The organism is Thermostichus sp. OS-CIW-29, from assembly GCF_054058195.1.
This window is the reverse complement of the sequence record NZ_JBSSAB010000004.1, coordinates 1-55,463: the sequence shown is the minus strand read 5'-3', so window position 1 is coordinate 55,463 and position 55,463 is coordinate 1. Positions and strand designations below refer to the sequence as shown.

The window sequence follows — 55,463 nt, the reverse complement described above, 5'->3', positions numbered from 1 at the left end:
TAAACGCATCCACCTGAAACAACGGGATCCACACCTTCTCAACCAAGCCCAACTCAGGTCATGATCCCACAGCAGACCCCAAAGTAGGGGGATCCGCACCCCGACCGTACCCGCCAAAAGCGGGATCCCACCGACAGAGGCTATTGTCAGGCCAGAAAGTTGGCTGATAAACTAGCACTCGTAAGTCGAGAGTGCTAAGTCGCTTCCCTTCGGGGAAGTGGAACTAATGGAAATGAAAACTTCAGCTTCGTGCTTTAGGATCACGGAGGACATTCGTCATGGCTGCAGTAGCTCTTAACGTCTCTACCCTGAAGCCGCTGGGCGACCGCGTGCTGGTCAAAATCGCTCAGCAGGACGAGAAAACCGCAGGTGGGATCTTCTTGCCGGACACTGCCAAGGAAAAGCCCCAGGTGGGGGAAGTGGTTGCTGTTGGCCCTGGCAAGCGCAACGACGAGGGCAAGCTGATCCCGATGGAACTGAAAGCCGGCGACAAAGTGCTCTACTCCAAGTATGCCGGAACCGAAGTCAAGCTGGGCAGCGATGAATATGTGCTGTTGGCCGAGCGGGACATTCTCGCCATTGTTCAGTAATGGTCAGTGATTCAGCAGCAGTTCAACGAACGATTGAATCCTTGAGACTCTGTTTCACCCTTACCTGCATTTGCATCGGAGAGGTTGACTATGGCCAAATCAATCATCTTCAGTGAAGAAGCCCGCCGCGCTCTAGAGCACGGCATGGATATTTTGGCAGAAGCCGTAGCCGTTACCCTGGGTCCCAAAGGGCGCAACGTCGTGCTGGAGAAGAAGTTTGGCGCCCCCCAAATCATCAACGACGGGGTAACCATTGCCAAAGAAATCGAGCTGGAAGACCACATTGAGAACACAGGCGTTTCCTTGATCCGGCAGGCGGCTTCCAAGACCAATGACACGGCTGGGGATGGGACCACCACGGCCACGGTCTTGGCTCACGCCATGGTGAAAGAAGGTCTGAAAAACGTGGCTGCCGGCGCCAACCCGATTGCCCTAAAGCGGGGGATCGACAAGGCGGTGAAGTTCTTGGTAGACAAGATCGCCGAGCATGCCCGCCCGGTCGAAGATTCCAAAGCCATTGCCCAGGTGGCGGCCATTTCCGCCGGTAACGATGAAGAAGTGGGCCTTATGATTGCCGAGGCCATGGACAAGGTGGGCCGCGAAGGGGTGATCTCCCTGGAAGAAGGCAAGTCCATGACCACCGAGCTGGAAGTGACGGAAGGGATGCGCTTCGACAAGGGCTACATCTCCCCTTACTTCGTCACCGATACCGAGCGGATGGAAGCGGTTCTGGAAAACCCCTACATCCTCATCACCGATAAGAAGATCACCCTGGTGCAAGACCTGGTACCGGTTCTGGAGCAGGTGGCCCGCGCCGGTCGTCCTCTGCTGATCATCGCAGAAGACATTGAGAAAGAAGCGCTGGCTACCCTGGTGGTGAACAAGCTGCGGGGTGTGCTGAGCGTGGTGGCGGTAAAAGCCCCTGGCTTCGGGGATCGCCGCAAGGCTATGTTGGAAGACATTGCCATCCTGACCGGTGGTGAGGTAATCAGCGAAGAGCGCGGCCTGAAGCTGGAGAACGCTCGCCTCGATTCCTTCGGCACTGCCCGTCGCGTCACGGTAACCAAAGACAATACCACCATCGTGGCGGAAGGCAACGAAGCGGCCGTGAAAGCTCGTTGCGAGCAAATTCGCCGTCAAATTGAGGAAACCGACTCCACCTACGACAAAGAAAAACTGCAAGAGCGCCTGGCCAAGCTCTCCGGCGGTGTGGCAGTGATCAAAGTGGGCGCGGCCACTGAAACCGAGATGAAAGACCGCAAGTTGCGCCTGGAAGATGCCATCAACGCCACCAAAGCGGCGGTAGAAGAAGGGATCGTTCCCGGCGGCGGTACCACCTTGGCACACCTGATCCCGGTGGTAACCGAGTGGGCGCAAGCCAACCTGTCCGGCGATGAACTGGTGGGGGCCAACCTGGTCGCCCGCGCTCTGGGCGCTCCGCTGCGCCGCATTGCTGAGAACGCCGGCCAAAACGGCTCCATTGTGCTGGAGCGGGTGAAAGATAAGCCCTTCAACACCGGCTACGATGCTCAGAACGACGCCTTCGTGGATATGTTCGAGGCGGGCATTGTAGACCCGGCCAAGGTTACCCGTTCTGCCCTGCAAAACGCCGCTTCCATTGCGGGGATGGTGCTGACCACTGAAGCGATCGTGGTGGACAAGCCCGAGCCCAAAACCAACACGCCGGCAAGCAGCGGCAGCGGCATGAGTGACTACGACTACTAATCCGTTGACCGCCACAGCGAGGTGGATCCCTGAGGCTCACCGAAGAGCCCATGGGCACTTCGCTTCCTGGCCAGGCATCTTGGATGAATCTTTCGGGATCCCCTGGTGGGATCCCTTTTTTATGGATTTTTATTTTTTATCAAGACAGGCGAGCTGGCGGGATCATTCCCAATACCCATGCAACAGCAGCGCAACTGTCTGTGACGTTGATCCCCCTCTACCTTTGGGAGAGGGGCTGGGGGTGAGGGCGCCGGAGCCATGCAATCGGGAACTGCCTCAAACTGGCTCTTGGAAATGGCTTTGATCTGTCGAACTTGAGGAAAAGGGGAAGGCGGTGTGGCTCAGTTGATTTGCATTGGCCTGGATCTGGCTTGGTCGCCCCGCAACCCTTCCGGTCTGGCCACGCTGCGAGTCCAGCTCGGGGATCCCGGCAGGCAGAACTTGACAGGCTATCTGGTCGATAGCCGCATTCTCCAGACGGATGAGAAGATCCTGGACTACATTCAAGCTCAGGCGGGAGGGGATCCCTGCTTGGTGGCGGTGGATGCGCCCTTGCGGGTTCCCAACCTCACAGGACAACGGCGGGCCGAGGCCGAACTGAACCAGGTGTTTCGCGCCTACGCAGCCGGGGCCCACCCGGCCAACCGCCGGTTACTGGCAAAGGGCGGCCAAGTGAGAGGAGAAGCCCTGGTGCAAGCCCTATCCCGCTATGGCTTTCGGGAGCAGGCCAACATCGAGCGAGGAAAGCTTACCCGCCAAGTGACCGAGGTCTTCCCCCACAGCGCCTTGGTCAGCCTCTTTGGCCTCAGCCGCACTCTAAAATACAAGGCCCGCCCTCGACGCACCTGGCCGGAACGGCAACAAGCTTGGCAACTTTACCAGCATCATCTGCGCTCTCTAGCTGCCGCTGACCCGGCTCTCCAGGGCCACGAGGAGCTGCTTCAAGTGGAGGTGGGATCCCTCAAGAGCCGTCGGCTCAAAAACTACGAAGATCAAGTGGATGCCTTGATGTGTGCTTACATCGCCCTCTACGGGTTCCGCTGGGGATCCGAGCGCTGCCGCAGTTTCGGCACCCTGCAAGAAGGGCACATTTTCACGCCCTTGCCCCCTCGAACCTCTGAGGCTGATTGAGACCCGCTCCGGGATCGCAGCCAAGAGAACAAGACTCTCGCTGGCCTTGGATCCCTCCTTGGCGGCATGATAAGAACAAGGATCCGCAGAACAGGGGAAAAATGGACGTGCAACTGGGCCGCAATCGGCAGGCAAGACGCGCTTACGGGCTGGATGAAATCGCGCTGGCCCCAGGCAGACGAACGCTGGATCCCAGCCTGGTGGATACCCACTTCACCCTGGGAGGGATCCAACGGCAAATCCCCATCATCGCCAGCGCCATGGATGGCGTGGTGGATGTGCGAATGGCCATTTTGCTCTCGGAGCTGGGAGCTTTCGGGGTGTTGAACCTGGATGGCATCCAAACCCGCTACGCCGATCCCGATGAGGTGTTGGATCAGATTGCGTCGGTGGGCAAAGACGAGTTTGTGCCCCTAATGCAGCGCCTCTACAGCGAGCCGGTGAAGCCAGAGCTAATCCAAGAACGCATCCGCCAGATTAAAGCCTCCGGCGCCATTGCCGCCGCTAGCTGCGTGCCCGCCCACGCCGCCCAATACGGCCCCCTGGTGGCTGAAGCCGGGGGGGATCTGTTTTTCGTTCAGGCCACGGTGGTTTCCGTTCACCACAAGGTTCCCGAAGGCATGGAACTGCTGGATCTGGCCCAATTTTGCCGGTCGATGCCCATTCCTGTTGTGGTGGGCAACTGCGTTACCTACGATGTCGCTCTGGAGCTGATGCAGGCCGGAGCTGCCGGTGTCTTGGTGGGGATCGGCCCTGGCGCTGCCTGTACTTCCCGAGGCGTGTTGGGGGTGGGGGTACCACAGGCTACAGCGATTGCCGACTGTGCCGCTGCACGGGAGCAGTTTTTGGCGGAAACCGGCACCTATGTCCCTGTGATTGCCGATGGGGGATTGGTGACCGGTGGCGACATTTGCAAGGCCATCGCTTGTGGAGCGGACGCAGTGATGATCGGATCCCCCCTGGCCCGCGCCTATGAGGCCCCCGGTCGCGGCTTTCATTGGGGCATGGCTACCCCCAGCCCCATCTTGCCCCGCGGCACCCGCATCCGCGTGGGATCCACCGGCACCCTAGAAGAAATCTTGCGCGGCCCCGCCCGCCTGGACGACGGCACCCACAACCTCTGGGGTGCTCTGCGCACCAGCATGGCCACCTTGGGGGCTGCCAATCTCCGAGAAATGCAGCAGGTGGAGATCTGCATTGCCCCTTCCCTGCTCACAGAGGGGAAGGTGTACCAGAAGGCGCAGAGCTTGGGTATGGGGAAATAGTCCTTTGGGAATGCTAGACTCGGTGGGCTGGGATCCTTCAGGGGCGGTTAGCTCAGCGGTAGAGCGCCTGCCTTACAAGCAGGATGTCACTGGTTCGAGTCCGGTACCGCCCATCCCCACCGGAGCTTGCAGCTTGAGAGCTCTGTCTCAGTTTGAGATACACCCGCTAGCCAGAGCCGGATCCCTGAGGTAGAGTAGTGGATATCGAGCCTCGATCATCTACCGCAGTTGGGTCTCGCATTGAGTCTTGCCCAGAAAGTGTGTAAAGTGGTAGACGATGTGGACTTCGGCTGTATCATGTCTTCCCAGAGTCCGCAATTGCCAGGCTCGTTGTTGAGGTAGGCAGTTTGTCGCTTCTATGAGGACATCCCTACAGCCAAAAAGGTGTGAGGAAAAGAACAAGGAGAGAAACATGCCCGCGAAACACGCGAACTACTGGAAAACGCTGCTGGCCGGCACTCTGGGTGCAGCAGCGATCCTGACCCCTGGAGTGGCTTATGCCCAAGCTACCGGGCCGGTCACCTCCATCTCTGAGCTTTCGGATGTGCGGCCCACCGACTGGGCCTTCCAAGCCCTGCAATCCTTGGTGGAGCGCTACGGTTGTATTGCCGGCTACCCTGACCGCACCTTCCGCGGCAACCGGGCTATGACTCGCTTTGAGTTTGCCGCCGGTATGAACGCCTGCTTGGATCGCATCAATGAGTTGATTGCAGCCGGTTTGGCCGACAAAGTCTCCAAGGAAGACTTGGCCACTCTGCAGCGCTTGCAAGAGGAATTTGCTGCTGAGCTGGCAGCCCTGCGCGGGCGGGTGGATGCGGCAGAGGCTGATATTAACGATCTGAAAGGGAAAATCTTTAACCCAGTTACCAAGCTTAACGCTCAGGTCATTACCGCAATTCTCGGCAGCGCTCTTACAGAAGACCGGGTCGTACAAGGAAGAGTGGTAGCCGAGCAAAATCAGGCAAACATGACTCTTCCCTATCGGGTACGCTTGAACTTCGATGCTTCTTTTGTGGGTCGCGATCGCCTGCGCATTCGTCTCCAAGCTCGCGATGCTGTGACTGAGTTCTTTGATGGGGATCCCGGCCTTGGCTTTGGCGGTGGTGGCGGTGGCACTTTCACCCTGGCCCAGCTGGTTTATCAATTCCCTGCTTTCGACCGCGCTGCTACTATCTACACGGGCATTACGGGTACGGGAGTGGGGAGCGTTCTGCAGTACAGCACGCCCTTTGATGCCCTGTCGAAGTTTGCCGATGCTCCCAAATCTACGGCAGATGTGCCCAGCGGAACCCTATTTGGCTTCCGCTATCGCCTGAGTGACCAGTTTCGTTTAGCCTACGCCTACAGCACCAGAAGAGGGCAAGCCTTGGGGAGAGGCTTTGGCGACAGTGGCTTGACAGGTGATGATAGCGCCCACGTCGTTGAGCTGGGCTTCTTGCCGACAAAGGGTCTGGAGTTCTACCTCCAATTTGCTTCCACCTACCTGCAGCAGGCGAACGACGGCCCCACCTTCCTGGCCACGGGTAAAAGTCTCTTCCGTGGACCGGTCCGTGGACCGGTAAGAGGAACTCGGGTAGATGTCTCTGCACGGGTGAATGCTTTTACGTTCGCAGCCAACTGGGAGATCAGCCCTCGCATTACCTTGTCTGGCTGGTTTACGGCTGGCAATGTGGATTACAACCTGCCCAATGTGGTACCGGCTGGTACTGTTGATCCGGGAGAGGAAGACTTTAACGGTCTCCTCCTTGGCTTTGTTTTCCCCGACCTCTTCGTGGAGGGTGCCAAAGGTGGTATTGTGTTTGGCCAGCCAATTGTGACTGCCGACAACGACGGAGTGTGGGATACTCGCCCCTTCGTTGTGGACGTCTACTACAGCTTCCCGGTCAACGAGTACATTACTCTAACGCCTGCTGCCTACTTTGTGAGCAACCCCAATGGCGGCAGACCCGGAGACAACGACCCAACCATTGGCGTGGGGGCTTTGCGAGCTGTGTTTACTTTCTAGTTCCTAGCTCCTCACGCTTACAGCCAAATTGCCAGGCAGGGATCCACTACGGTGGATCTCTTCATTAAATAAGAATAATCAACTCCTCTGTGGGGATAAGGATGCTGGCATTGAAGAGCTTGAGGTTGAGCTTAAGACGAGGCCATGGGCTACAAAAAGCGCACTGCGTGAGATCTGCCCAGGTCTTTGCCACAGGCTCGGTGTAGGTGTGAGAATGGCGGGAACAGATACCCATGTCTTGGCCACAGATGTGGGGACACCGCATTAACTGTAGGGCAGGCCGGACAGCAAGAGGATGTGGACTTCGGCTGTATCATAATCTCCACATCATGTCTTCACCGAAGTCCGCAGTTGCCAGACTTGTTCTTGAGTTAGGCAATTGGTTACCTCTAGAAGACATCCCTACAGCCAAAAAGGTGTGAGGAAAAGAACAAGGAGAGAAACATGCCCGCGAAACACGCGAACTACTGGAAAACGCTGCTGGCCGGCACTCTGGGTGCAGCAGCGATCCTGACTCCTGGAGTGGCTTATGCCCAAGCTACCGGGCCGGTCACCTCCATCTCTGAGCTTTCGGATGTGCAGCCCACCGACTGGGCCTTCCAAGCCCTGCAATCCTTGGTGGAGCGCTACGGTTGTATTGCCGGCTACCCTGACCGCACCTTCCGCGGCAACCGGGCTATGACTCGCTTTGAGTTTGCCGCCGGTATGAACGCCTGCTTGGATCGCATCAATGAGTTGATTGCAGCCGGTTTGGCCGACAAAGTCTCCAAGGAAGACTTGGCCACTCTGCAGCGCTTGCAAGAGGAATTTGCTGCTGAGCTGGCAGCCCTGCGCGGGCGGGTGGATGCCCTGGAAGCCGATGTTACTGATTTGAAAGGGAAGGTCTTCAACCCGGTTACCAAGTTGAATGCCCAAGTCATCGCCGCTGTTGTAGGCAGCGCTCTCACGGAAGACAGAGTTGTTGATGGGAGGGTAGTAGCAGAGCAAAACCAAGCCAACATGACTCTTCCCTATCGGGTACGCTTGAACTTCGATGCTTCTTTTGTGGGTCGCGATCGCCTGCGCATTCGTCTCCAAGCTCGCGATGCTGTGACTGAGTTCTTTGATGGGGATCCCGGCCTTGAGTTTGGCGGCCGTGGCGGCGGCACTTTCACCCTGGCCAAGCTGATCTACCAATTCCCAGCTTTCAACCGAGCAGCTACCATCTACACGGGTATCGTTGGCTCAGGTGTGTTCGATGTATTCAACTACAGCACACCCTTCGAAGCTCTCTCCGACTTTGCTGATGCTCCCAACTCCACGGCGGATGTGCCAGGTGGAGCTCTGTTTGGCTTCCGCTACCGCCTCTCCGATCAACTGCGCTTGGCCTACAGCTACAGCACCAGGAACGCTCAAGCTTTGGGCAAGGGCTTCGGCGACAGCGGTATAACCGGTAGCGATAGCGCCCACGCGGTGGAGCTGGGCTTCCTGCCGAATGAAAATCTAGAGATTTACCTGCAGTTTGCCAGTACCTATCTGCAGACGGCAAACGATGGCCCTGAGTTCTTGGCCAACGGTACAGCTCTTTTCCGTGGCCCTCTGAGAGTAACCAATGTGTCCACCTCTGCACGGGTGAACGCCTTTTCTGTGGCTGCCAACTGGGAGATTACCCCCCGCGTCATCGTATCTGGCTGGTTTACTGCTGGCAATGTGGATTACAACTTGCCCAATGTGGTACCGGCTGGCACCATCGATCCGGGTGATGAAGATTTTAACGGATTCCTGTTTGGCTTCGCCTTCCCAGATCTGTTCATTGAGGGTGCTCAAGGGGGTGTGGTTTTTGGCCAGCCAATTGTGACCACCAAAAACGAAGGAGTTTGGGATACCCGCCCGTTCATTGTGGATGTTTACTACAGCTTCCCGGTGAACGAGTACCTCACCCTTACCCCGGCGGCCTACTTTGTGAGCAACCCCAATGGTGCTCTACCTGGGGACAACGACCCAACCATTGGTGTAGGTGCTCTGCGGGCTGTGTTCAACTTCTGATGAGTTGACCTCTTTTGCAGGTTCATAGCTGGTTAGGGGATCCACTGCAGTGGATCCCTTTTTTGGTTCAAACCTTCCTTTATGGTCATTTCGATTCAGACTAGGACACTGCACCCACGTCTGAAACGTTGAGTGCATACAGCGAAGGGCTTTTTCTCTATAGCCCAGGTGTCTCACCCTAACCTGAAACGACTACAACTCCTCTGCGGGGATGACAATGCCGGCTCTGGAGAGCCTGAGGTCGGGCTCAAGACAAGGCTAGGGATTACAGAAAGCACACTGAGCGGGATCCGCCCAGGGCTCTGCCACAGGCTCGGTGTGGGTGTGGGAACAGCGAGCACAGCCATATACCCAAGCCTTGGCCACGGGGGTGGGGGCGCCACATTGGCCGCAGGGCAGTCCAGAGACCGAGCGGATCCGCCAGTAGCCAGGAGTGCCGCAGGCCGGGCACAGGCTTTGGGCTTTGGCGATTAGGTTTTGGGTGGCGGCTGCGATAACCTGGAGCCGGGTTGGGTTGCACATGGCCCGCATGTCGGTTTCCAGATGCAGGCCACCCTGCCGAGCCAGCATCTCCCCCACCACCTGCTTCAGGGTCTCTTCATCTTGGATTCCTTTGTGGATGACCTGAGGCTTTTCTGGCCGGTCGAGGGCAATCAGGGCATGCTGGGGAAAACCCGCCCTTTGGGCAAAGTCCAGCGCTTCTGCCCAGCTCTGCACCCAGCGATGGCTGAAATTGGTTTGGGTGCTCTCTGCATAGCCGACCAGCTCCAAGGGCTCCGCGCCGGGTTCAAAAACCCTGAGCATGACCCACTCCTGATTCCAAGGGATCCAAGGGATCTGGGGGTGGGGGCCAAAGGATCCCTCGCTGGCCAAGCCCAGAGCTTCAGGATGATCCTGCAAAGCCCTTGCAATCTTCAGGCGCAGAGTGTGGATGGGATCCCCCGGTCGGGGCCGCTCCCGCGAGAAGGTGCCCAGTTGGTCGGTGTCGAAAGCTACTACTTGAACTTGGATCCCCAAATGTTCGGCCAAGAGAGGGCCGATGACCTGCTCTTTGCGATGCATGGTTGCCAAGTAGGCGACCCGACCCTTCCATTGCATAGACTCAGACTTAACCTAGATCTGGCAAACGGATCCCGCAGCTTTGTGGCTCAGGCCAATTGGGGTTACTCAAACCAGGGGACTGGCCTCGAGCGGCAAGCCCAACTGGGCAACAGCCTCGGCCAAAGCCACCTCACGGCTGTCCACAAACCGCTCTGGGGACAGTGGCAGATGCAGGCTTTCTAGGCGCTGCCGGATCCGGCCCTTGGCCCCAACAATCCACACCTGTTTGCCCCGATCCAGGGCCTCGCGGATGGCATTTTCCAAGGATAGCGTCGCCGAAACTCCCAGCATCGGCACATCTGATAGATCCACCACCAGCGCTTGGCAGGAGGCCACCGCCTGATGTTGGCGGGAAATGGCTTGGGAAACCCCGAAGATCATCGGCCCGCTCAGGTAAAACAGCAACACCTGCCCGCATCCCTGGCGCAGCAATTCCCTCTCACGGGGAGTGAGATCCACCGCATCATCGGCATCGGTAATGGCTTTCACCTCTTCGGAGTGGATCTCGCTGAGGCGTTGAATGGTGAGCAAGTTGGCCACAAACACTCCCACTCCCACTGCAGCGATGAGATCCACAAACACCGTCATGAACATCACTCCGTACATGATGGCTGCCCCTTTGAGGGAAAGGCGGTGGGCCCGCTTGAGGAAGCTCCAGTCGAGGATATCCACCCCCACCTTAAAGGCGATCCCTGCCAGCACCGCCATTGGGATCCCTTGCGTGAGGGGAGCGGCAAACAGCACCACCATCAACAGAATGAGGGCGCGGGTGACGCCCGCCAGAGGGGTACGTCCCCCCGACTGGATGTTCACCACTGTGCCCATGGTGGCGCCGGCTCCCGGTAAGCCCCCCAGGAAGCCAGAGACAATATTGGCGATCCCCTGCCCGATCAGCTCTTGGTCGGAGTCGTGGCGGGTGCGGGTGAGGTTATCGGCAATGACTGCCGTCAAGAGGGTGTCGATGCAGCCCAGCATCCCCAGCACCACCCCATCCAGCACCAGGTTAGCTAGAGAAGCAAAGGGCAACTGCGGCCACTGCAACTGCGGCAAACCGGTGGGGATGGGGCCAATGCGCCGCAAATCCCAATCGGCCATAAACAAGCTGGCCGCCAGCGTGCCCACGAGCAAAGCCACCAACTGCGGCGGCACCACCCGTCGCCAGGGCTTGGGATAGCCAAAAAGGATAGCAAGCGTCAGCAGCCCCAGCCCCAGCTCTGGCATCTTGAGGTTGAGCAAGTAGGTCGGCAGGTTCTGCACCGCCCCAATCACTCCCCCCTGGCTGGCGTGGCCCAGCAGCGGCGGGATCTGCAGCAAAATCATGATCCAGCCGATCCCGGACATAAAGCCGGAGATAACGCTGTAGGGCATGAGGGTGATGTACTTGCCCAGTTTCAGGGATCCAAACAGGATCTGAAATAAGCCCCCCAGCATCACCACGGTGAAGGCCGGCCCCAGCCCCTGCTCCGGATAGCGGGCTGTAACATTAGCAACCACTGCCGTCATCATCACAGTCATCGGCCCGGTGGGTTCGGAGATGAGCGTGGGCGTACCCCCAAACAGAGCCGCAAAAAAGCCCACACACACTGCTCCGTACAAGCCCGCCACCGGCCCTGCCCCCGAAGCCACCCCAAAGGCCAAGGCCATCGGCAAGGAAACAATCGCTGTCGTCAGCCCGCCGAAGAGATCCCCGCGCCAGTTGTCTAGGCTCAGACGTCGGTGCCAATCCAGAAATCTCTTGCCGCCGGACTGTTGTTCTTTCGCTTGGCTCAGCATGCCCCAAAGCCCTCCACGCTATGGGCAGCCTATCATTGAACGTTACTATAGGGATCACGCTAGATGATAGGTTTTCTTCTATGATTTTCCTCAGGGATCCCTATCTGGATCCCACTCAGAGTGAGGCATGGGGCTCAAGCTGGCAGAGTGGTGTGAAAGTGAGAGTAGTCCACATAGCGATGCCCATTGCTGTCCAGGTGGAGAATATCGGCAAATCGGTGGTTCCAGAGAATCTCATCGGCCAAGTAGGAGTGGCGAGCATGGATGGTTTGGGAAAAGGTGTCGTCGATGCCGGTCAGGGTAATGATCAGCTCCGCTTGGCCCACCTGTAAATCTCGATCCATGAGGCTGTAGGGAGGGCCGCCGATGAACCACCGAGCCTCTCCTACTGGAAGTCAGCCGGCCTTCACAAAGGGCGAATGGTAGACTGGGAATACAAAAGCTTTCTGCTCAATTCAATCACCTTCAGCTTACTAGCGCAGGAGCCCCGCACTGTACCCGTAGGGTCAGTGTCGGGAGGAATGCTACAATAATTCTGCGGACACCAGAAACGGCTGTTTAGGGCACTGGTAACGGTCGATTGGGGCTGCCCGTAAACCAGCCCAGAGGCTCGTGGTTAGTTTACTAACTGCAGGGCTACCGAAAGCCCGCCCCGTACTGCGAAGCAGTCAGGGTCAGGTAGTTTACTCTGCCACGGCCAAGGTTGGCTTCTCGATAAACTTCCATGAACCCACTGCGCCAAGGCCGACTGGGATCCCTCAACGATAACCCAACCCCATGAGCGACAACGAATCGACGGCGCGCATCATCTCCACCGACCTGCAGCGGGAGATGTCGCAGTCCTACCTGGAATACGCCATGAGCGTGATCGTCGGGAGGGCTTTGCCAGATGCGCGGGATGGCCTGAAGCCGGTGCACCGCCGCATTCTCTACGCTATGCACGAGTTGGGCCTGACGGCGGATCGCCCCTTCCGCAAGTGTGCCCGCGTGGTGGGGGATGTAATTGGAAAATACCATCCCCATGGGGATCAGGCCGTCTATGATGCGCTGGTGCGCATGGCTCAAGATTTCTCCATGCGGGAGCGGCTGGTGGATGGGCATGGCAACTTCGGCTCTGTGGACAACGATCCGCCGGCAGCCATGCGCTATACCGAGTGTCGGCTGACTGCCTTTGCCCAAGAAGCCCTGCTCCAAGATATTGACGCCAACACTGTCGATTTTGTCGGCAACTACGACGGATCCCAGCAAGAACCCCTGGTGCTGCCGGCGCGGATCCCGCAGCTGCTCCTGAACGGCTCTTCCGGCATCGCCGTGGGCATGGCCACCAACATCCCGCCCCACAACTTGAGCGAATTGGTGGACGGCCTGATTGCCCTCATCCACAACCCCAACCTGACCAGCCTGGAGTTGATGCAGTGGATCCCGGCCCCCGACTTCCCCACCGGGGCGCTGATCATGGGCCAGGAGGGCATCCGCGAAGCCTACACCACCGGGCGCGGCTCCATCACCCTGCGCGGAGTGGCCACCGTCGAAACCATAGAGCAGCGGGGCCGACCGGTTCGGGATGCCATCATCATCACCGAGCTGCCCTACCAGACCAACAAGGCAGCCATGATCGAGAAGATCGCCGAGCTGGTCAACGAGAAAAAACTGGAAGGCATTGCCGACATCCGCGACGAGAGCGACCGCAGCGGCATGCGGGTGGTGATCGAGCTAAAGCGGGATGCCCAGCCGCAGGTGGTGCTCAACAACCTCTACAAGCAAACCCCCCTGCAGGCCAACTTCGGGGTCAACATGCTGGCCATCCTCAACGGCGAGCCGCGCACCCTGACCCTGCGGGACGCGCTGCAGGCTTTTCTGGATTTTCGGGAAGAGGTGATCGAGCGGCGCACCCGCTACGAGCTGCAAAAAGCCGAAGAGCGGGATCACCTGCTGCAGGGCTATCTCTTGGCTTTGGGGCAGTTGGATCGGGTGATTGCACTCATTCGGGGAGCCGCCGATACCGCCACAGCCCGAGAGGAATTGCAGGCGGTGTTGGGCCTGAGTGAAGCCCAAGCCGACGGGATCCTGCAGATGCAGCTGCGCCGCCTGACTGCTCTGGAAGCGGAAAAAATTCAGGCCGAGCACGAAGACTTGGTGAGGCAAATTGCCGACCTGCGGGATATTCTGGCCCGCCGAGAACGGGTGATGCAGATCATCAGCGAAGAGCTGCAGCAGCTCAAAGCCCGCTTTGCCAGCCCGCGCCGTTCCCGCCTCTGTTTGGAGGATGGGGAGCTGGGAACGGATGATCTGATCGAAAATCGGGAGACGGTTATCTTTCTAACCGAGCAGGGCTATATCAAGCGCATGGGCCTTGAGGAGTTCCAGGTGCAGGGGCGAGCCACCCGCGGCAAAGCCGGCGCCCGCATCAAAGAAGACGATGCCATCGAACAGTTTTTTGCCTGTCGCAGCCACGACACCATCCTCTTTTTCACCAATCGGGGCGTAGTCTATACCCTGCCCGCCCACCAGATCCCCCAGGGGAGCCGCGCCGCCCGCGGCAGCGCCATCGTTCAGTTGCTGCCGATCACCCGGGAAGAGCGGGTTACGTCCATGGTGCCGGTGAGCCAGTTCAGCGACGACGAATATCTGGTGATGCTCACCCGCGGCGGCTACATCAAAAAAACGGCCCTCAGCGCCTTTGCCAATGTACGCTCCAACGGCCTGATTGCCATCTCTCTGGAAGAAAACGACGAACTGCGCTGGGTGCGCCGCGCCCGCTCCAGCGATGATGTGGTCATGGCGACCCGCCAAGGCATGTCCATTCGCTTCCCGGCGGATGACGAGCAACTGCGCCCTCTGGGACGGGCCACCCGGGGCGTGCGGGCCATTACCCTCAACGCCGGCGATGACATCGTCAGCATGGATATTATCTCTGCCGAATCGGTGATGGCTGCCGAGCGAGAGGGGGAGAAGCTGGCTAACCCTTGGGTGCTGGTGATCACCAAAGAAGGGCGGGGCAAGCGCTCGGCCATCGACAATTTCCGCCAGCAAAACCGCGGCGGCAAGGGGGTGATCGCCACCAAGTTCCGCCAAGCGTCGGACGAGCTGGCGGCCCTGCGCATCGTCAATGCCGAAGACGAGATCCTGTTGGTAACCGCCAGGGGCATTGTCATGCGCCAGTTGGCCAAGGCTATTCCCACCCAGTCCCGCGAGGCGACCGGGGTGCTGGTGCAGCGCCTGGATCCGGAAGACAGCATTGTGGGAGTTACAGTGGTACCCGCTGCCTTGGTTGCCGAGGAGGAGACCTCAGAAGCCAGCGCTTGATCCCCGGCCGTTACTTAGGTACGGCATTTGCCGCCGCAGAAGGGTGGGATCCCGTACCGGAGGGGGTGAGGATGGGGTGTTACCTTTGGGATAGCCCAAATTCCGGGAACGGCAAAGGTCTGTGGGATCAGGCCGAGCGGCCCGGTTGGGATTGCATCTGCTGTGTTTGTGGAGCTTGGTTACTCCATGGCGAGCCCGTTGAACTTCATCCCTGGTTTTGAGGCAGTGCAAACTCCGAGCCCCGACAACCGGCTCTGGCAATACCTGCAATCTCAGGATCCCAGCGTCTTTCAGGATATTGCCCGCAATTCTTCCCCAGAAGTGCTGGAGATCTTGGGCCACAACATCCGCAGCTTGGTGGGGAGCTTGCCCTCCGATCAATTCGGGGTTCAGATCATCACCAACCGCGAGAGCTTGGCCAAAATGCTCTCCGGCGCGATGATGGGCGGCTATTTCCTGCGGGTCATGGAGCAGCGCCTAGCCCTGGAGCAATCTTTGGGCAGTGCCTCCCAGCCTGCCAGCGCGGATCAGCCTTCGCCAGCAGAGGAGGAGGGCTAGGCTTGCAATCCACCTTTTAGCGCCGCCGAGGAGGTTCCATGCTGGATGCGGGTTTCCAGGCAAAGGGATCCCAGTTCAGCAGCCCACCGCGGCGGATTTTGGTTTGCCCGGATAGTTTTAAGGGATCCCTAACAGCCACGGCGGCGGCAGAGCACATAGCCCATGGGATCCAACAGGTGCTGCCGGAAGTCGAGGTGGAGCGGCTCCCCTTGGCCGATGGGGGAGAGGGCACCCTAGAGGTATTGCTGCCGACGCTGGGGGGAGAGAAGAAGGGCCTATGGGTCACCGGCCCCCTGGGGGATCCCGTCTGGGCGGAGTACGGGGTGGCAGGAGAGCTGGCCCTGTTGGAGCTGGCCCAGGTGGCCGGCCTGACCTTGGTGCCACCGGAGCGGCGGGATCCCACCCGCACCACCACTTATGGCCTGGGAGAGCTGTTGCGGGCCGTCTGCCGCGATCCCATCGCTGAGATCTGGATAGGTCTGGGGGGATCCGCCACCGTGGATGGAGGGGCGGGCATGGCGCAGGCCTTAGGCTATCGCCTGTTGGATGGAGCTGGGGATCCCATCGGCTGGGGCGGGGGAGAGCTGGCCCGTTTGCAGCGCATTGAGTCCCCTGAACAGCCTGTCTGGCAGGGGAAACGGGTCCGCGGCCTGTGCGATGTGCAGAATCCCCTCACCGGCCCGTGGGGAGCCGCCGCCGTCTTTGCCCCCCAGAAGGGCGCCACCCCTTCCCAGGTGCAGCAGTTGGAGCAGGCGCTGCAGCAGTGGGCTCAAGTGGTGGAGCGAGATTTGGGCCAGGCCGTGGCCGGGATCCCGGGGGCCGGAGCCGCAGGTGGCTTAGGAGCAGGTCTGGTGGCTTTTTTGGGGGCCACTCTGGAGTCCGGGATCCAGCTCTTGGCGCGGCAATTGGCCCTGCCGGAGCGCATCCGCCGCTGCCATCTGGTCGTCACCGGAGAGGGCTGCCTCGACGAACAAAGCACGATGGGAAAGGTGGTGGGGGCCGTGCTGGAGCAGGCTATCCAAGCCCAAAAACCCCTGCTCATCCTCTGTGGCCAGGTGACTCCGGCAGCGCGCGCTGGGTTGGCAGCCCAACCTCTTCCCCTTCGGGTTGGCGCCCTGTGCGACCGGATCCCCGATGTGGCAGAAGCCCAACGGCAGGCTGGCCGATACCTGGAGCAGATGGCGGCTCAGGAGCTGAGAGATTTTCTGGAGCAGGGCGCGGGGATGGGCCGGTTATAATGGCTTAAATCTTTGGGTTTGGTTAGGACATCATGGCCAGTATCGAGTTCTCCCCCGGCATTCAAGAGGTGCCCACCCAGGTGCGGGTGCTGAAATCCAAGACCGGCAACCGGGGATCCGCGATTTTCCGCTTCGAGGATCTAAAATCCGATACGCAAAACATCCTCGGCATGCGGATGATCGATGAGGAAGGGGAGCTGACCACCCGCAACATCAGGGCCAAGTTCTTGAATGGGGAATTCAAAGCCCTGGAAGTGACCTACGACATGGAAACCGAGGCAGAGTGGGATCGCTTCCTGCGCTTTATGGAACGCTTTTCAGCGGCCAACCAGATGGGCATGGCCTAGTTGCCGCCCTTCCCGCCTCAGCTTTTGGATTTTTTGCTCCTTTTGCCGGATCTGCGCTTGGCTTGAGGTTGGCCGGGATCGGATCCCTGGCCCTCTTTAACTGAGGGCTGCCCCAGCGGCGGCCGTCGCTTGTGCCAGTCGGTGCTTTGCTCATAGGCATAGGCCACCCGCAGCACCTTGCTCTCCTGTAGGGCATTGCCCACAATTTGCAGGCCAATGGGCAGGCCATCGGCAAACCCGCAGGGCAGGCTCAGCCCCGGCAAGCCCGCCAGGTTCACCGGGATCGTCATCAGGTCGCAGAGGTACATGCTGAGGGGATCCTCCCGCTCGCCGAGCTTGAAGGCTGGGGTGGGGGTGGTGGGGCTGACCAGCACATCCACCTTCTCGAAAGCCTTGAGGAAGTCCTGCTTGATGAGGGTGCGCACCTTCTGAGCCTTGAGGTAGTAGGCGTCGTAGTACCCCGAGGAGAGGGCATAGGTGCCGATCATGATGCGCCGCTTGACTTCTGGCCCAAAGCCGTGGGCGCGGGTCTTGCCATACATCGACAGCAGCGAGTCGGCAGGTTCCCGCAGGCCGTATTTCACCCCGTCGTAGCGGGCCAAATTGGCAGAGGCTTCCGAAGGGGCGATGATGTAGTAGGTGGCAAGGCCGTAGCGAAAACTGGGGCAGTCGATCTCCAGGATCTCCGCCCCCAGCTCCTGCAGATGTTGAATGGCCGCTTGCACGGCAGCGCGGGTCTCCTCGCCGCATCCTTCCCCCAGCAAGTCGCGGATCACCCCGATTTTGAACCCCTTGATCTCAGGGATCAGGGCTTGGCTGTAGTCCGGGATCCGCACCTTTAAGCTGGTGGAGTCCATTGGGTCATGGCCGGCGATCCCCTGCAGCAGCAGGGCCACATCCTCCACCGTGCGCCCAAACGGCCCCACCTGATCCAAAGACGAAGCAAAGGCCACCAGCCCGTAGCGAGACACCAGCCCGTAGGTGGGCTTGAGGCCCACCACCCCGCAAAAAGCTGCCGGTTGGCGGATGGATCCCCCCGTATCTGAGCCCAGGGCCACCACCGCTTGGTCGGCAGCCACCGCCGCCGCCGATCCCCCAGAGGATCCCCCTGGCACCCGCGTCAGATCCCAGGGATTGGCGGTGCGCTGAAAGGCGGAGTTTTCCGTGGAGCTGCCCATGGCAAACTCGTCTAGGTTGGTCTTGCCCACCGTCACCATGCCCGCAGCCGCCAGCCGCGCCGTCACCGTTGATTCATAGGGGGGAATGAACCCCTCCAGCATCCGGGAAGCGCAGGTGGTGCGGATCCCTTGGGTGCAGAGGTTGTCTTTCACGGCAAGCGGGATCCCGGCCAAAGGGCCGATCGCCTCCCCGGCCCGAATGCGGGCGTCCACCGCCCTGGCCTGTTGCAGAGCCAGTTCCTCGGTCACAGTAATAAAGCTCTTGAGCTGCGGCTCCAGTTGGGCCAGGCGCTCCAGGTACTCGCGGGCGATCTCTTCGGCAGAGCGCTCTTTGGTTACCAACTGCCTGTGGAGGGCACGGATGACAGACATAGGCAAACTCGTGGGGAAGGGCAAATGCCGGTGAGGCCAGACAAAGTTCCTCTAGATTAATCTAGGTGGGATCCCTTCCTACCCAAAATCCCGCCAATTTCCCCTCTCCCTGAGAGAGAGGGGCTGGGGGTGAGGGCGTCGGCAATGCAGAGCGCTTGGGCCCAAGTTACCGCCGTTCCAAAAAGTCGCGGCGCAGATCCCGAATCTCCTGCCGCATCTCCCGCATCTCTTGGGCCATCTCGTCAGTGCGCCGTTCCAAAGCCTCGGTGCGCCGTTCAATGGCTCGGGTGCGCTCGTCAAAGCGATCCAGCGCCTCGCGGAAAAACTGCGCCAGCATCGCCTGCCCTTCCCGCAGCTCTTGGATCAAAACCTGCTGGTTTTGCTGGGCAGCTTGCAACTCCTGGACGGCCCGAATCAGCCACTGCTCTTGCTCAGGTGTCATGGTTACCAAGGCGCTACAGAACAAGGAAATCCTACCACCCTAAATCTCCTCCTGGGAGAAGGATCCGGGGATGGTTACACTAGCAACGCAGAGCGCTTGGGCCCAAGCTACCGCCGTTCCAAAAAATCGCGGCGCAGATCCCGAATCTCTTGCCGGATCTCTCTCATCTCCTCCGCCATCTGGTCGGTGCGCCGTTCCAGTGCTTCTGTGCGGCGTTCGATGGCCCGAGTACGCTCGTCAAACCGATCCATTGACTCGCGAAAGAACTGCGCCAGCATCGCCTGTCCCTCCCGCAGCTCTTGAATCAAAACCTGCTGGTTTTGCTGGACAAGACGCAGCTCCTGCTGGGCAGCTTGCAATTCTTTTTGGGAGGCTTGCAGCTCTCTTTGGGAGGCTTGCAACTCTCTTTGGGAGGCTTGCAACTCTCTTTGGGAGGCTTGCAACTCTCTTTGGGAGGCTTGCAACTCTTGGATGGCTTGAATCAGCCACTGTTCTTGCTCGGGCGTCATGGTTACTGAAACACTACAGAATAAGGAAATCCTACCACCACTAACTCTTCTCTCCTCCTGGGAGAGGGATCGGGGGCAAGGGATCCAAATCCAAAACCTCAATGGAGAGTAGGGAACTCGAATCCCTGACCTCTGCGGTGCGATCGCAGCGCTCTACCAACTGAGCTAACTCCCCGTAGCTTTACCAGAATAACCCGAATCCGCAGCCAAGATCTCCCCCGCCTGCAACTCCAGCTTGGGAAAGACCTTTGAGGATACCGGATCGGATCCCTTCAGCTCCAGCACATCGTACCAGCCTTCATGAAGCAGCAGCAGGCTCACCTTCTCCTCCAAGGGATCCACAACCCAATACTCGCCGATCCCCAAAACGCAATACTCTGCTTGCTTGGCCCGGTAGTCTGCTGCCCGGCTGGACTCACTGACTACCTCCACCACCAGTAGCGGCGGCGGATCCTCCAGGCGAATCAACGCCTCTCTGGATCCCATCTCCTGCCACTGCTCCAGAGGCAGCACCACCACATCCGGGATCCGCACCGTAGCCCACCGATTGCCCCGCGGAGACTGGATCCCTGGGCTCCCCTGTATCGCTGTCCAGGGCAACTTCTGCCGTGCAATCTCTGCCTCGAAAACTCGGCTGAGAAAGTTTTGAATCTGCACATGCCGCCCGGTTGGAAGAGCCATGGGCACCAACTCCCCTGCCACCAGCTCATAGCGGGTATCACTGCCATCCGAATAAGCAAGGTATTCCGCCAAACTCAGGCGAGCTCTTGATGGTGCAGAAACGGATCCCATTGCCAAAGCCATAAACCGTCTCGGCCAAAAGTCTCTTTGCTGCCATACTAGCCTTGTCATCTCGCACAACCCCTCTCTTCCTCTGGGAGCAGGGCTGTGAGCGCTCGGTCTGTTGGCAGTCAACGCCGTTCCAAAAAATCGCGGCGCAGATCCCGAATCTCTTGCCGGATCTCCCTCATCTCTTCCGCCATCTGGTCGGTGCGCCGTTCCAGTGCTTCTGTGCGCCGTTCCACAGCTTCCGTGCGCCGTTCAATAGCCCGGGTGCGCTCATCAAACCGATCCATTGACTCGCGAAAAAACTGGGCCAGCATCGCCTGTCCTTCCCGCAGCTCTTGAATCAAAACCTGCTGGTTTTGTTGGACAAGACGCAGCTCCTGCTGGGCAGCTTGCAACTCTTGGATGGCGCGAATCAGCCACTGCTCTTGCTCAGGGGTCATGGTCGGCGAGGGTTACAGAAGAATAAAAAAATCCTATCACCCTGCATTTCTCCCTGGGAAAGGGGCTGTGAGCGCTTGGGCCAGGGTTGGATGGAAGCTAACGCCGTTCCAAAAAATCGCGGCGCAGATCCCGAATCTCCTGCCGGATCTCCCTCATCTCTTCCGCCATCTGGTCGGTGCGCCGTTCCAGTGCTTCTGTGCGCCGTTCCACAGCTTCCGTGCGCCGTTCAATAGCCCGGGTGCGCTCATCAAACCGATCCATTGACTCGCGAAAGAACTGCGCCAACATCGCCTGCCCTTCCCGCAGCTCTTGAATCAAAACCTGCTGGTTTTGTTGGACAAGGCGCAGCTCCTGCTGAGCGGCCTGCAATTCTCTTTGGGAGGCTTGCAATTCTCTCTGGGAGGCTTTTAGCTCCTGGATGGCTTGAATCAGCCACTGCTCTTGCTCAGGGGTCATGGTTGCTGAAGCACTACAGAATAAGGAAATCCTACCACTGCCAATTCTGATACATTCACGCTGAACTCTCCTGAACATGGTTCAGGAAAGAAGCGATCGCATCCTGCCTATCTCTGTTCGCGTTAGCGGGACGGAGTCCAAGCAGGAAGGCGGTATCCCGCAAAGCCCTGAGGAATACCCCCCGAGCGCTTTCCCCCTTCACTTCCCGGCAACCGTTGCGGTGGACTCAAGGATCAGGGGGAAACTTGGTCTACTATATCCCTCTCAATGACTTTTGCCAAACCGCCTAAAGCTCAGTAAATTCAGCAAAGTTCAGGGTTTTGGGGGTTAGAGGCATGCTCCTCTCCCTCTGGGTGAGGGCCTCAGCAGCGCGGAGCGCTCGAACACCCCCTTGGGCCACCCAAAACAAAAACCCCTCTCTCTTTGGAAGAGGGGCTGGGGTTGAGGACGGAAATTCAAGCTCGATCAGTAAAGGGCTTCTTCTTGGTGGGTGATGATGGTGCAGTCGGAAGTAGGGTAAGCCACACAGGTCAGCACATAGCCCTGCTCGATCTGATCATCGTCCAGGAAGGACTGATCGCTTTGATCCACTGTGCCGCTCACCAGCTTGCCGGCACAGGTCGAACAGGCACCGGCGCGGCAGGAATAGGGCAGCTCGATCCCTTGCTCTTCCGCCACGTCCAAAATGTACTCATCGTCCGGCACATCGATGGTGACGTTCAAGCCTTGCTCCTCGTTGATCAGAGTGACCTTATAGGTAGCCATCCTGGTTGGGTCTCCAGAAAAAACATCCACTCCTCATCCTGCCACCCTTCTGCCCCAGATCAAGCACCCTTTTGTGAGGAAATAGGCAAATCTTCCGGTTTTTTGCAGGTGGATCCGGGAAAGCTTGCCGGGTAAGGGTTCTGGCTGCTCAAGAGGGCTGTTAGCCCGCAGCGTCTGCATGAAGGGTGAACCTCGGCTCCGATGGCAGAACTGCCGCAGATCCCACCGGTCATTCTTCCGCAATCCTCTCTGTTCAACTTGGACTTGGCAGGGATCCCTGTAGCTCCTGGGTTGCACCTGGAAAAAAAATGGCAAGACTTGCCAAGTTGGGCGGATCTGACTGTATAATTTACGGAGTAACCAGAGCAACCGCTGACACAGGCGTGTGTGCGTCTCCCATCCGAGTATCAAGCCCTTAGCCTTCTCAGTTGCTTCGGGTTGGTTGATCGGGTAAGTTAAGGGAAGTGTTCAGCCGAACCCTACTTTTTTGGTTAAGAGGAGAAAAATGAACGGAAAAACGCATAAGTGGCTGTTGAAGTCACTTGGTTCTCTAACCTTGGCGTCTGCCGTGGTGCTTCTGCCCCTGATCTTGACAGGCTGTGGCGGAGACAGTGCCAGCTCTGTGGTGCCTGTGCCTCCTCCACCTCCTCCACCTCCGCCGCCGGCTCCAACTCCGACTCCAGCTCCAACTCCGACTCCAGCTCCTACCCCAACTCCGACACCTGCGTCTTTGATTGTGGTTTCGCCTACCTCGATTCCCAATGCGACTGCCAGCTCCGTCAAAACTATCAACGTCAAGCTAGCCCAGGATCCGAGCGGGATCAAGACGGTGACGGTGACGGGGCCAACAGGTTGGAGCATTTCCCCCCCGATCTTGATCTTTGACAGCAGCAACTTCAACAAGGACCAGCCGGTGCAGTTCACGGCGCCGCTGACGGCGGTGGGTCAGACGCAAAACATCACCTTCAGCGGGACGGGGCTGGGGAGTGTGGATGTGCCGGTGACGGTGACTCCGGTGCCGAACACCTTCTTCCTGGATCCGGTGAACGGCAGCGACAGCAACTCAGGGAAGGCGGCAGAGCCGTGGAAGACCTTTGAAGGGGTGCTGAAGGTGGGGGCTGACCCGTATCAGAAGGGGCTGGTGCCGCTCCTGCAGAAGGGCGAGAACGTAACGATTCAGGTGGTAGCGCCGGTGCCGGTTACGCAAAGTCTGAGTGCCAGCCTGGCTACTACTGTGCCCGGTGGTTCTATCACCATCGTGGGTCCGACGAATTACAAGCTGTCTATTCCCGCCGGGAACAAGTTGACGCTGAACGAGAATGTGAAGTTGGAGGGCTTCTCTATCGAGGTCAATACCAAGGATGGTATTATCATCAACAAGTCCTCTGCATCCATCAACAATGCGACGATTAGGTGTAGACCACCAGCGGGAGCGGGAAATGCGTGTATCAACGTTAACGCAGCCAATGTGAAGCTCTCGGGTAATAAGATCACGTTCGATGTGAAAACAACAGCAGTAGCCATACAAAGCGCGGGCGTTATCATCAAAGACAGTGAGTTCAAGTCAGATGGTTCAGATAATAGTAGTGGTGGTTTCACTCGAGCTATAGAGAATCAGGGTGCTGGTACCACTGTACTTAACTCTGAGTTTGACTTGTCTTCTGTTACCAATGGTGGTAATGACGCTACAGCAATTGTGCTTCTTGTTGGTTCCAGTAGCGCTGTTGTCAAGGGCAACAAGATCCTTGTGGCTGGTGTCGCCAACATTTCACGTGGTGTTCTTGTTGCCGCTGGCACCGGACACCTAGTTCAAGACAATGAGTTCCGGGCTTCTGTCAATGGTGTAGGCAGCGGAATAAAATTGGTAGGAGGAGTTACCATTGCCGACTTTGTCAACGATATCTCGAACGGCAACAGCTTCCCTCAACCGCCGAACCTTTTCAAGAATGTTGATCCATAACCGGCCAGAAGGCTAGTTTGTTGCTCCCCCCCCTTGTGTGGGGGGTTTTTTGTTGGCTGAAGGTCGCTGCGTTGCTCTCCCTTGGGGCAGAGGGGATGGCCAAAAGGTTTGCCTAGCTGCTTGCCCTGGGGCTGCTGGACTGTGTCGGCAAGGGCGGGCGGCTGATACATTTACGCGACACACTCCGGCTGCCAGTTGCTTGGGGTGGTGCTTCCCAACGCCAAGCTGGCCGGCGTTGATCTGGGCGAGGCGCTGGTGCAGGGGGAGTCTTTCTAGAAGCGGATCTGTCGGGGGCCAATTTGGCCGGGGCCTATGTGGAAAACACCGCTTTCAACGGGGCCAAGTTGCGGCGGGCCAACTTGCAGAAAGCCAGGTTTCCCGACTCCAGCCTGGCTGAGGCCGACTTGACAGGGGCCAATTTGCAGGAGGCGGATCTGCGGCGGGCCAACCTCAGGGGGGCAATTCTCAAAGGAGCCCAGCTGGGGGGGGTGCGGACGGACGGGGAGACCATCTGCCCCAATGGGGAGCGCGGCCCCTGCCGCTGGTAGGCCAGGGATCCGGCTAGAATGGGATCCTAAGCCGGTGTAGGGAACCCCATGTCGGAGCGGTTGGAGCGGGTAGAGGCCATCTTGGAAGTCCTGGCCCAGCAGACCCTGGCCACTGCCCAGGCCACTGCCCGGAATACAGAAGCCATCGAGCGTCTTTTTGCAGCCACCGCCCAGAACACAGAGGCCATTGGTCAGAACGCAGAGGCCATTGGGCGTGTTTCCACAGTTACTGCCCAGAACACAGAGGCCATTGGGCGTCTTTTCGCAGTCATTGCCCAGAACACAGAGGCCATTGGGCAAGCCTTTGCAGCCATTGGTCAGAACGCAGAGGCCATTGGGCGTGTTTCCACAGTTACTGTCCAGAACGCAGAGGCCATTGGGCGTGTTTCCACAGTTACTGTCCAGAACACAGAGGCCATTGAGCGTCTTTTTGCAGTCATTGCCCAAAACACAGAGGCGATTGGGCAAGTTTTTGCAGCCATTGCCCAAACTAGGGAGTCCATCGCTGAGCTGCGGGCCAGCATTGCCGAGCTGCGCCAGGTGGTTGAGCAGCAAAACCGCGCCATTACCTACCTTATGAGCCAAGACTAGGCCCAGAGTCTTCCTTCTCGGCCAGGGTTGGGGAATAATACCCGTTAGTTCCCCTGAGCTGGCCGGCGCCGAACCAAGACTGCAACCGCTGTCCTAATTCCTACTCACTTTGCTGAAGGTCTGAGAATGTCTAAGCGCAACTTCCCACATAGGCGGCATTTTTCCCTGGCCTCGTTGGTATTGTCTGCTGCTCTGGCCGGGCTAGTGGTGGCCTGTGGCTCTTCCTCAAGGGATCCTCTCACGGTTGCCACGCCCACGCCAACACCGACACCCACGCCCACTCCAACTCCAACACCCACGCCAACACCGACTCCTGCCGGCCCGCAGATTACGATCCCGGGCTTGCCGGCAGGGGCCACGGTAACCATTCGACAAGCAGATGGCACGGTGATCGCCACCTCCACCTCGGTGTCTGGGAATGTGGCCACCTTCCCCACTTCCTTTACCATTCCCTTTGGCGGCCAGATCCGGGTGACTCCCGCCATTCCTTCACCTGGGCCGATTACGGTCGGCGGTACTACCCTTAGCACCTTTGACAACACCACCAACCCTGGCAGCACCACCTACTTCAACTTCGGGCCTGGCATTTTGGTGAACTAACTCAGGGCTGGCTCCAGGAGGGCAATCGGTTCTCATTCAGGAGGAGCTGGGTGGCAGCCGGTTGTCTTTCTTGTTCTTCAACTTTGGGAAAGGCACCGTCTCTGTACTTCTTTTTTTGAGAGCTCTTTGGGTATCCTTAGGATCAGCGTAAGGTTTGTCTTGTGGTTTCCCTGGAGTGAGCTGGGCAAGTCTTGTCAAGGACTTCTACCCTGGCAAGGATTCTTCAGTAGGAGGTTTACCATGGCTTCCCGCGGCTCAAGGCCCGGCTTCCGGTCTTCGTTAGCTCCCCTGCTTCTGGCTTCCTCCCTGGCAGGAGGCATGGTCGCTTGTTCGTTCTCTTCGGATCCGCCTACGGTTACTCAAGTTCCGCCGACCATTTCCGCTCAGGCGCCGGAAACGGCAGTTCGGGGTTCCGAGAGCATTGCTTTCTACTACGACGGGGTAAAGACCTCAGTCACCATCAAGGATGCGGCAGTCCTTTTTGCCGCCTGCACCCTCAACACCAACGACTCCGGGAAGATTGTTAACTTTGTCAATAACACCCTCAAGGTGGGGCCGATTACGGCTGCCGACGTGACGGGGTTGGGCAACCCGCTCAAGCCGTCCATTTCGGACTTTACTGCCGATGGGGTGGTGGACTGCAAGGATGCGGCGGTTTTGTTTGCGGCAATTTCAACAGGTCTTCCGCCGACGGCCAGTAAGATCAATCCCTTCCTTGCCACCACCCTGAAGCTCAGCGGTGTCAGCGTCACGCAGCCGAACTTAGATACCCTCTTCAGCGAGCCCACCCCGACTCCGACACCGACTCCGACCCCGACTCCGACGCCCACACCTTCGACCATCCAGTTCTTCGTAGATCCAGTGTATGGAGACAATACGAACCCTGGTACGGCTACTCAGCCATTTCAAACAGTGGAGTATGCGCTAACTACACCCATCGTCAGCTCTGCTGCCAACACTACCGGCTCAGGCACCGGCGGAGGAACAGATGTAACGGTAACGATTGTCAGGGCAGCAACTCAGGGCGTTTCTAGCAACATCAGCACCCCTAACCTGACTAAAGGATCTGTGACGGTGGTCGGCCCCAGTGGCTTTAACCTCAATTTGAGCGGCAAGCTCCTAACTCTCAACAAAGGCTATCGCCTCAAGGGCTTCAAGATTACCAGCGGGGATCCGGGTGGGCCTACTCCTACAGCAGCCATCAACCTTGCCGGTGTGGGCACATCTTTAGAAAACATGAAGATTGACTGTAAGGATCTTGGCACTGGCGGCACGCCCTTTACAAGTTTGGGTGACAGGTGTATTGCAGTAACTGCTCTAACGCTGGGCGGTACCATCTTGCTGCAAGGGCTGGAGGTTCAGATCAAAGGCGACAAAGACTACACCGCCGCCATCGTGCATGCAGGTAACAACACAACTCTGGAGGTAGTCGGCAGTACCATTGAATCTACCGGCAGCAATGGTCTAGGTGTTGTGGGTGTTTTAGGTGGAGCTTCAGCAGGGCCGGTGATTGTTCAATCGAGCACGGTGAATCTCGAAAGCATTACCAGTGGAACCGACCTTAAACCAAGCATAGCCGTTTGGCTAAACGTCGGAGGCTCCAAGGTGTTGGGCCCAAGCTCTAAGATCAAGCTGAACGGTAACACAGCCAATCAGTTAGGGGCAATTGGGATTAAAGCTAGCCACTCCAGCGGTTCTGTGATCGTGGATGGCACCACCTTCAGCACTGGAACCAATGAGGTTGGTATTGGCATCAAAAATGCAGCAACGGGAACGGGAACCCTAAGCTTAGGTACCAACACTTTCCCTCCTCCTTCTGGGGATCCTTCTTCCTGCAGCCCTATGAACCCTTGCCTGAAGCATAAAGTTCTCCCTCCTCTTTAAGCTTGACTCCTCCCCCTGCTGGCCCCGCTAGGGGGCCTTTTTTGGAAGGTACTCGGCTAGGGCAAAAGCTCTATCTCACCCCCAATTGGGCCAAAAACAGCGTCGTTGCCAAGGAAGAGCCCCTCCCCTGGGGGCAGGCGGCGCCCTTCTGGAGGCAGGGTATAGGGATCCGCAGCAGCCAGGTTAACGCCTGGGTACCCCAGGTCCTGCATGGCTGCAGCCGTAATACGACTAAGAGCAGGGCGTGCAGGTGGCGGTGGCAGCACCGGCGTCATCAGCTCCAACCCTAGGGTTCGCCGCCAGTGACCTTCGGGAGGTGGCTCAACCTCCACCGGCACATTCCCCGATCCGCCCAGGCTGTTGTACTCAGCAGTGGCCTGCCGGCCGGCAAAGCGCGGGTTGGAGGTGCCGCTGTTGAGGAGAAGAGGACGCCAGTTGGGGACGGTGCCAAACCCCAGAGCATGGCCCAGCTCGTGCAGGACAACGTCAAACAGGGATCCCTGATCCTCTAAGCGACCCAGATATGCCGGGTCGATCCCTATCCTGGCATAGGGGATGATGCCGATCCCGGGCCGAAGGGGGCCACAGGGGCCCGCTTGACCCACAGCCTTACCCGGACCATCACTCTCAGGGGGGCTGGAGAGGAGCCGGGCGCCGGTTACTTGAACCAAGAGATCATCCACAGGCCGGTTGACCAGGGGAGTCGGGGGGAAACCAGCTCCGCAGAAGCCAGCCTCCAGAGTTACGGTTACATCAGGCAGATCCCCGGTGATGATCTGCTCCCAGCGCCGGGCCGCTTGCAGAACGATGTTGCGCTGGGAAGGGCTGAGGCTGTTGTCGATGAATTCAATCTCGATGTTGAAGCCGCCAGCAGAGGGAGTGGGCGAAGCCGTGGGAGAAGGAGTGGGTGCCGGGGCAACCAGAGCAGTCCTAAGCTGGAAAGCACCCGTAGCACCAGGGTCATAACTGCTAACCCGCACCAAGTAGTTGATTCCAGCTTGCACAACCAAGTCGAGCTGGGAATTCGTACTCCCCCCAAAGTCGTCGTTTTCGGCAATCACCTCGCCGGTAGCCTGGTTAACGATGAAAAGGTAAGTATCGAAGTCGATACTGGAAAGCTGGATCCGCACCGTTTGCCCCGCAGGCGCGCTGAGCAGGAAATCCTGAATGAAGTGAGTAGGACGACGGGGATCCCGAGGGCTACTGGTGGTCAAGCGCCCTGTAACCGCCTGCGGCACCCCCAGGGTGGGGATCCCAGGTGGTGACGGCGAAGGCGAGGCGGTTGGAAGCCCTGTGGGCGGAACAAATCCCGGCCCTGGCAATCTGGCCGCTTGTTCAGGCGTAAGGTTGAGGGGAGGTTGCAGCCGCAAAACGGTGTTGACGAAGGTGTTGATGCGGTTGGCATCGCGGGTCTGCAAAGTGGCAATGGCAAACAAAATAGCCGCATCCCGAATGGTGCCTGGCGTGCCATCCCCATCAAAATCGGAGATGGCCACCGGATTGGGGTCGGCCGTGGTCACCTCAGCCAAGGTGAGAGGAGGCTGCACCCGCAAAACGGTGTTGACAAAGCTGACAATCTGGCTGGGCTGGGTGATCCCGCTGGCAATGGCAAAGGCAATGGCGGCATCGCGGATGGTTACCGATTGCGGGTTGCCGTCGTAGTAGGCAGCAACGCCTCCTTCTGGGGCGGGCGATGAAGTCTCTGGGCGACTGAGGAGGCTGGGCCCGCTAGCTAGCCCACAAGCAGCCAGAATTCCAAGGAGAAAAGTTGCCATTAACCAAAACAGCCGCTTGCGGGGGCTCATCGAAGGATCCCTCTTCCCGACTCCCCTGAATTCTAGGTTAGGTAGTTACAAAACACCCCACCACTATACCATCCTCAGGCTTTTCTGGATTTGCCTCAGTCTTTTGCTTGCTGTGCAGTACGATAGGGTGCGTGCTAAGAGTGTTGGGATACCCAAAAACAGGAAGACTGCCATGGCAGAGAAAGTTGTGTCCAACCCCGTACAGGCGCAGTTTGACGAGTTTCCCTACCCGAATGTGCCGATTGAGCAGACGGTTACCGACAACCTTGCCTTGTTTGCCAACAGCCTTACGACGGCCAGGTACCTGCGGGATCGCAAGGTGGTATTGCCGGAAGGCAAGGTGATGCTCAATGCCGGCTGTGGCTCCGGTTGGGAAACTTTGGTTTTGGCAACGGCCAACCCCGGCGCTCGCTATGTGGGTGTGGATATTTCGCCGGAGTCCATCAAGATGGCAGAGCAGCGCTTTAAGTTCCATAAGATTGAAAACGCCCGCTTTCATGTTATGGACATTACCGACATGACGGCGCTGGGGGAGGAGTTTGATTTTATTGCCTGCAACGACGTTCTCTACCTACTGGACGACCCGGTTGCCGGTTTGAAAGGCATGCGGCAGGTGCTCAAGCCCGATGGGATCATCCGCACCAATGTTCATAGCCTTTATCAGCGGCAGTTTATCTTCAACATGCAGGATGCGATGGAGCTGCTGGGGGTGATGGACGAGCCGGCAGCCAAAGCGGTGCCCCTGCTACGAGAGGTGATGGAAGCGCTCACCGACGCCAGCTTTGTGAAGAGCCACTGGAACGGCGATGCCATCAAAACCACAGCGGGGATCCTGGCCAACTTCCTGCTGCGCAGCGACAAGGGCTTTACGGTGCCGCAGGTGTTTGAGATGTTGAGGCAGGCCGGCCTCGAGTTTATTAGCATGGTGAATTGGCAGCAGTGGAAGTTGGAGAGGGTCTTGACCAAGCCGGTGCCCTACTCGATGCGGCAACTCAATAAGTTAAGCGAGGAGCAAAAGCTTCACTTCATCGAGCTGATTTTCCCCAACATGACCCGCTTGATCGACTTTTGGTGTGGGCACCCCGGCATTCCCAAGGCTGAGCCGTTTACGAACGACGAATGGTGGAACGGCACGGTGCAAGCCCACCCCCTTCTGGTGAAGTTGGATGCCAAGCAGGCTTTTCTCAACGCCATTCGGGACAACGGGCCTGTCAACATCAACGGCTGGCCGGGAGCTGAGGGGAACATTACCATCGATCCTTTCTCGGTGCGCTGGCTGGTGGATGTCTTCGGCCCCTTGCCGGTGCCGGTGCAATCTCTAGTCCACAAGACCATGGAGATTATGGACTGGACGCAGGAAGAAGCGTTTAGTCAAGTGTTGGCCAACCTGAAGTTTTTGGAAGAACGCCTGGTCATTCTGCTGGATTCCCCACTTCGCTAGGCAAGTGCAAAGCCAGGACTTACGAAAGCCCCCCTGATTCATACATGGGGGCCTTTTTGGTTGACATACCCCCCGCCCTAAAGGACGGGGATTCTTTCTCAGCCAGCAGAATTGCTCCTACCAACTGAGCTACACAGGGCATGAGGCTGTTCGCGTTAGCGGGACGGAGTCCTCAACCTCAACCCTATGGGGGATGCCATAACCCCAACTACTGGGCCGGAGCCCAGATACTTCCTGCGTTCGCGTTAGCGTTGCGTAGCAACAATGTTAATTGCACCCACCCCGTCCCGATGGAACTCAAACCCACACCCACACCTGTACACACGACCTTTGGGCTTGTTTCTCTGCCCACAAACAGGACACTCCTGAGAGCTGTACTGCTCATCCTGCAGCACAACCTTCATCCCCAGCCGTTCGGCCTTGTAAGTGATTTGGTGCCGAGCTTGACCATGCAACATCTGGTGGATCTTCTGATTCGCTTTCTTGTTGTAGTTGGCAGACATCCGGATATCCCGAATGTCGCCAATCACAACTGTCTGCACGCCTCGCTCGTGGAGCGTGGAGACCAGTCTGGTCGTCTGCTTGTGCAGAATGTCTTGGATTTGGTGGTGTAGCTTCTTGAGCTGCAGGCGTAAGGACTCCGTCCCGCTCACGCGATTGGAACGGATTAGCCGCTTCCACCGCCGAGAACCCCGCTTTTTGCGCGCCAGGAGTCGAGCTAGCTTGCCCTGCAGCTTGTTCTGGTAGCGCCTTTTGGAGCGCAGCAGCCTGCCATTGGCAAGGTAGGTTTGTCCCCCCTCATGAGCGACTGCGGGGTGAATCTCACCCAAATCCACAGCGGCAACGTTGCTCTCTTCCCCCTCTTCTTCCGGCAGCGTATCCCCCACCTTGTAGCAAGCTCTCAACTCATACTGCTGGCCATCCCAGCCCATCTCTACCCAAACAGGTGTGTCCCAAGCCCAGTTAATCATCAGGGGCTCATTGCCTTTCCCGTTCGACAATCGCAGCTTTCCATTGACGACTTGGATGGCTGAAGACTTCCATTGAACTTTGGAATAGTACCGACGCCGTCGAGGTGGACGGGCGTTGGGGTCGGTTTGGCGGCGTTCTCGCCAGGACTTCAAAGAGGCAAAGAAGCTTTGCACTACCGCGTCTGCACTGTGAGCATGAAGTGTATTCTCAGGGTCGTTGGGAAACCACCGCATTAGCGTGGAAGGTTTCAACCACAGTCCCTTCTTGCGGACAACCCGCCAAAAGTGAACGAGCACCTTTGAGTACAGCTCGCCTGCTGCCCTGCTCAACAGCTGCAGTTGCTCTGAGACGCCTAGCTTGAGCTTGCGGACAAGGTACATGCAAAGTTGCCTTTTCTGTCGAATAGCATCTTACAAAAGCCGCCCTAGAAGGGCGGGGCTTGTAACCCAGTTTTTTTGGTCATCGTTTTTATCCCAGCCGCTGCTCGGTTTGCGGGTCAAACAGGTGGAAGCGATCCATGTCGAAGACCACTTCTGCCCACTGGTTAACCCGAAGCTGGGTACGGGGATCCACGCGGGCCACAAACTCCTGCTCGGCCAGGATCCCTTCTCGGTCGGTGGTGCTGAGATGGAGGATCACTTCATGGCCGATCAGCTCGGTGACGGAGACCTTAGCCCGCACCGGGGCAGGTTGGATCCCTGGGGGTTGGTACTGGGGATCGTGGATGTTTTCCGGGCGGATGCCGAAGATGACCGACTTGCCGACGTATTGCCAATAGGGCTCTGCCTGGTGGGGCGGGATGGCCACGCGGAAGGCGCCGGTATCGATCCAGAGGGTGCCCTCCTGCTCCCGCAGCTTGGCCTGGAAGAAATTCATGGCGGGGCTGCCGATGAACCCGGCCACAAACAGGTTGGCCGGGCGGGTGTAGAGGGTGTGGGGGGTATCCACCTGCTGCAGGCGGCCATCCTTCATGACGGCGATGCGGTTGCCCATGGTCATGGCCTCCACCTGGTCGTGGGTAACGTAGATAAAGGTGGTGCCCAGTTGCATGTGCAACTTGCTAATCTCGGCCCGCGCCTGTACCCGCAGCTTGGCATCCAAGTTGGAGAGGGGCTCATCCATCAAAAACACCGCCGGATTGCGCACGATGGCCCGCCCGACGGCAACCCGCTGCCGTTGCCCACCCGAAAGTTCCTTGGGCTTGCGGTTAAGCAGGTGCTCGATCCCAAGGCGCTTGGCCACCCCCCTAACCCGGCTTTCGATCTCCGCCCGTGGCAGGCCGCGCAGCTTGAGGCCAAAGGCCATGTTCTCGGCCACGGTCATGTGGGGGTAGAGGGCGTAGGACTGGAAGACCATGGCGATATCCCGATCCTTGGGGGGGATATCGTTGACCACTCGGTCGCCGATGTAGATGGAGCCGGCGCTCACCTCTTCCAGTCCGGCCAGCATGCGCAAAGAGGTGGTTTTGCCGCAGCCGGAGGGACCGACGAAGACGAGAAATTCCCCGTCTTCGATGGCGATGTTCAGGTCGTGGACGGCGGTGGTGTCTCTGTAGCGCTTGGTAACGTGTTCGTAGGTAACGCTGGCCATGCTCTCAACCTTGGCTCCGTTGCGCACTCAAACCCTATCCAAAGCGGCGGGCAAAAGTCAAATCGAGTTGAGTTGAGTTCGGTAGGGAGAGCTGGGGATCCCTGCAGCGAAGCCAGTTTATGGTCGTTGCCCCTGCCCTTGCCCCGGCCCCTTTCCCAGAAGGAGAGGGGAGCTGGGAAGCCATGGAATCTTGAACCGAAATGTAAAAAAAGGTAGGCTCATCGCCTACCTCTATGGGATCCTTTTTCCCTATTAGGAAGTTGCCTAACCTCTAGGCCATCAGGAGACAACGCTCACTTTGACCACTTGGGCTTTTTCAGAGTCTGCCTTGGGCAAGGTGAGGGTGAGGATCCCATCTTTGTATTCGGCTTTCACTTGATCGTGTTTGATCCGGTTCGGCAGCGGGATCACCCGTTGGAAGCGCCCATAACGGAATTCAGTCCGGGTTACCCCTTTGTCTTCAGAGCGCTTCTCAAATCGCCGTTCCCCGGTGATGGAGACCGCTTCGGCTGTCGCTTGGATATCCAAGTCGTTGGGGTTCAAGCCGGGCAGCTCCAGCTTCAGGGTAATGGTTTCGGGATCATCGTGCATCTCCACTGCCGGCATGAAGGCAAAGCCGTCGGCCTCGGTGGTGCGAGGGATCAGCCGGTCGAACATCCGGTTCATTTCCCGTTGAATTTCGTCAATTTCACGAAATGGATCCCAGCGGACAAGAGCCATAGAGCATCCTCCTCCTCTATTACTTTGCTTTTTTGACTTCCAGTTCGAGTTTTTAGCTTAGCTTTCGGGGCTCAACTTTAGAGGTATAAGCAAAACCTCTATGCTTCTAGTGTATTCAAATCTATTCCGAGAAGTGTAGGGTTTTCTGGAATGTTTCTTAGGTGTTTACCCTACAGGTTTATCCATCCAAAACCCTCTGGGACTCCGTATGTTTGGGGCGGCGATGGAGTTTTGTGGGTAACCACATACTGAGACCGGTGGCCACCATCACCAGCAGCCCCAGTCCGTTTAAGAAGGGGTAAACCGCTTGCAGATCGAGGGGGCCCCACTGCCCTTTGTGGATTTGGATCAGCCAGTAGTAGTCGAAGTTTTGGTTGAGGCGGGCAATTTGATACAGGGATCCCGTTAGCACCGTTACCACCAAAGGCAAGGCCAGGATGGGGGCAAGGGTGCGGTGGATGCGGCGGATCCTCTTTGGATTCAGGGCCATTGAGCTTTCTCCAGGGCAATGGGGCGATCCCTGCCATGCTATCAGGGCAGCTAGCCCCTATTCTCGCTCAAGAACGGCTCCTGGACAGCTCCTCCACGTGCTGCCGCGGGATGACCCGTCCTTCGTCCTCAAAGCCAGGGATCTCGTGGAAGTTGAGGTAGCGGTACAGCTCGCCGGCAAAGGGCTGGATCTTGGTGGAGACGATCTCTTGGTATTCCTCAGGGGTGGGGATCCGGCCCAAAAGGGCGCAGGCGGCGGCCAGCTCGGCGGATCCCAGATAAACCCGCGCGTCTTTGCCCATGCGGTTGTTGAAGTTGCGGGTGGAGGTGGACATGACGGTGGCCCCGTCTTCCACGCGGGCTTGGTTGCCCATACACAAGCTGCATCCCGGCATTTCCGTTCTGGCCCCGGCGGCAGCAAAGATGCCGTATACGCCTTCCGAGCGCAGTTGTGCCTCATCCATGCGGGTGGGCGGACAGATCCAGAATTGGCGCACCTTGGCCCGCCCTTGGCCTTCCAGGATTTTGGCGGCGGCGCGGTAGTGGCCGATGTTGGTCATGCAGGAGCCGATGAAAACTTCGTCAATCTTGATCGGCGTATCGGGGTTGCCGGCGGCGTGTTGGGCATGGACTTCGCTCAGGGTCATCACCTTGTCGGGATCGTTGGGGGCACAGACAATTGGCTCGGTGATGGTGCTGAGGTCAATTTCGATGACTTCGGCGTATTCGGCGTCGGCATCCGCCTCCAGGAGGGTGGGGTTGGCCAGCCATGCTTCCATTTTGGCGATGCGCCGCAGCAAGGTTCTCGCATCCTGATAGCCGCGGGCGATCATGTTCTTCAGCAGCACCACGTTGGAGCGCAGATATTCTGAGACCGTCTCGATGCTCAGCTTGATGGTACAGCCGGCACAGTTGCGCTCTGCCGAGGCATCGGTAAACTCAAAAGCTTGCTCCACCTTCAGATCCGGCAGGCCCTCGATCTCCATGATGCGCCCGGCAAAGACGTTTTTCTTGCCTTTTTTCTCAACGGTCAACAGGCCCCTCTGAATGGCCACGTAGGGGATGGCATGGACAATGTCCCGCAGGGTGATCCCCGGCTGCAATTCACCTGTAAAGCGCACCAGCACCGATTCCGGCATGTCCAAGGGCATCACCCCCATGGCGGCGGCAAAGGCCACCAGACCGGATCCTGCCGGGAAGGAGATCCCCAAGGGGAAGCGGGTGTGGGAGTCGCCCCCTGTGCCCACGGTGTCGGGCAGCAACATGCGATTCAGCCAGGAGTGGATAATGCCATCGCCGGGACGCAGGACAACGCCCCCGCGGGAAGCGAAAAAGTCGGGCAGCTCTTTGTGGATCTGGATGTCCACCGGCTTGGGATAGGCGGCGGTGTGGCAGAAGCTCTGCAGCACCAGGTCGGCGTTGAAGCCCAGACAGGCCAGCTCCTTCAGCTCATCGCGGGTCATGGGGCCGGTGGTGTCCTGGGATCCCACCGTGGTAATGAGGGGCTCACAACTGGTGCCCGGGCGCACGCCTGGCAGCCCACAGGCTTTGCCCACGATTTTTTGCGCTAGGGTATAGCCTTTGCCGGTGTCTGCCGGTGGAGTGGGGCGGATAAACAAGGTGGAGGGAGGTAAACCCAAGGCTTGGCGGGTTTTGTCGGTGAGGGCACGGCCAATCAACAGGGGAATACGTCCCCCCGCCCGCACTTCGTCGGGGAGGGTTACGGGCCGCAGGGAAAAGGTGGAGAGAACCTGGCCGGCCTCAGAGCGGATCACACCTTCGTAGGGGCAAATGGTAACCACCATGCCGGTTTCCAGGCGGGAGACATCGCACTGGATGGGCAAGGCCCCGGCATCTTCGGCGGTGTTGAAGAAGATGGGCGCGATGGTGCCCCCCAGGATGACCCCGCCGGCCCGCTTGTTGGGCACATGGGGAATGTCGTGGCCGATGTGCCAGAGCAGCGAGTTGAGGGCGGATTTGCGGGAGGATCCCGTGCCTACCACATCCCCCACAAAGGCAACGGGATGGCCGCGGCGCTTCAGCTCGGCAATGGTAACCAGGGATCCTGGAGCGCGGGACTCCAGCATGGCTTGGGCGTGGAGGGGGATATCCGGGCGGGTGGTGGCGTGGGCGGCGGGGGAAAGGTCGTCGGTGTTGATCTCGCCGGCAACCTTGAACACTGTTACAGTGATTGCTGCGGCCAGGGGAGCTTTGGCGGTAAACCATTCGCCCTTGGCCCAAGACTCGATCACCTGTCGGGCATAGGCATTGCCGGCTTGGCTCAGCTCCAGCACATCGTGAAAGGCATCGAAGATGAGCAGCGTGTGGCTGAGGGCGCGGGCTGCTGCTGCTGCAATCTCCTGGCGCGGATCCTGTAAGAGATCCAGCAAAACCTGAACGTTGTAGCCCCCCAGCATCGTGCCCAAGAGCTCCACCGCCCGCAGGGGAGTGATCAACGGGGATTCAACCTCCTCCTTGGCCACAGCGGCCAAAAAGCCCGCTTTCACATAGGCGGCTTCATCGACCCCCGGCGGGACGCGCTCTGTTAAGAGGTGCAACAAAAAGGCTTCTTCGCCAGCAGGCGGGGCCTTCAGGAGCTCGCACACCTGGCTGGTCTGGGCAGCGTTTAAGGGCAGCGGCGGGATCCCTTGGGCCTCGCGGGCAGCGGCGTGTTGGCGGTATTCGGCCAGCATGGGGGTTTAGGCACTCGACGTGGGTATTTATTCTACCGCTAGCTCGGCAGAGGAAAGGTCCTCGAGAAGGGATCCCATCCGCTGGCGGTAACTCAGCTTGGCCTAGGATAGCTCCGCCAACAGCTCTTTTTGGTAAAGGCCAATACAAGCTTGGATCAAGTCGTCCAGCTCCCCATCCAAGATGGGCTGCAGAGGGAAATTCTGGTTAAGGCGGTGGTCGGTAACGCGGTTGTCCTTGTAGTTGTAGGTGCGAATTTTTTCCGAGCGGGATCCCGTTCCCACCTGCATGCGCCGAGCAGAGCTGATGGAGGCCTGTTGCTCCTGCAGCTTCATCTCGTAGAGTTTGGCCCGCAAAATCTGCATGGCCCGCTGGCGGTTCTGCAGTTGGGAACGCTCCTCGGTACAAAACACCCGGATCCCGGTGGGCTTGTGGAGAAGATCCACCGCCGTCTCCACCTTGTTCACGTTTTGGCCGCCTGCCCCCCCGGAGCGTGCCGTTTTGATTTCGATGTCTTTCGGGTCGATGACCACCTCCACCTCGTCCACCTCTGGCATCACCGCCACCGTGGCCGTCGAGGTGTGGACACGGCCTTGCGCTTCGGTGACGGGCACCCGCTGCACCCGATGCACGCCAGCTTCAAACTTGAGCTTGCTGTACACCTGATCCCCTTGAATCTCCAGGATCGCCTCTTTGTAGCCCCCCAGCTCTCCTTCCGAGAGGCTCGCCAGACGCACCGACCAGCCCAGCTTTTCGGCGTAGCGGGTGTACATGCGGGCCAGATCCGCCGCCCACAGCGCCGCCTCCTCCCCACCGGTGCCGGCGCGAATCTCCAACATGATGTTCTTGTCGTCGTTGGGATCCCGGGGCAGCAGCAGCAGGGTGAGCTTTTCCTCCAGTTGTTCTTGGCGGGCCCGCAGTTGCTCAAGTTCCGCTCTTGCCATCGCCTCCAGCTCCGGGTCGGAGGCCGATTCCCGCAAAAGTTCTTCCGTCTGTTGCAGATCGCGATTCAGCTTTTGCCAGTCGTGAAAAGCCTGGACGGTGGCCTCCAAGGAGGAGCGGGCCTTGGCAATCCGCTGCAGCTCAGCTGGATCCGTGGCCACGTCCGGATCGGCCAAGCGCACCGTCAGCTCCTGAAAAGTGGCTTCGACATTCTTAAGCTGGTCGATCAGTTGAGCAGAAGCCATAGATTCGCAATACCCAGGGATCCAAGCGTTGCCCACACCCAGATGGGGGAACCTCTACTTGGCCTTTTTGCCACCGCTCATGCCGTATTTGCGCATGAACTTCTCCACCCGGCCTTCGCTGTCGATGATCTTCTGGCTGCCGGTGAAAAAGGGATGGTTGCCCGACCAAACATCCACCTTGAGCTCCGGCTTGGTGGATCCCACCGTCATCACCACTTCGCCATTGCAGATGACTTTGGCTTCTGGATACCACTGCGGGTGCAATCCTTTCTTGGGCATAACCCTTTCCTCCTCTGGGCCTGTTTCTATACCCTTGTCTATCAACATCTTCCTCTAAAAACAACGGCAGGGATCCCTAGCGCTTCGAGTACTGGGGAGCCTTGCGGGCCTTGCGCAGGCCGTATTTCTTCCGCTCCACGGCGCGCGGATCCCGTTTCAGATAACCCTCGACTTTCAAAGGGCCGCGATTGGCCGGATCCACCTCGCAGAGGGCGCGCGCCACCCCCAGCTTGATCGCATCCGCCTGGCCGTGAACGCCGCCGCCATGGGCTCGCACTAGGATATCGTAGGAGTTTTCCAGACCAAGGATCTCCAGCGGCCCCTTCACACTGGCCAGAAGGGCTTCTTGATACTGCAGATACTGGTCTCCCGGCCTGTCGTTGATGATGATTTTGCCCGTGCCGGGCACCAAACGCACGCGGGCAACGGCGGTTTTGCGGCGTCCCGTTCCCCAATAAACGGCTCGTTGGCTGCTCGCTTGAGTCATGCTTTGGCTCCTGGGATCGTGTTGAGGGGATAAACTTGGGGCTGCTGGGCCTCATGAGGGTGGTTTGGCCCGACATAAACTTTCAGCTTGGTGAATTGCCGCCGGCCCAAACGGGTGTGGGGCAACATTCCCTTGACCGCTTTTTCCACCACCCGCTCCGGCAGGCGCGCCTGCAGTTGGGCAAAGGTTTCCACTTTCATGCCGCCAGGACGGCCAGAGTGGCGGCGGTAGAGCTTTTGGGTGCGCTTTTTGCCGGTAACTACCACTTTTTCAGCATTGATCACAATTACATAGTCCCCCGTATCCAGGTGAGGGGTGAAGTCCGGTTTGTGCTTACCCCGCAAGAGGGTGGCCACAGCGGCGGCCAAGCGGCCCAGGCGTTGATTGGCAGCATCCACCAGATACCAGCGGGGCGCCAGAGTCTCGGGGTTGGGAAGGGGAGTTTTGTTCATGGCAGCCAAGGAAACATATCAGGACAAGCTTGGAGATCGCCCAGATCAACCGCAGGAATGGGCCAACGCAGCCGGCGACCGGAGGGCGGAGGGAGGCTCTGTGGGCAAGGCCCAAAAGGGCGGCGAGTGGGCGAACTGTTGACCGAAGGGATCCGCAGCATAGCCCACATCCGTCAGGCACAGCCCTTGCGGAGGAGCGCTGTAGCGGGTGCGCATCTGGCTCCAGTCGTTGTGTTGCCACAGGTGGACAAACTGTGCCGGGCTGAGCTCGCCCCGGCCCACCACCTCTAGGGATCCCACCAAGAGCCGCATCATCCGGTAGAGGAAGCCGCTGGCCTGCACCTCAATGCTGATCAAGTCCCCCAGCCGCTGGCAGAGCACCTCCTGCACCTGTACCCGCGAGTGGGGCCGATCCGATCCCCGCCGCCGGAAGGCTTCCAAGCTGTGCTCCCCCAGCAGGGAATTCAGGGCTTCCGCCATCGGCTCCACCTGCAGAGGCCAACGCACTTGCCAGCTAAAGAGGCGCCAGAACACATCCGGTCGCTCCCGGTTCAGGATCAGGTAGCGGTAACGGCGCCAGCGAGCCGAAAAGCGAGCGTGCCAGGAGTCAGGCACTTGAGCAGAAGCCAGCACTACCACATCTTCCGGCAGACAGTCGTTCAGCACCCTCGACCACTCCGCCGCAGGGATGCCGGAGGTGGTGTCGAAGTGGGCCACCTGGCCTGCAGCATGAACCCCCGTATCGGTGCGACCGGCCCCATAGAGGGTTACCGGATGCCCCGCCCGCGACGCAATCGCCTCCTCCAGCACCCCTTGCACGGTACGGCGGGCTGCCTGGCGCTGCCAGCCATAGAACCTGCTGCCGAGGTACTGAACTCTCAGGGCAATGCGACGGTACGGCATGGATCCCTTTCCGCTACACCAGCTCGATGACCGCCATTTCTGCTCCATCCCCCCGCCGATGCACGGTGCGCAAGATGCGGGTATAGCCACCGGGCCGATCCCGGTAGCGCTCAGGAGCCTGCTCAAACAGGGAGCGCACCAGCTCCTTGTCGTAGATGTAGGCCAGCGCCTGTCGCCGCGCCGCCAGGGATCCCTCTTTGGCCAGGGTGATCATCTTCTCGGTGGTGGCCCGAATGGCTTTGGCGCGGGCTTTGGTGGTGGTGATCCGCCCTTCCCGCAGCAGAGCCGTGGTCAGCGCCCGCATCAGGGCCTTGCGCTGGTCGGCGGGCTTATTGAGGTGGGGGGTACGACGGCGGTGGCGCATGGTAACCTCTGTCTTGTGTCCTACACTCTTCGGGGATCCTTGGGTTTTGACGCGGTCGTGCCGGCGGTGCAGATGCTTGAGACGGAACCTAAACTCTAGGCCTTGCCTTTTTCGCGGGTGCGGGGCAGTGTCAGACCAAAGCGGGCTTTCAAAGCCTGCACCACCTCTTCGGCAGACTTCTGGCCAAAGTTTTTGATCTCCAGCAGATCTTCCTCGGTATAGAGCAGCAGATCGGCCACCGTGTTGATCTGAGCTCGCTTCAGACAGTTGTAGGCCCGTACCGAGAGCTGTAGCTCCTCGATGGGGATCTGGTTTTTTTGGTTGTCCTCGTCTGGCTTGGGCGGCACAGGAGCATCGAAGCTGACCTCCTGCAGCGGTGCGAACAAGCCCACCAAAATGCGGGCCGCTTGGCTGAGGGCCTCTTGCGGGGTGAGGCTGCCGTTGGTCCAGATTTCCAATACTAGCCGATCTTTTTCCAGGAATTGGCCCACCCGAGCTGCTTCCACAGCGTAGTTCACCTTGCGCACCGGCATGAAGACAGAGTCGATCTGCAGAAAATCAATCGCCATCGCTTTGCTGTCGGAGTAATCGACGGCGCGGTAGCCATGTCCCCGGCCAATCATGAACTCCATTTCCAAAATCGCCCCTTCCGCCAGGGTGGCAATGTGGTGACGGGGGTTGATCACCTCCACATCGCTGGGCAATTGCAGCTTCTCAGCAGTAACTTCCCCTGGCCCCTGAGCCACCAAACGGCCCACCTGAGTCTCGGGGGAACTGGAGCGCAGCACCAGCTCCTTCATGTTTAGAAGGATCTCCATCACGTCTTCCCGCACCCCCGGCACCGTGGAAAACTCGTGGGTCACCCCGGCAATGCGTACAGCAGTCACCGCCGTCCCCTCCAGATTGGAGAGCAACACCCGCCGCAAAGCGTTGCCCACCGTGATCCCTTGGCCGCGCTCCAGCGGCCCCAAAGCAAATTTGCCGTAGTGAGCGCCACTGTCATCCCGACGAGATTCGACACACTCGGTCTGGTAGGCAACAGCACTTGCGCTCGCTCTGCTGCCCAGAGAGTGGGAGAGGGTTCGGCTGGTTTGAATCGTCATGGTGGCCCCGTCCGTCTGGCTCGACATCCGTTTGGAGAACTGATGAAACTTCGAGGTCATCTCACGCTTGGGCAGACCTGTAGCTCTGGAGCAAACTCCTACAGACGCTCGACCGGCCCTCAACGCGGGATCCTTCAGACACGCCGCCGCTTGGGGGGACGGCAACCGTTGTGGGGAATGGGGGTGATATCTCGAATAAGGGTAATTTCCAAGCCCGTTGCCTGTAGAGCGCGAATGGCGGTTTCTCGACCGGCTCCCGGCCCGCTCACCATCACTTCGATCTGGCGCATGCCGTTCTCCATGGCTTGACGCGCCGCACTTTCTGCTGCCATTTGGGCGGCGAAGGGAGTGCCCTTTTTGGCCCCTTTGAAGCCCGTAGAACCTGCCGAGGCCCAAGACACCACATCGCCGTTGGGATCCGTGATGGTGACGATGGTGTTGTTGAAGGTGGACTGAATGTAGGCCACCCCATTGGGGATGTTCTTTTTGACTTTACGTCCGCGCCGTTGCTGCCGAGCCATGATCCAGGTGTCCTTGCAATCGACTGTTTGGGGTTGGGATTCGGGATGGTGGAAGAGTTTTGCCTTCCGCGCAAAGTCCAGCGACTACTTCTTGGCGGGAGCTTTCTTCTTGCCGGCCACCGTTTTCCTGACCCCCTTGCGGGTGCGGGCATTGGTGCGGGTGCGCTGGCCACGCACGGGCAGACCCAGGCGGTGGCGACGACCTCGATAGGTGCCAATGTCGATCAGCCGCTTGATGTTCATCGCCTCCTGGCGGCGCAGATCCCCTTCCACCTGGTATTCGCCCTCCACCACCGTTCGCAGGGCGGCCACCTCAGCGTCGGTGAGGTCGCGGGTACGAGTATCCGGATTGATGCCGGTCTTCGCCAAAATTTGGCGGGAGCGGGTCAGCCCAATGCCGTAAATGTAGGTGAGGGCAATCTCCACTCGCTTTTCTCGGGGGATGTCAACTCCCGCAATCCGTGCCATAGTCAGGGGTACCTTATCGAAATCAAATCAAACCAAGTTGCCTGCCTGAGATGGGATTTTTATTCAGGGGGATGTGGCCGTGGAGATGCTGGTCTTGGGATCCATGCTCACCGAGAGGTCTAGCCAACGTTTTGCTCGGTTGTGTCGGAAGCCTTTGCCTCTGTCTCCCGTTGCAGGCTGAACCCACCCACCATCGACCCTCTAGCCCTGCCGCTGCTTGTGCTTCGGGTTGGAAGAACAGATCACCATCACCCGACCATGGCGGCGGATGACTCGGCATTTCTCACAGATCCGACGGACGGAAGGCCGCACCTTCATGGTTGATCCTGACAAAACCAGCGAATATCCATTCTATGTTCGTCTGGGCAACCTGTCAAAATGTGTTTGGGTTTGCTGACAGCGAGCGGACAGTCGGGTTGGCTATGCTGGTTGGGCGAGGATCTCCTGAGTCAAAGTAGGCGCGACTGTGGGGTGGAGAAGGCCATGCGGTGGCAATGGCTGGTTTTGCTGAGTGGTGTGCTGGGGCTGGGATCCCCTGTGTTGGGGCAAGGGATCCCTTTGCCGGCAGCAGGCTCCTCCTCTGCGGTGGAGAACTTTTCGACGGACGGGAACGGCCTGAGGACAGAGGGGGATTGGCTTTTGCCCTTGCGCAGCTCTGCCGATCGCATCGATGGGGTACCGGATCGGGGCTGGGTTGCGGTTGGGCTGTTGGAGGAGCAGGCCGTGACCCTGCTGGATGGGGCCAGCGGGGATCCCTTGTGGCAGGCGGCGGTGGGGTTTGCTCCCAGTGTGGTGCGGGTGGATGAGGCACGGCAGGTGGTCTACGCCTCTGGCCCCAATGCCCCTGGGCTGGTGGCCCTCGATCTGCTGACGGGGGAGCTGATTCAGGCTTATGGGTTGCCGGCAGGGGTTTTGGATATTGCCGTGGATGCGGCCACAGGGCGGGTTTTCGCCTCCCTGCCCTCTGCCCAGAGTTTGGCGGTGATGGCTGCTCCCCTGCGCGTCAGCGGTGCGCAAAGCGATCCCTCAGAGCAGCCGCAAGCCCGCAATTTGCCGATGCCCGGCCCCCCCTTGGCGCTGGCCTATGATGCGCAGCGGGGATCCCTGTTTGTGGGTCTAGCCGGGGAGGATCCCCTCAGCTTGCTGGTGGTCAACCCGGACAATGGGGAGCTGTTGGCCCGTTGGCGGGGCGGTCATACTCCGGAAGCCATGGCCCTGGATGCGGAACGGCAACGCTTGGTGGTGCTCAACTCCGGCAGCCAAGATCTAACAGTGCTGGATCTGAGCCGCAGCGGCGAGGCCCTGCAGCGGGTTGGCCTGGATTGGCGACCGACGCGGCTGGCCCTTTCCCCTGATGGACGTTGGGCTTACGTGACCTCCCGCGATAGCGACCGCCTGCAGCTGGTGGATTTACAGACGGGGCGATTGGTGGCCTCGCTGCGGCTGCAGGGACAGCCGACGGGTCTGGTGATGCTGGGGGAGCGGGATCTGTGGGTGGTGGCAGCAGGGATCCCGGCTTTGCGCCGTTTGCAGGATATTCAGGCTCAAGTTGGCGACGGCGGGACAGAGGTCCTGAACGGGGGAGTCCCCTCTCCAGGCAACCGCGGTGTGGTAACCGGGCGGGTGCTGGATATTGCCGGCCAACCCGTTCAGACCGGGGTTTTGCACTTGGCCGCCACGCCAACCCAACCCAGGCAAACCGTCCGCATTGCTGCCGACGGCACTTACGTGCTGCCGGAACTGTCGGCCGGCCTGTATTTGGTGGATGTGGAGGTGCCGGGTTTTCCGCTGACCAGCACCCAGGTGGAAGTCCGGGCCGGCTTTGTCTCCACTCAGGATATTCGTCTGCCGCCCGGGGAACCGACCCGCCGGCCGGAGGGCATTGGCCTTTTGCCGGATGAACCCGTTTACTCGGATGAGCTGGCCCGCCACCTCAGCATGGCCCTGAAGGAGTTGCAGCCCCAGCGACCGGTGATCCTCTTGAAGGGGCCTTTGGGGCCGGATCCTCGGTTTGAGCCGCTTCTGCCCCTCACCCAGGGCCTAACGTTGTTGGATCGGGATGAGCGCTACACCGCCGACTTGGCCAAGCTGAAGGCCATCGGGGATGCCCTGGGATTGCGCTATATCCTCTTGACCCAGATGCAGATCTCGCGGGACTACAACCGCCAGGGCAACTCTCTGCTGAATACGGCCTTACGCTTTGTGGCCCCGACGGTGCCGGTGGAAATTCCCAATTTCACCCCCAACCAGTTGCGCAGCCGCGGGGTGGTGGTGGTGGTGGACTTGCAGAGGGATCGGCCTGGGGATCGGGCCCGCTACTACGAAGCCTATGGGCGGGATGATGTGGGCGGGGATCCGATGTTTGAAGATGCGGCAGCGGGCCTGTTTCGGCTGCAGGTGCGCAACATGGTGCCGGTGTTTGTCCAACAATGGCAAACCAACAACCCCTTTTCGGGGTGAGGATCCCTGCAGCAGGATCTTGCCCTGTTCGCGTCAGGGGTGCGGAGCAGAATAGAACCGACTGCTACTACCGGATGCAACCTTCGCCATGCCTTTTTTCTTCTTTCATCCTCTCCGGCACAGGATTAGCTATCGCTACGCAACGCTCTCGCGAACAGGCAGTCTGGCCCTCTGCGGCTGGCTGGCACTGGCTTCAGGAGCGCTGGCTCAGGCTCCGGCCACCCCCATTCCGCGGTTGACGCCGTTGTTTCCCTCCCAAAACAGAGGGCAGCCCCAGGGAACAGCACGGCTGGTGGGGCAGGTGAGCAACAGCGTGGGGCAACCTGTGGCGGGGGCACAGGTGCAGTTGGAGGGCATGGAGAACCCCAATCAGCCGATTCAAACCGATGAGCGGGGCGCTTTTGAGCTAGACCAAGCCCCAGCCGGGCGCCGGATGTTGACGGTGTGGCACCCCGACTATGAAAAGGCAGAGCAGGAGATCCTCCTGCAAGCGGGCCTGACCACCCCTGTGGATGTGGTTTTGCAGGTGCCGATTCGGCCTCAGCCCCGCCGTCGCCTTGGCATTTTGGGGGTGGGAGGGTTGGAGCATACCCAACTGTTGGGCCAGCGCCTGGCCATAGAGGCGGTGCGTCTGGGCTTGATCCCCAACGGCGAGAAGGTGGTGCCCCTGGACAACCGTCGCATTCAGCCCATTTTGCAGAAGGTGGGCTGGCCCATCTACGAGCTGTTTGAGTGGGATCGCCGCAAGCCGGAGGCGGTGGGCCAATTTTTCGATTACCTGGGCCTGGAAGCCATCGTCATCGCCCGCGTCGATGTCCTCACTCGACCAGCTTCGCCAACGGAGCTGAGCCTGCGTTCCCGCAGCCGCCTGGAACTGTGGCGGTTTGATGAGCAAGGCAACCTTGTGGTAGATATCCTGGCCGAGGCCAGTCGCGATCAGGTGGAGCGGAGCAACCTCAATGCTGCCGAGCTGGCCCAGCTTTATCAAATCCAAGTCACCCAGATGGCTGCTGAGGTGGGATCCCGCTGGAAGGAGCATCACCCGCTGGCCCAGTACCTAGAACTGGCTCAGGGAGAAGCCCCACCCCCACGCTCTCGCCTGGATACGGCTGTGGAGCTGCGCATCCCCTCTGCCACACCGACTCCCTAGGTCTTAAGCAGAACAGCTCCGGGATCTCTTCTATTGTCGTGAAAGGGATCGTCCTCTGAGTTCGTCTAGCAACGACGGGAGGAGCCGCCCGAAGAGTGGCGAGAAGAGCTGCCCCCCGATGAAGGGCGGGAGGAGGAGCCGAAAGAGCCAGAAGAGCGCGAGGAGCCGCCACAACAGGAGCTTGCAAAGCTTGGATCTGGTTTTGCAGTTGTCTGCAGCGACGCTGCCTGCGCCAGTACATTGTGCCGCCGATTATCCCTGCAGCACCTGCCCCCACCCCTACCAACGGCCAGGGCGAAGGGGGAGGCGGGTAGGTCATGCCTCTGTTGAATTGCTGCCCGGCGCTGCAGCCGGCCTGACCGCGTCAGCGCTGCAGTTCCCCCCCCAGCGCTTTGCTCCTGACGCCAGCTGTCCCATGGGCTATTTTTGCTGGGGATCCCTTCCGATGGCGCGATAGGGCGAGCCACCCCAGTTTCAAGGCCAGCCCCAGCACCTGCCAGCCGCGCAACCGGATCACCAGGGATCCCCATCCGTGCCAACCGATGCGAGCGAAGGTCAAGCGCAGGTGTTGGGCCAACTGAGGGGGTAGAGCGGCGATTAGTCCCAAGCATTGCCCCGTCAAAGCCGGATCGGCAAAGCCAATTTCCACCCCTCCTTGCCAAGATTGGATGTGGAGCTGCTTGCCCAGCTTCCACAGGTAGGGCCAATCTCTGGGGGAGCAACGTTCTCCCCGCTGCGCCGGCCAACGGCCGCGAAGGCGCAGGGATCCCCAACGCCATTCCCAGCCACGGCGGCTGCCCCGCACGGCCCAGCCTCCCCAGCCGTGCCATTTCCAGATCCAGGCAAGGGGGCCCTGCCAGGGTTTGCGGTAGCGCAGAATGAGCTGTTGAGGCCAGAACAAGAGAGTTCCCACAAAGACGGCCAGCAGCAATCCCAAAGGACTCCGTCCCGCTAACGCGAACAGCTTGAGCACCGACTGGGATCCTCCGCGGTCAATCCATAGCGGGCCAGAAAACGGGGCAAATCGACCACCAGGCAGGTGTAGGATCCCTGCATCACCAGCCGCTCCTGCTGGGTGATCTCCACCTGAAACTGAATGCGTCTCCCCTCCACGGCCACGACTTCGACCCGCATCTGCAAGGGATCCCCCGCCACCGCTGCCGACCGATGTTCCAAGGCAAAGCGGATCCCGACCGCCGCTTCCTCCGGCTCGTAGAAGGGCTGCAAGGTGGTGTGGCTGCACCGCTCGATCAACGTCAACAAAGCCGGGGATCCGATCACCTTCACACCGGGGTTGCCCAGAGCCTCAGCGGTTTGTTCCGGGCCGAGGATCCCCTGCCAGGTGCCGAGGGTGCCCAGGGGAACAGGTTTCATCAGCGGGCGGGGGCGCGCATTCTCCCAGAGTGCCACAGGCTCCAGCCTTGCCAGAGCAGGAGAATCAACGCCAGGATCCCGACCACCCCGGCCAGCACCAGCGCCCGTTCCCAGCGGGTGGCATGGAAGCCGGTTACCGTCCAATCGCGGCTGAGGTTGGATCCCAGAATGGCAAGCACAGCCAGGCCCAAACCTCGGATCCCCAGAGATTCCGCCCCTCTTCCCTCCTGCTGCAGGAGGATGGGCTGCAGCGCCGCCAGGATCAAGGCGGTGGTCAAGGCTCCCAACAGGAAGGCCGCTTGCGGCTGAGCGTGAATGAAGTAGCCCACCCCCACCGGCAAAGCCAGGCTAGCCAGCGTCAGGGCGATCCCCGTCTGCAGGGGTTTGTCTGGCCCGTATAGCCAGTGAATGAGCGCCGCCAGCGCCATGGCCGCCATTCCCAGGTACAGCGCCGCCGACACATAGGGTTGGGTGAGGTCGATCCCGGCAACCTGCAGGTTGAACTGGTGCAACAGGTTTTGCAGCAGAGGGCGGGCCGACAAAAACAAAGCGGCCATGGCCCCCCAACGGCTGGGAAAAGCCAGACATCCCAGCCCCAAGAGGGCCGCCCCGTAGGATCCCCCCAGCCGCAACGCCAGCAGCGCTCCTCCGCCCACCAGCGTTAGGCCCACACAGGCCCGCCAGAGCAGCCGTCCTTGTTGCTCGGCAACGCTGACGCGACCGGCTGAAGCCTCCGGCCCGCTGACGCCAGCAGGTTCCCCTGGCGCAGGGATCCCCTGTCCCGTCTGGTTTTCCAAGGCAAGCAAGGCCCACGAGAGCAGCACCCCTGCCCCGTAGAGCAAGGCCCAAAAGGGATCCTGGTATAGGCCGTTGCGGGTCAAGGCCAAGGCCAGCGCCAACGCCACCAGCCACCCCACCCCATGCCCCACTGCCGACAGCAGCCCGGGGGAGTCTTCTGAGGCGGTCAAGAGCGGCACAGTGCCTGCCACCAAGCTGAGGGCGGCCAGCCCCACCGGCAACAGCACCTGCCAAGGGAGATCCGGCTGGGATCCCATCTCCAGCAGGCGAGATCCCCAGGTTATGGCGGCAATGCCGCTCCACCCCTGGCCCAGCGCCATCAGCAACGACAGGGCTTCCGCTGCGGCCAAGACCCCCAGCAAAGGGATCCCCACCAAGCCCATCCCCAGGCCGCAGCCCCACAGAAACAGCATTCCATGCTGCTCCGCAATGCCGATGCGACTGGGGGAGCCGATAGCCAGACTTTGCCAGGCCGCCAAACTGAGCAACAGCACCACCAGCCCTTGCCCGGCCCGACCGCAGCCACTCAACCCCAGTAAACCCACCCCCACCAGGCCCCCCAACAACAAAGCCAGGGGGATCAGATCCGGCAACTGACCCAGCCAGCACCCCAGCGCCGCCAAGGCCACCAAGCCCAGCCCCACTGCCGGTTGCCAGCGGCGAACGGATCCCCAGCGGCGATATCGAATCGCTTCCAACAGCAAGACCACCAAGCCAATCGCGGCCGCAATCGCCAAAACTCCACCCAGCACGTGCTCCCTCCTTTCAAGCCCTGCACCAACTATCGCCTATCGCTGTCCGGTCATCATCGCCATTCAGAACCAATCGAGCGGAAGCGTTGCCTAGCATCAGGTTTGCTCCTTGCCCCAGACCCGATGGGGAGCAAATGCGTTTGCGTTTGTGAAAGCATCGCGCAGCGATAACGCAAAGATAAGCTGGAGAAGAGCAGCGAGCGGGCGTTCATGTCTTCAGAGCATTACAAGTTCGACCTTTTCTTGCACTACCACCGAGAGCAAGCCCGGTGGGCGCGTCAACTGGCGGAGCGGCTGGATCGCGAGGGTTTCAAAGTCTGGTTTGACCGCTGGATGCTGCAGCCGGGGGATAACCGCAAGCTGGAGCTGCAACTGGCCATCGAACAATGCCGCTGGGTGGGAGTGGTGGCCTCTCCAGAGTTTGTTGCCGATCCCTGGCCAAGGGATGAGCTGTACAGCGGGTTTCCCCATGCCCCGGCACGACAAAACCAGCGCCTGCTGACGCTGCTGCACACCCCCACTGAGCTACCCCGCCCCCTGGAAGAGGCGCCCCTGCTGGATTTTACTGGCTCAGAAGAGGATCCGGTGCTGTTTGAGTACCGCGCCTTGGAGCTAATGCACTTTTTGGATCCCAGCTTCCCTGCCCCCGGGGATCTGCAGCGGTTCCGGCTGCAATACCGCCGCCGTGAGGGGAAAGAGTCCCTGGAAGATGAAGAGGTGCGGGGATTTCAGGCCTTTTTGCGGGCCATCCAGATGGCCATCCTGCGCATTGCCACAGGCGAAACCCCCTCCGCCACGCCAGAAGAAGGAGCGCGTCAGATCGCCATTTTGCAGTTCATTCAGCGGCTGTTTCAGTGGAACAGTGCCGACATCCAATTCGAGCGGGGGGAAGACTGGCGTCGCCGCGGCAACCTGACGGAAGCCCTGGCCGCCTACGACCGGGCTCTGAACATGGATCCCAACTTCGCCCTGGCTTGGAGCCGCCGTGGGGATGTGCTGGTGCAGCTGGCCCGCTACCGCGAGGCGGTGGACAGCTACAACGGATCCCTGAGCATCAACCCCTACGACGAAGAAACCCGGCTGCGCCTGGCCCTGATTCTGGGGCGCCTGGGGCAGTACAAGTCGGCGGTGGTTAACTACGACAAGGTGCTGGAGAGCAACCCGGAAGATGCTCTGGCCTGGCATAACCGCGGCATCCGCCTGCTGCAACTGAAGCGGTCGAAGCTGGCCCTGAACAGCCTGAACAAAGCGCTGCGCCACAACCCCAAGCAGCCCCGCACCTGGCTGGCCCGTGGGATCGTGCTGCGGCGGCTGCGTCGGCCCAGCTCGGCAGCGGCTAGTTTTGCGCGGGTTTTGAAGCTCAACCCCAGAAGTGCGCGGGTTTGGCGCTACCAAGGCAATGCCCTCTTCCACTGCCACCGGCTGCGCTCGGCTGTCGAGTGTTACAAGCGCTCGCTGCGGCTGCGTCGCCGGGATCCCATAACCCTGCACAACTTGGGGGTGGCCCTGCTGCGCTTGGGGCAGTATCGGCTGGCCAGCAAGGCCCTAGAACGCGCTCTGCGCTACGATGCCGACAACTACAAAAGCTGGTACGCCCGCGGTGTGGCCTTCCAGAAATTGGGCTACCTGAAAGAAGCCTGTATCCACTTCGAGGAAGCCCTCAAGATCAAGCCGGAGCACTTTCCAGCCCGCTATGCCTTGGCGGTAGCTCAGCAGGAGCTGGGGCAATATGAGGCCAGCCTACGGCATTTCCAGCGCTTGGTGCAGCAGCGTCCCGGCAGTTCTGCCTGCTGGTTTGGCCAGATCACCGGCCTGCGGCGCCTGGGCCGGCTGGAAGAAGCCCGTGCCGCCTGCCAGCAGATGATCCACCTCAACGAACGGGATCCCTGGGGCTGGTTTGCCCTGGGGTTGATCTACAGCGAGCTGAGGGATCCCGAACAAGCTGTGCAAGCCTACTCGCGGGTTTTGCAGCTCACCCCAGAAGATGCTGTGGCCCTCAACAACCGCGCCTGGGAAGCCTTGAAACTGGGGAAGCTGGAACCTGCTCTGGCAGACGCCCAACAGGCCACGCACCTGGATCCGCAGCGGCCCGCCTTTTGGCACACCCTGGGGCTGATTCAACTGCGGGCCGGCCAGCGAGCAGCCGCCCAGGCCAGCTTGCGGCGCTGTCTGGAGCTGGATCCCCAATTTCAGCCGGCCCAAGCCGCCCTGCAGGACTTGGCCCAGGAAGACTCGGCCTCGCCGGCGGGAACAGCTCTGCCGGATTTGGAAACCCTCACTCCCCAGTCGGAGCCGCAGCCAGTTGACCCCAACCCCTAGCAGGATCCCCTGGGCTTTCAAACTCCCAAGGACAGTGCCTGCAGCAGGCAGACGGGAGCAGAACATGCCACACTGGATCCCGCCCCCCAGGACCGACACGCATGGATCCCTATCTGATCCCTGTCAAGCTTCCCCACAGCTCCTACGATATTCTCCTCCAGTCTGCCGAAGGCCCCCCTGGCCACAGCCTCATCCAGCTGGGATCCCAAATGCGAGCTAGAGGGCTTTCCGGCAAGGCTCTGGTGGTGAGCCATCCCGGCATTGCCAAACACTTTGCCGAGAAGTTGCTGCAGGGGCTGCAACAAGCGGGGTTTGCCGCCCACCTCTGCCTATTGCCTGCCGGCGAACGCTACAAAACCCTGCGCTCGATGGCCAAGATCTACGACGCCGCCCTAGCCTTTGGCCTGGAGCGCTCCTCCACCTTGGTGGCGCTAGGAGGGGGGGTCATTGGCGACATGGTGGGGTTTGCTGCCGCCACCTGGCTGCGCGGGATCCCTTTTGTGCAGGTGCCCACCTCACTTTTGGCCATGGTGGATGCGGCCATTGGTGGCAAGACCGGCGTCAACCATCCTGGCGGGAAAAACCTCATTGGGGCGTTTTATCAGCCGCGCCTGGTGTGGATTGATCCAACGCTATTGCAGACTCTGCCCCAGCGGGAGTTTACCTCAGCCCTAGCGGAAGTGATCAAATACGGCGTGATTCAGGCTGCCGACCTATTTGAGTTTTTGGAAGATCGACCCCAACTGAGCCGCTATACCGACTTTACTCCCGCAGACTTGCACTACCTGCTGCGCCGCTGTGCCGAGTGCAAAGCCTGGGTGGTGCAGCAGGACGAGAAAGAAGCGGGCCTGCGGGCCATCCTCAACTACGGCCACACCCTCGGCCATGCCCTAGAAGCTGCCACCGGCTACCGCCGCTATCTGCACGGAGAAGCTGTCGCCATCGGCATGGTAGCTGCCGGGGAGATCGCCCGCCGCCTGGGGTGGTGGAGCGCTGCTGAAGCCGAACGGCAGCGGCACCTGATCGAGAGGGCAGGGCTGCCCAGCCACTGGCCTGCCGGGATCCCTTGGGAGGCAGTGCTGCAGGCAATGCAGGCCGACAAGAAAGTCAAACAGGGGCGGATTCGCTTCGTTCTGCCCCGCCGCATCGGCCAGGCCGAGCTGACCGATCAAGTCGAGCTGGCAGAGGTGCAGGCTGCTTTGGCCTCGATTACAGCCACCTCTGGAACCCTAGAATTAGGAAAACCTAAGGACAAGAAAGCATGGCACGGCAACAACGAGTAGCCATCTTGGGGGCCACAGGAGCAGTAGGGACGGAGCTGCTGACGCTATTGGAAGAGCGCCACTTTCCTGTAGCCGACCTCAAGCTTTTGGCCTCGCCCCGCTCTGCGGGCACTTATTTGACCTTCAAGGGGGAACGGATCCCGGTTGAGCCGGTTTCAGAAGCGGCCTTTCGAGGCATGGATCTGGTGCTGGCCTCTGCCGGAGCCGGTGTCTCCAAAACCTGGGCCAAAACCATTGTGGATGCGGGGGCGGTGATGGTGGACAACTCCAGCGCCTTTCGCCTGGATCCCAATGTTCCGCTAGTGGTGCCGGAGGTCAACCCCCAGGAAGCCTTCCGTCACCAAGGGATCATTGCTAATCCCAACTGCACCACCATCCTAATGTGCGTGGCCATCTACCCCCTGCATCGCCACATCCCCCTGCGCCGCGTGGTGGCCGCCACCTATCAATCGGCCAGTGGGGCCGGGGCCCGCGCCATGGTGGAGCTAGAGGAGCAAACCCGCGCCTACCTCCAGGGGCAGCCGTTGCAGCCCCAGGTGTTCCCTTACCCTATTGCCTTCAACCTCTTCCTCCACAACAGCCCCCTGCAAGAGAACGGCTACTGCCAGGAAGAGATGAAAATGGTCAACGAATCCCGCAAGATTATGGGATCCCCCAACCTGCGGCTGACAGCTACCTGTGTGCGGGTGCCGGTGCTGCGTACCCACGCCGAGGCCCTCAACCTGGAGTTTGAACAGCCCTTCCCTGTGGAAAAAGCCCGGCAAATCCTGGCCCAGGCCCCTGGGGTGGTGCTCATTGAAGATTGGCAGCAGAACCGCTTTCCCATGCCCATCGACGTGGCCGGCAAGGATGAAGTGGCGGTGGGCCGCATCCGCCAGGACATCTCCGAGCCCAAGGCCCTGGAGCTGTGGCTGTGCGGGGATCAGATCCGCAAAGGAGCAGCCCTCAACGCCGTTCAAATTGCCGAGCTGCTTTTGAAGGACTAATTCACCACAACCGTCCAGGTTACCGGTCCTGCTGTGGCAGGGGCGGCCTGAGCGTTGGTCAATGTTACTGGGGAGTTGGGGTAGGTGTAGGTGCCGGGTGAGGTCAGAGGTCCCGTTTGGACAGGGATGGTCACTGTGCAGGTTGCGCCGACAGCCACTTGTCCTCCGGTGAATTGAATGGTGTTCCCACCCACCGACGCTGTGAGGGTAGCTCCAGCACCACAGGAAGCAGGTAAGGGAGGAGGTGCACCAGGCCCTACGGTTAAAGGCGGCGCTCCCGGCAAGGTGTGGTTAAAGGCCAAGCCCGTCAATGGAATGGCAGCGTTGTTGGTTATTGTAAACGTCAGAGTTCCATTCCCGGTAACGGGAGCTGGGCCGATTGGGCCAAGCGGGTTGGGAGCAAAGGCCATGGTAAAGGTGGGAGCTGGCACCGTTACCGTTAAGTTGATAGCCGCAGCGGTGGCATTAGGCGCTTGGTTGCTGCTCAGGGTTACCGCGGGGCTGGTCAGGGATCCCGCTGTCGTGGCTGTAACCTGAAGATCCAGGCTGATGGTGCAGCTAGCGTTGGCTGCCAATGAGCCGTTGACCAGCAAGATGGAAGTTGCTCCTGGTGCAGCTGCCAGCGTCCCGCCACAGCCGTTGTTGAGGTTGTTGGGAGTGGCAACGATCAAGCCGGCAGGCAGGGGATCGGAAAAGGCTAGACCCGTCAGCGGCAGAGCGGCTGTGTTGGTGATCGTGTAGGTCAGAGTTGTTTTGGCAGTAGGGCCGGCAGCTACCGAGGTGGGGCTAAATGCCTTGGTAAAAGTCGGGGCACCCGGTGTGGGCGTAGGTGTCGGGGTTGGGGTGGGTGTTGGAGTTGGGGTCGGTGTGAGTGTCGGTGTAGGTGTCGGAGTTGGAGTCGGTGTAGGTGTAGGCACTGTCGTCCCACCGCTTCCGCCGTCACCGCAGCCGGTCAGCCCCAGACAGGCCGCTCCTAGACTCAAGGCCACAAGAGAGAGTTGTAACTGCTTTTTTCTTCATCGCTCTCTCACTCCTCGTCACTATCGGACTTGACTTTAGTTTTTATCGACCTGTCTTGCTGCAGTGTACTCCAGTCCAATTGCTGTTCAGGACGCTTCTGTGCCGAGGCAATTTACAATTATTGTAATAAACCTTGGCTTACAGCCTGTTAAGGGCTCAAGGGGTACAATAGCAGCACTTAGCAAACCAACTTCGGAAGGAGGATGGATTGATCAGTAGTAAAGAAGTCTTCACTATCTGCTCCATGCTA

The 55,463-nt window shown here is 59.7% G+C and carries 53 protein-coding genes and 2 tRNA genes (1 of these 55 running past the window's edge); 23 read left to right on the top strand and 32 right to left on the bottom strand.

The window, feature by feature from the left end; translation table 11 throughout:
* A protein-coding gene (locus ACVWZJ_RS02610; protein ID WP_457394477.1) for a PhzF family phenazine biosynthesis protein crosses the window boundary here: on the bottom strand, positions 1-34 show its 5' portion. It extends 830 nt beyond the left edge of the window; the window shows 34 of its 864 coding nt (coding positions 1-34); it begins with the start codon at positions 32-34; its stop codon lies beyond the left edge, outside the window.
* Between the two features lie 244 nt (positions 35-278).
* Here ACVWZJ_RS02610 and groES point away from each other — a divergent pair, with 244 nt between their 5' ends.
* The 7 genes from groES to ACVWZJ_RS02575 all read left to right on the top strand — a co-directional run bounded on the left by groES (position 279) and on the right by ACVWZJ_RS02575 (position 8,741).
* The gene (groES, locus tag ACVWZJ_RS02605; protein WP_011433225.1) at positions 279-590 is read left to right on the top strand and encodes a co-chaperone GroES; all 312 of its coding nucleotides are present in this window, start codon (positions 279-281) and stop codon (positions 588-590) included.
* A 90-nt stretch (positions 591-680) separates the two neighbouring features.
* Entirely contained in the window at positions 681-2,315 is a 1,635-nt protein-coding gene (gene groL / locus ACVWZJ_RS02600; RefSeq protein ID WP_457394418.1) for a chaperonin GroEL, read from the top strand.
* A gap of 336 nt (positions 2,316-2,651) precedes the next feature.
* The gene (locus ACVWZJ_RS02595; RefSeq protein WP_457394415.1) at positions 2,652-3,446 is read left to right on the top strand and encodes a DUF429 domain-containing protein; all 795 of its coding nucleotides are present in this window, start codon (positions 2,652-2,654) and stop codon (positions 3,444-3,446) included.
* Positions 3,447-3,547: 101 nt separating this feature from the next.
* Positions 3,548-4,711 carry a GuaB3 family IMP dehydrogenase-related protein gene (locus ACVWZJ_RS02590; protein WP_457394412.1) on the top strand — a complete coding sequence of 388 codons (1,164 nt, stop codon included), beginning with the start codon at positions 3,548-3,550 and terminating at the stop codon, positions 4,709-4,711.
* 41 nt (positions 4,712-4,752) lie between these two features.
* Positions 4,753-4,824 (top strand) — tRNA-Val (locus ACVWZJ_RS02585).
* Positions 4,825-5,123: 299 nt separating this feature from the next.
* A complete protein-coding gene (locus tag ACVWZJ_RS02580; protein WP_457394409.1) occupies positions 5,124-6,716 on the top strand; it encodes an iron uptake porin in 1,593 nt (530 codons plus the stop codon).
* 444 nt (positions 6,717-7,160) lie between these two features.
* Complete coding sequence (locus ACVWZJ_RS02575) at positions 7,161-8,741, top strand: iron uptake porin (RefSeq protein ID WP_457394406.1); 1,581 nt, start codon at positions 7,161-7,163, stop codon at positions 8,739-8,741.
* Between the two features lie 258 nt (positions 8,742-8,999).
* Here the strand turns inward: ACVWZJ_RS02575 and ACVWZJ_RS02570 are convergent, their stop codons facing one another.
* From ACVWZJ_RS02570 to ACVWZJ_RS02560, 3 genes are all read right to left on the bottom strand, one after another.
* The gene (locus ACVWZJ_RS02570; RefSeq protein WP_457394403.1) at positions 9,000-9,839 is read right to left on the bottom strand and encodes a DUF6671 family protein; all 840 of its coding nucleotides are present in this window, start codon (positions 9,837-9,839) and stop codon (positions 9,000-9,002) included.
* Positions 9,840-9,908: 69 nt separating this feature from the next.
* On the bottom strand, positions 9,909-11,615 hold the full coding sequence (locus ACVWZJ_RS02565) for a SulP family inorganic anion transporter (RefSeq protein WP_457394400.1): 1,707 nt from the start codon (positions 11,613-11,615) through the stop codon (positions 9,909-9,911).
* Between the two features lie 134 nt (positions 11,616-11,749).
* Entirely contained in the window at positions 11,750-11,983 is a 234-nt protein-coding gene (locus tag ACVWZJ_RS02560; protein WP_457387301.1) for a hypothetical protein, read from the bottom strand.
* 409 nt (positions 11,984-12,392) lie between these two features.
* Here ACVWZJ_RS02560 and gyrA point away from each other — a divergent pair, with 409 nt between their 5' ends.
* From gyrA to psb28, 4 genes are all read left to right on the top strand, one after another.
* A complete protein-coding gene (gene gyrA, locus ACVWZJ_RS02555) occupies positions 12,393-14,921 on the top strand; it encodes a DNA gyrase subunit A (protein WP_414330543.1) in 2,529 nt (842 codons plus the stop codon).
* 186 nt (positions 14,922-15,107) lie between these two features.
* Entirely contained in the window at positions 15,108-15,479 is a 372-nt protein-coding gene (locus tag ACVWZJ_RS02550) for a DUF760 domain-containing protein (protein WP_011433215.1), read from the top strand.
* Positions 15,480-15,517: 38 nt separating this feature from the next.
* Positions 15,518-16,717: a glycerate kinase family protein gene (locus ACVWZJ_RS02545; RefSeq protein WP_457394396.1), complete on the top strand. Its 1,200-nt coding sequence runs from the start codon at positions 15,518-15,520 to the stop codon at positions 16,715-16,717.
* 32 nt (positions 16,718-16,749) lie between these two features.
* A complete protein-coding gene (gene psb28 / locus ACVWZJ_RS02540) occupies positions 16,750-17,064 on the top strand; it encodes a photosystem II reaction center protein Psb28 (protein ID WP_011433213.1) in 315 nt (104 codons plus the stop codon).
* A 17-nt stretch (positions 17,065-17,081) separates the two neighbouring features.
* Here psb28 and gatA read toward each other — a convergent pair whose 3' ends face one another.
* From gatA to ACVWZJ_RS02500, 8 genes are all read right to left on the bottom strand, one after another.
* Positions 17,082-18,614 carry an Asp-tRNA(Asn)/Glu-tRNA(Gln) amidotransferase subunit GatA gene (gatA, locus tag ACVWZJ_RS02535; protein ID WP_457394393.1) on the bottom strand — a complete coding sequence of 511 codons (1,533 nt, stop codon included), beginning with the start codon at positions 18,612-18,614 and terminating at the stop codon, positions 17,082-17,084.
* Positions 18,615-18,780: 166 nt separating this feature from the next.
* Positions 18,781-19,056, bottom strand: coding sequence for a hypothetical protein (locus ACVWZJ_RS02530; RefSeq protein WP_011433211.1), 276 nt, complete (start codon positions 19,054-19,056; stop codon positions 18,781-18,783).
* Positions 19,057-19,163: 107 nt separating this feature from the next.
* Entirely contained in the window at positions 19,164-19,565 is a 402-nt protein-coding gene (locus ACVWZJ_RS02525; RefSeq protein ID WP_071818165.1) for a hypothetical protein, read from the bottom strand.
* A gap of 102 nt (positions 19,566-19,667) precedes the next feature.
* Positions 19,668-19,740 (bottom strand) — tRNA-Ala (locus tag ACVWZJ_RS02520).
* On the bottom strand, positions 19,731-20,417 hold the full coding sequence (locus ACVWZJ_RS02515) for a Uma2 family endonuclease (RefSeq protein WP_011433209.1): 687 nt from the start codon (positions 20,415-20,417) through the stop codon (positions 19,731-19,733). The genes ACVWZJ_RS02520 and ACVWZJ_RS02515 overlap by 10 nt, the downstream gene beginning before the upstream one ends.
* Positions 20,418-20,476: 59 nt before the next feature.
* Complete coding sequence (locus ACVWZJ_RS02510) at positions 20,477-20,794, bottom strand: hypothetical protein (protein ID WP_011433208.1); 318 nt, start codon at positions 20,792-20,794, stop codon at positions 20,477-20,479.
* A gap of 97 nt (positions 20,795-20,891) precedes the next feature.
* Positions 20,892-21,251 (bottom strand): hypothetical protein, encoded by a 360-nt coding sequence (locus ACVWZJ_RS02505; protein ID WP_041436507.1) that lies wholly within the window; start codon positions 21,249-21,251, stop codon positions 20,892-20,894.
* A gap of 465 nt (positions 21,252-21,716) precedes the next feature.
* Positions 21,717-22,016 (bottom strand): ferredoxin, encoded by a 300-nt coding sequence (locus tag ACVWZJ_RS02500; RefSeq protein ID WP_011433206.1) that lies wholly within the window; start codon positions 22,014-22,016, stop codon positions 21,717-21,719.
* Between the two features lie 201 nt (positions 22,017-22,217).
* Between ACVWZJ_RS02500 and ACVWZJ_RS02495 the strand changes: the two genes are divergently transcribed.
* The 6 genes from ACVWZJ_RS02495 to ACVWZJ_RS02470 all read left to right on the top strand — a co-directional run bounded on the left by ACVWZJ_RS02495 (position 22,218) and on the right by ACVWZJ_RS02470 (position 27,599).
* On the top strand, positions 22,218-22,364 hold the full coding sequence (locus tag ACVWZJ_RS02495; protein WP_011430273.1) for a hypothetical protein: 147 nt from the start codon (positions 22,218-22,220) through the stop codon (positions 22,362-22,364).
* A gap of 382 nt (positions 22,365-22,746) precedes the next feature.
* Positions 22,747-23,976: a hypothetical protein gene (locus ACVWZJ_RS02490; protein WP_457394388.1), complete on the top strand. Its 1,230-nt coding sequence runs from the start codon at positions 22,747-22,749 to the stop codon at positions 23,974-23,976.
* Between the two features lie 284 nt (positions 23,977-24,260).
* On the top strand, positions 24,261-24,524 hold the full coding sequence (locus ACVWZJ_RS02485) for a pentapeptide repeat-containing protein (RefSeq protein ID WP_457394474.1): 264 nt from the start codon (positions 24,261-24,263) through the stop codon (positions 24,522-24,524).
* 48 nt (positions 24,525-24,572) lie between these two features.
* Positions 24,573-25,115, top strand: a complete 543-nt coding sequence (locus ACVWZJ_RS02480; protein ID WP_457394386.1) for a hypothetical protein — start codon at positions 24,573-24,575, stop codon at positions 25,113-25,115.
* 126 nt (positions 25,116-25,241) lie between these two features.
* A complete protein-coding gene (locus ACVWZJ_RS02475) occupies positions 25,242-25,715 on the top strand; it encodes a hypothetical protein (RefSeq protein WP_148202729.1) in 474 nt (157 codons plus the stop codon).
* 318 nt (positions 25,716-26,033) lie between these two features.
* Complete coding sequence (locus ACVWZJ_RS02470; RefSeq protein ID WP_148202728.1) at positions 26,034-27,599, top strand: hypothetical protein; 1,566 nt, start codon at positions 26,034-26,036, stop codon at positions 27,597-27,599.
* A 56-nt stretch (positions 27,600-27,655) separates the two neighbouring features.
* Here the strand turns inward: ACVWZJ_RS02470 and ACVWZJ_RS02465 are convergent, their stop codons facing one another.
* A complete protein-coding gene (locus ACVWZJ_RS02465; RefSeq protein WP_011433203.1) occupies positions 27,656-29,404 on the bottom strand; it encodes a peptidase M8 in 1,749 nt (582 codons plus the stop codon).
* Between the two features lie 172 nt (positions 29,405-29,576).
* On the opposite strand from ACVWZJ_RS02465, the gene ACVWZJ_RS02460 reads away from it, so the two are divergent.
* The gene (locus ACVWZJ_RS02460) at positions 29,577-30,845 is read left to right on the top strand and encodes a class I SAM-dependent methyltransferase (protein WP_011433202.1); all 1,269 of its coding nucleotides are present in this window, start codon (positions 29,577-29,579) and stop codon (positions 30,843-30,845) included.
* Positions 30,846-31,090: 245 nt separating this feature from the next.
* Here ACVWZJ_RS02460 and ACVWZJ_RS02455 read toward each other — a convergent pair whose 3' ends face one another.
* The 15 genes from ACVWZJ_RS02455 to rpmJ all read right to left on the bottom strand — a co-directional run bounded on the left by ACVWZJ_RS02455 (position 31,091) and on the right by rpmJ (position 43,389).
* Positions 31,091-32,197: an RNA-guided endonuclease InsQ/TnpB family protein gene (locus ACVWZJ_RS02455; protein WP_011433201.1), complete on the bottom strand. Its 1,107-nt coding sequence runs from the start codon at positions 32,195-32,197 to the stop codon at positions 31,091-31,093.
* Positions 32,198-32,285: 88 nt separating this feature from the next.
* Positions 32,286-33,407: an ABC transporter ATP-binding protein gene (locus ACVWZJ_RS02450; protein ID WP_011433200.1), complete on the bottom strand. Its 1,122-nt coding sequence runs from the start codon at positions 33,405-33,407 to the stop codon at positions 32,286-32,288.
* A 279-nt stretch (positions 33,408-33,686) separates the two neighbouring features.
* Complete coding sequence (locus ACVWZJ_RS02445; RefSeq protein ID WP_011433199.1) at positions 33,687-34,127, bottom strand: Hsp20/alpha crystallin family protein; 441 nt, start codon at positions 34,125-34,127, stop codon at positions 33,687-33,689.
* Between the two features lie 178 nt (positions 34,128-34,305).
* Positions 34,306-34,617: a PepSY domain-containing protein gene (locus tag ACVWZJ_RS02440; RefSeq protein WP_011433198.1), complete on the bottom strand. Its 312-nt coding sequence runs from the start codon at positions 34,615-34,617 to the stop codon at positions 34,306-34,308.
* Between the two features lie 67 nt (positions 34,618-34,684).
* The gene (gene acnB / locus ACVWZJ_RS02435; RefSeq protein ID WP_011433197.1) at positions 34,685-37,309 is read right to left on the bottom strand and encodes a bifunctional aconitate hydratase 2/2-methylisocitrate dehydratase; all 2,625 of its coding nucleotides are present in this window, start codon (positions 37,307-37,309) and stop codon (positions 34,685-34,687) included.
* 102 nt (positions 37,310-37,411) lie between these two features.
* Positions 37,412-38,494 carry a peptide chain release factor 1 gene (prfA, locus tag ACVWZJ_RS02430; RefSeq protein ID WP_011433196.1) on the bottom strand — a complete coding sequence of 361 codons (1,083 nt, stop codon included), beginning with the start codon at positions 38,492-38,494 and terminating at the stop codon, positions 37,412-37,414.
* A gap of 54 nt (positions 38,495-38,548) precedes the next feature.
* A complete protein-coding gene (rpmE, locus tag ACVWZJ_RS02425; RefSeq protein WP_011433195.1) occupies positions 38,549-38,773 on the bottom strand; it encodes a 50S ribosomal protein L31 in 225 nt (74 codons plus the stop codon).
* Positions 38,774-38,849: 76 nt separating this feature from the next.
* Positions 38,850-39,260: a 30S ribosomal protein S9 gene (gene rpsI / locus ACVWZJ_RS02420; protein ID WP_011433194.1), complete on the bottom strand. Its 411-nt coding sequence runs from the start codon at positions 39,258-39,260 to the stop codon at positions 38,850-38,852.
* Complete coding sequence (gene rplM, locus ACVWZJ_RS02415) at positions 39,257-39,712, bottom strand: 50S ribosomal protein L13 (protein ID WP_011433193.1); 456 nt, start codon at positions 39,710-39,712, stop codon at positions 39,257-39,259. Before rplM ends, rpsI begins: the two co-directional genes overlap by 4 nt.
* Positions 39,713-39,757: 45 nt before the next feature.
* Complete coding sequence (gene truA, locus ACVWZJ_RS02410; RefSeq protein WP_457394377.1) at positions 39,758-40,615, bottom strand: tRNA pseudouridine(38-40) synthase TruA; 858 nt, start codon at positions 40,613-40,615, stop codon at positions 39,758-39,760.
* 13 nt (positions 40,616-40,628) lie between these two features.
* Positions 40,629-40,979: a 50S ribosomal protein L17 gene (gene rplQ / locus ACVWZJ_RS02405; RefSeq protein WP_011433191.1), complete on the bottom strand. Its 351-nt coding sequence runs from the start codon at positions 40,977-40,979 to the stop codon at positions 40,629-40,631.
* Positions 40,980-41,074: 95 nt separating this feature from the next.
* Complete coding sequence (locus tag ACVWZJ_RS02400; protein WP_457394471.1) at positions 41,075-42,082, bottom strand: DNA-directed RNA polymerase subunit alpha; 1,008 nt, start codon at positions 42,080-42,082, stop codon at positions 41,075-41,077.
* Positions 42,083-42,216: 134 nt separating this feature from the next.
* A complete protein-coding gene (rpsK, locus tag ACVWZJ_RS02395) occupies positions 42,217-42,603 on the bottom strand; it encodes a 30S ribosomal protein S11 (protein WP_011433189.1) in 387 nt (128 codons plus the stop codon).
* Between the two features lie 84 nt (positions 42,604-42,687).
* On the bottom strand, positions 42,688-43,071 hold the full coding sequence (gene rpsM / locus ACVWZJ_RS02390; RefSeq protein ID WP_011433188.1) for a 30S ribosomal protein S13: 384 nt from the start codon (positions 43,069-43,071) through the stop codon (positions 42,688-42,690).
* A 201-nt stretch (positions 43,072-43,272) separates the two neighbouring features.
* Positions 43,273-43,389 carry a 50S ribosomal protein L36 gene (gene rpmJ, locus ACVWZJ_RS02385; RefSeq protein WP_011433187.1) on the bottom strand — a complete coding sequence of 39 codons (117 nt, stop codon included), beginning with the start codon at positions 43,387-43,389 and terminating at the stop codon, positions 43,273-43,275.
* 165 nt (positions 43,390-43,554) lie between these two features.
* Between rpmJ and ACVWZJ_RS02380 the strand changes: the two genes are divergently transcribed.
* Positions 43,555-45,531, top strand: a complete 1,977-nt coding sequence (locus ACVWZJ_RS02380; RefSeq protein ID WP_457394374.1) for a carboxypeptidase regulatory-like domain-containing protein — start codon at positions 43,555-43,557, stop codon at positions 45,529-45,531.
* Positions 45,532-45,619: 88 nt separating this feature from the next.
* On the top strand, positions 45,620-46,681 hold the full coding sequence (locus ACVWZJ_RS02375) for a carboxypeptidase-like regulatory domain-containing protein (RefSeq protein WP_011433185.1): 1,062 nt from the start codon (positions 45,620-45,622) through the stop codon (positions 46,679-46,681).
* A gap of 364 nt (positions 46,682-47,045) precedes the next feature.
* On the opposite strand, the gene ACVWZJ_RS02370 is transcribed toward ACVWZJ_RS02375, so the two are convergent.
* The 3 genes from ACVWZJ_RS02370 to ACVWZJ_RS02360 are packed head-to-tail and all read right to left on the bottom strand — an operon-like array spanning position 47,046 to position 49,590.
* Positions 47,046-47,654: a hypothetical protein gene (locus ACVWZJ_RS02370; RefSeq protein ID WP_041436487.1), complete on the bottom strand. Its 609-nt coding sequence runs from the start codon at positions 47,652-47,654 to the stop codon at positions 47,046-47,048.
* Positions 47,633-48,055, bottom strand: coding sequence for a thioesterase family protein (locus ACVWZJ_RS02365; RefSeq protein WP_011433183.1), 423 nt, complete (start codon positions 48,053-48,055; stop codon positions 47,633-47,635). The genes ACVWZJ_RS02370 and ACVWZJ_RS02365 overlap by 22 nt, the downstream gene beginning before the upstream one ends.
* A complete protein-coding gene (locus ACVWZJ_RS02360; protein ID WP_238376718.1) occupies positions 48,055-49,590 on the bottom strand; it encodes a hypothetical protein in 1,536 nt (511 codons plus the stop codon). Before ACVWZJ_RS02360 ends, ACVWZJ_RS02365 begins: the two co-directional genes overlap by 1 nt.
* Positions 49,591-49,815: 225 nt before the next feature.
* Here ACVWZJ_RS02360 and ACVWZJ_RS02355 point away from each other — a divergent pair, with 225 nt between their 5' ends.
* From ACVWZJ_RS02355 to ACVWZJ_RS02345, 3 genes are all read left to right on the top strand, one after another.
* Complete coding sequence (locus ACVWZJ_RS02355) at positions 49,816-51,924, top strand: tetratricopeptide repeat protein (RefSeq protein WP_457394369.1); 2,109 nt, start codon at positions 49,816-49,818, stop codon at positions 51,922-51,924.
* Positions 51,925-52,025: 101 nt separating this feature from the next.
* Positions 52,026-53,207 carry a 3-dehydroquinate synthase gene (gene aroB, locus ACVWZJ_RS02350; protein ID WP_457394366.1) on the top strand — a complete coding sequence of 394 codons (1,182 nt, stop codon included), beginning with the start codon at positions 52,026-52,028 and terminating at the stop codon, positions 53,205-53,207.
* The gene (locus ACVWZJ_RS02345) at positions 53,186-54,193 is read left to right on the top strand and encodes an aspartate-semialdehyde dehydrogenase (protein WP_457394363.1); all 1,008 of its coding nucleotides are present in this window, start codon (positions 53,186-53,188) and stop codon (positions 54,191-54,193) included. The genes aroB and ACVWZJ_RS02345 overlap by 22 nt, the downstream gene beginning before the upstream one ends.
* Here the strand turns inward: ACVWZJ_RS02345 and ACVWZJ_RS02340 are convergent.
* Positions 54,190-55,182, bottom strand: a complete 993-nt coding sequence (locus ACVWZJ_RS02340; protein WP_457394360.1) for a DUF7933 domain-containing protein — start codon at positions 55,180-55,182, stop codon at positions 54,190-54,192. The genes ACVWZJ_RS02345 and ACVWZJ_RS02340 overlap by 4 nt on opposite strands.
* Between the last annotated feature and the right edge of the window lie 281 nt (positions 55,183-55,463).

What these genes read in the sequence shown, in the direction of transcription:
- groES (WP_011433225.1), top strand. Translation starts at nt 279, where the DNA reads ATGGCTGCAGTAGCTCTTAACGTCTCTACCCTGAAGCCGCTGGGCGAC.
- ACVWZJ_RS02445 (WP_011433199.1), bottom strand. Translation starts at nt 34,127, where the DNA reads ATGGCTCTTGTCCGCTGGGATCCATTTCGTGAAATTGACGAAATTCAA.
- ACVWZJ_RS02500 (WP_011433206.1), bottom strand. Translation starts at nt 22,016, where the DNA reads ATGGCTACCTATAAGGTCACTCTGATCAACGAGGAGCAAGGCTTGAAC.
- ACVWZJ_RS02580 (WP_457394409.1), top strand. Translation starts at nt 5,124, where the DNA reads ATGCCCGCGAAACACGCGAACTACTGGAAAACGCTGCTGGCCGGCACT.
- psb28 (WP_011433213.1), top strand. Translation starts at nt 16,750, where the DNA reads ATGGCCAGTATCGAGTTCTCCCCCGGCATTCAAGAGGTGCCCACCCAG.
- ACVWZJ_RS02590 (WP_457394412.1), top strand. Translation starts at nt 3,548, where the DNA reads ATGGACGTGCAACTGGGCCGCAATCGGCAGGCAAGACGCGCTTACGGG.
- rpmE (WP_011433195.1), bottom strand. Translation starts at nt 38,773, where the DNA reads ATGCCCAAGAAAGGATTGCACCCGCAGTGGTATCCAGAAGCCAAAGTC.
- ACVWZJ_RS02460 (WP_011433202.1), top strand. Translation starts at nt 29,577, where the DNA reads ATGGCAGAGAAAGTTGTGTCCAACCCCGTACAGGCGCAGTTTGACGAG.
- ACVWZJ_RS02480 (WP_457394386.1), top strand. Translation starts at nt 24,573, where the DNA reads ATGTCGGAGCGGTTGGAGCGGGTAGAGGCCATCTTGGAAGTCCTGGCC.
- ACVWZJ_RS02525 (WP_071818165.1), bottom strand. Translation starts at nt 19,565, where the DNA reads ATGACGCCCGAGCAAGAACAGTGGCTGATTCAAGCCATCCAAGAGTTG.
- ACVWZJ_RS02495 (WP_011430273.1), top strand. Translation starts at nt 22,218, where the DNA reads ATGGCAGAACTGCCGCAGATCCCACCGGTCATTCTTCCGCAATCCTCT.
- ACVWZJ_RS02565 (WP_457394400.1), bottom strand. Translation starts at nt 11,615, where the DNA reads ATGCTGAGCCAAGCGAAAGAACAACAGTCCGGCGGCAAGAGATTTCTG.
- rplQ (WP_011433191.1), bottom strand. Translation starts at nt 40,979, where the DNA reads ATGCGCCACCGCCGTCGTACCCCCCACCTCAATAAGCCCGCCGACCAG.
- ACVWZJ_RS02365 (WP_011433183.1), bottom strand. Translation starts at nt 48,055, where the DNA reads ATGAAACCTGTTCCCCTGGGCACCCTCGGCACCTGGCAGGGGATCCTC.
- ACVWZJ_RS02355 (WP_457394369.1), top strand. Translation starts at nt 49,816, where the DNA reads ATGTCTTCAGAGCATTACAAGTTCGACCTTTTCTTGCACTACCACCGA.
- ACVWZJ_RS02545 (WP_457394396.1), top strand. Translation starts at nt 15,518, where the DNA reads ATGCTGGATGCGGGTTTCCAGGCAAAGGGATCCCAGTTCAGCAGCCCA.
- ACVWZJ_RS02515 (WP_011433209.1), bottom strand. Translation starts at nt 20,417, where the DNA reads ATGACAAGGCTAGTATGGCAGCAAAGAGACTTTTGGCCGAGACGGTTT.
- rpsI (WP_011433194.1), bottom strand. Translation starts at nt 39,260, where the DNA reads ATGACTCAAGCGAGCAGCCAACGAGCCGTTTATTGGGGAACGGGACGC.
- ACVWZJ_RS02505 (WP_041436507.1), bottom strand. Translation starts at nt 21,251, where the DNA reads ATGACCCCTGAGCAAGAGCAGTGGCTGATTCAAGCCATCCAGGAGCTA.
- ACVWZJ_RS02375 (WP_011433185.1), top strand. Translation starts at nt 45,620, where the DNA reads ATGCCTTTTTTCTTCTTTCATCCTCTCCGGCACAGGATTAGCTATCGC.
- ACVWZJ_RS02530 (WP_011433211.1), bottom strand. Translation starts at nt 19,056, where the DNA reads ATGACACCTGAGCAAGAGCAGTGGCTGATTCGGGCCGTCCAGGAGTTG.
- acnB (WP_011433197.1), bottom strand. Translation starts at nt 37,309, where the DNA reads ATGCTGGCCGAATACCGCCAACACGCCGCTGCCCGCGAGGCCCAAGGG.
- ACVWZJ_RS02450 (WP_011433200.1), bottom strand. Translation starts at nt 33,407, where the DNA reads ATGGCCAGCGTTACCTACGAACACGTTACCAAGCGCTACAGAGACACC.
- rpsM (WP_011433188.1), bottom strand. Translation starts at nt 43,071, where the DNA reads ATGGCACGGATTGCGGGAGTTGACATCCCCCGAGAAAAGCGAGTGGAG.
- ACVWZJ_RS02400 (WP_457394471.1), bottom strand. Translation starts at nt 42,082, where the DNA reads ATGACGATTCAAACCAGCCGAACCCTCTCCCACTCTCTGGGCAGCAGA.
- prfA (WP_011433196.1), bottom strand. Translation starts at nt 38,494, where the DNA reads ATGGCTTCTGCTCAACTGATCGACCAGCTTAAGAATGTCGAAGCCACT.
- ACVWZJ_RS02550 (WP_011433215.1), top strand. Translation starts at nt 15,108, where the DNA reads ATGGCGAGCCCGTTGAACTTCATCCCTGGTTTTGAGGCAGTGCAAACT.
- ACVWZJ_RS02570 (WP_457394403.1), bottom strand. Translation starts at nt 9,839, where the DNA reads ATGCAATGGAAGGGTCGGGTCGCCTACTTGGCAACCATGCATCGCAAA.
- truA (WP_457394377.1), bottom strand. Translation starts at nt 40,615, where the DNA reads ATGCCGTACCGTCGCATTGCCCTGAGAGTTCAGTACCTCGGCAGCAGG.
- gatA (WP_457394393.1), bottom strand. Translation starts at nt 18,614, where the DNA reads ATGTCTGTCATCCGTGCCCTCCACAGGCAGTTGGTAACCAAAGAGCGC.
- ACVWZJ_RS02465 (WP_011433203.1), bottom strand. Translation starts at nt 29,404, where the DNA reads ATGAGCCCCCGCAAGCGGCTGTTTTGGTTAATGGCAACTTTTCTCCTT.
- rpmJ (WP_011433187.1), bottom strand. Translation starts at nt 43,389, where the DNA reads ATGAAGGTGCGGCCTTCCGTCCGTCGGATCTGTGAGAAATGCCGAGTC.
- ACVWZJ_RS02475 (WP_148202729.1), top strand. Translation starts at nt 25,242, where the DNA reads ATGTCTAAGCGCAACTTCCCACATAGGCGGCATTTTTCCCTGGCCTCG.
- ACVWZJ_RS02380 (WP_457394374.1), top strand. Translation starts at nt 43,555, where the DNA reads ATGCGGTGGCAATGGCTGGTTTTGCTGAGTGGTGTGCTGGGGCTGGGA.
- ACVWZJ_RS02440 (WP_011433198.1), bottom strand. Translation starts at nt 34,617, where the DNA reads ATGGCCCTGAATCCAAAGAGGATCCGCCGCATCCACCGCACCCTTGCC.
- gyrA (WP_414330543.1), top strand. Translation starts at nt 12,393, where the DNA reads ATGAGCGACAACGAATCGACGGCGCGCATCATCTCCACCGACCTGCAG.
- ACVWZJ_RS02510 (WP_011433208.1), bottom strand. Translation starts at nt 20,794, where the DNA reads ATGACCCCTGAGCAAGAGCAGTGGCTGATTCGCGCCATCCAAGAGTTG.
- aroB (WP_457394366.1), top strand. Translation starts at nt 52,026, where the DNA reads ATGGATCCCTATCTGATCCCTGTCAAGCTTCCCCACAGCTCCTACGAT.
- rpsK (WP_011433189.1), bottom strand. Translation starts at nt 42,603, where the DNA reads ATGGCTCGGCAGCAACGGCGCGGACGTAAAGTCAAAAAGAACATCCCC.
- rplM (WP_011433193.1), bottom strand. Translation starts at nt 39,712, where the DNA reads ATGAACAAAACTCCCCTTCCCAACCCCGAGACTCTGGCGCCCCGCTGG.
- ACVWZJ_RS02345 (WP_457394363.1), top strand. Translation starts at nt 53,186, where the DNA reads ATGGCACGGCAACAACGAGTAGCCATCTTGGGGGCCACAGGAGCAGTA.
- ACVWZJ_RS02575 (WP_457394406.1), top strand. Translation starts at nt 7,161, where the DNA reads ATGCCCGCGAAACACGCGAACTACTGGAAAACGCTGCTGGCCGGCACT.
- groL (WP_457394418.1), top strand. Translation starts at nt 681, where the DNA reads ATGGCCAAATCAATCATCTTCAGTGAAGAAGCCCGCCGCGCTCTAGAG.
- ACVWZJ_RS02455 (WP_011433201.1), bottom strand. Translation starts at nt 32,197, where the DNA reads ATGTACCTTGTCCGCAAGCTCAAGCTAGGCGTCTCAGAGCAACTGCAG.
- ACVWZJ_RS02470 (WP_148202728.1), top strand. Translation starts at nt 26,034, where the DNA reads ATGGTCGCTTGTTCGTTCTCTTCGGATCCGCCTACGGTTACTCAAGTT.